Origin of the sequence: Nocardioides sp. NPDC127503, assembly GCF_040302165.1 — a bacterium.
In the GTDB taxonomy this organism is placed as follows: domain Bacteria; phylum Actinomycetota; class Actinomycetes; order Propionibacteriales; family Nocardioidaceae; genus Nocardioides.
Window position 1 is genome coordinate 54,258 of sequence record NZ_JBEORH010000013.1, and the last position, 57,015, is coordinate 111,272.

Consider the following 57,015-nt stretch of genomic DNA (forward strand, 5'->3'; position numbering starts at 1 on the left):
CAGGCCGAGCTTCTTGTAGCCCGAGCCGGTCGCGAGGATGACGGACTTCGCGTAGTGGGTGTCGGTTGCGGTCTTGATGACCTTCACCGGGCCGGTCAGGTCCATCTCGATCACGTCGTCGGGCTCGAGCTCGGCACCGAAGCGCTCCGCCTGGGCACGCATGTTGTCCATCAGCTCGGGGCCCATGATGCCGTCACGGAAACCGGGGAAGTTCTCCACGTCGGTGGTGTTCATCAGGGCACCGCCGGCGGTCACCGACCCCTCGAAGACGAGGGGCTGCAGTCCGGCGCGGGCGCTGTAGACCGCTGCGGTGTAGCCCGACGGGCCGGAACCCACGACGATCACGTTGCGGGGGTCGGTCAGGGACGACGGGGTCGGCATCTATGGCTCCTCAAGTGTGGCTGGCGAACTGCACAACAGATCGTAGGCCACGTACATTCCAGGGCCCTGAACGCCGAGACGTCACCTGCGTCGGCCGAGGTGTCACGTACGTCGTGCGACGTGGCATCTGGGTAGACACTCGAGCGGCCGGAGTGACGTCTCGGCCGACGGGAGTGACGTCTCGTCAGGAGACGGGGGTGCCGAGTACCTGGATCTCGTTGACCTCGGTTCGGTAGCCCCCGTTATAGGGCGGCAGACCGGTGATCCAGACGAGTACGTAGCTGCCCTCGGGGGCGTCGTCGAGCTTGATCTCACCGGTTCGCCCGACGCTGCCCTCGCCGGCGCTGTTGCCGGTTGGGTCATCGTTCCACGTCGAGTCACCGACGTAGACCGAGATGTCGGTGGGCTCGGCGTTCATGTTGAACTTGACGCTGTCCACCGCGTAGTCGCCCTTGAGGTTGAGCACGATGCCGATGCCAGGCTTGAGCGACTGGGGACCGTCGCCGATCTGATCGTTGTAAGTCTGGGTGCGCCAGTTGGTGGAGGGGTCGTTGGACCCGTCGACAACGCCGCCGACGAGGTCGGGGTACTCCGTGGGCGGGTCGCCGTGGGGGTCGAGGTCCTTGGCGGTGATGCCCTTGATGGGGGTCGGCTTGGCCTCAGCTGTGGTGTCGCCGCCGTTGTTGCCCGTGCCGGGGTTCTCGGCGGTCGTGTCGGGGTCGTCGCCGATGATGTTCCAGGCGATCGAGCCGGCGATGAGGACCAGCACCACGAGGGCGACGCCCATGGCGATGCGGAGCCAGCTGGCGCCGGGCTTGTCGTTGTAGTCCGGCTCCTCGGCGATCGGTACGTTGGCGCCGGTCCACGGGCCCTGCCAGCCGTTGTAGGAGGCATCGGGAGCCACCGGCCGGCGGGCGGCGGGCGGCGCCTGCTGCGGGCGCTGCGGCGCCACGTAGCCCGGGGTCTCGTCGGCAAACAGCGGCTTCGACGGGGTCGGGTCCTGCATCGGCGGCGGGGAGGACGGGCGCTGGCGCTGGGGGCGTACGGCATCGGGGGCCACGCCGATGGCGTTCGACGCGGCCTGTGCCTCGGCCGGCTCAAGCGTCGGCGGGGCCATCGCCTGGGTTTCCTCGTCGATGGCGGCGGGCCGGTTGAGCGGCGCGGTCGGCTCACCGGAGAAGCCGGCGAGCGCGGAGTGCAGCTCTGCCGCGGTCAGCGGCGGCATGTCGGCGCCGCTGCCGAGCACCCTGTCGCACAGGTCGTCGAGAGGACGCGGTACACCGGCGCGTACCTGCCGGGGACGGAGCACGCGGCCGTGGTCGCGGGGCGCGGGAGGCATCGAAGACAGAGTCTCGCCGGCCCACTTGCCGGTCAGGGCGGCGTACAGGACACCGACGGCGTCGACCCGGTCACGGCGCTGGGAGTCACGGGTGTCGGGGTCGATCCCGTGCAGTGCGGCGTCGACACCGAAGCCGATGACGCGCACCGCGCCGAGGTCGTCGAGCAGCACGGCCTCGGGGTTGAGCCGGCCGTGGGCGTGGCCCTGATCGTGGGCCAGGACCAGCAGGTCGGCGACCTCGGAGGCGATCCAGGCAGCCTGCTGCGGCGGCAGCGGGCCACCGGCAGCCAGCGCGTTCTCCAGCGACGAACCCTCGCCCCACTCGTTGACGACGTACGCCACCTGGTCGGTCTGGGCGGCGTCGAGGACGCGCAGCATCCGGGGGTCACCGACGGCGGCGGAGTTGCGGGCCGCAGCCATCAGGCGCGGCGCGCGCTCGTCGCGGGCATCGAGGACGTGCACCGCAACCGGGCGCCCGAGCACCGCGTCCTGGGCGCGCCAGAAGCGTCCCTCGCGGGACTCGCTCAGCAGATCCGTCAGCTGGTATCTGCCGGCGAGGACGTCGCCTGATTGCGTGAACTCCATATCGGACCCATTCTTTCAGACCGTGCCAGACAGTGAGGCGGCTGTCCGATGGTGGTCAAGGACTGGTGCTCAACGACGCAGCCGTCGGGCGACCTGTTGCACCATCGTGGTCAGCTCCTTGACCTGGGCAGCCTGCGCCCCGAGGAGCAGCATGCCGAGATGCAGCGCCCCGACGATAGCGGCCCCGATCAAGGCCAGCACCATCGTCGGCTCGTCGTTGATCATGCCCAGTGCCGTGCGGAGCAGCCACGCGGCGGCAGCGGCGACCGCAGTCACCATGACCAGGCGCGCGAGGAACCCGAGCAGCCCCCGACCGTCCAGGTCTCCGAGCGTGCGCTTGAGCACGACGTACGAGACGACGGAGCCGACCAGGTAGGACAGTGTGTAGGCGCCGGCGAGCGCGGGCGCGGTGTACTCCGCGGAGACGGCCTTCGTCAGCAGCACCGCCGCGACGATGTTGGTGGTGGCGACCGAGCACTGGATGAAGAAGACGGTGCGGTTCTTCTCCAGCGAGTAGAAGCCGCGCAGCAGCAGGTAGTGGATCGTGAAGAAGACCAGCCCGGCGGCGAAGATCGACAGCGTCGGGGCGTACTCCTTGAACGCGTCGGCGCCTGCGCCGTAGCCGAACAGGATGTGAGCGATGTCCTCGGAGAGCACCGGGAGCAGCGCGGCGATCGGGATCACGATGGCGAGCGCGTTGCGCAGCTGGTGCGACAGCGTACGTCCCAGCTCGGGCAGCTCGCCGGCGGCGCCGTAGCGCGACAGGAGCGGCAGGATCGCCGTCGCCAGGGAGACGGTGATGATCGAGTGGGGCACCTGGGTGACCAGGAAGCTGTTGGAGTAGACGGTGTATCCGGTGCCGCCCGCGGCCGAACCGGTCGAGGCCAGCCGCGTCACGATCGTGTACGCGACCTGGTTCACGACCACGAAGAGCACCGTCCACATGCCCAGCTTCGCGGTCTGCGAGAGCCCGGCTCCGCGGAAGTCGAAGCGCGGGCGGAAGCGTACGCCCACCTTGTGCAGCACCGGCAGGAGCAGCAGGAACTGGAGAACGATGCCGAGAGTCGAGCCCAGCCCCAGGAGGATCTCCTGGCCGGTGGTGAAGCCACCGACGTCGGAGGGACCGAAGACGACGAGGTAGATCACCAGGGTCGAGATCGCGATGATGTTGTTGGCGATCGGGGCCCACATCATCGGGCCGAAGCTGCCGCGGGCGTTGAGCACCTGTCCGACCAGCACGAACATCCCGTAGAAGAAGACCTGTGGTAGGCACCAGCGGGCGAAGTCGATTGCCGACTCGAGCTGGGCCTCGTGATCGGCGTTGTACCAGTCGGCGCCGAGGTAGAGGCGCATCAGCAGCGGCGCGCCGATCACCAGGAGGATCGTGACGACACCGAGGAAGAGCCCGGCGAGCGTGATGATCCGGTCGGTGTAGGCGGTCCCGCCGTCCTCGTCGTTCTTCTGCGCCTTCACCAGCTGCGGCACGAGCACCGCGTTGAAGACACCGCCGGCCAACAGGATGTAGAGCATGTTGGGCACGGTGTTGGCGATGTTGAAGACGTCCGCGTGCAGCCCGGAACCGAGGGCGGCTACGAGGAGCGCTGAGCGGATGAACCCGCTGGCCCGGGAGAAGAGCGTCCCCGCGGCCATGACCGCGCTGTTGGCCAAGACCGAGCCTCCGCCGGACTTCTGCTCGGTGGCTGTCACAGTTCCCCTGTCGTACGTGCCTTCTTGGCCTTCATGATGCGCCGGGTGAGACGCACGGCGATCGCCGCGAAGAGTAGCGCGCAGCCGGTGCCGACGAACCACCAGATCACTCCGCTCACCTGCGAGGGGCGGATCGGGACGGAGGCGTGGGCGCCCAGCGGGTTGCCCTTGGTGTCGGTGACGACGATCAGGGCGGTGTGGGTGCCTGTGTCGCGCATGCTCGCGGCGAGGTTGAAGCTGGCTTTGGAGTTGGCGTCGAGCTGGACCGGCTCGGAGGTGGCGACCCGCAGCGAGTCGTCGGTGATCGCGTCCAGCCGCACCGTGACGGGCTCGTCGAGCTCGTTGCTCAGGGTGACCTGGAACTCGCCGCCCTTCATGCTGGACAGGATCACCTTCGGCGGTACGTCGACGGTGACCGAGCTCAGCTCAGAGCTGACCTGGCTCAGCGCGTCGGCGGCCGGGTCGGCGTCACCCTTGCGGGCGGAGTAGGAGGTCGTGGTCAGGGCCTCGTTGACGATGTCGGAGGCGACCTCGTCGTTGTGGGTCAGGATCCGCTGCAGCATCTCGCCGGCGCCGATGAGCTCGTTGGCCGTGTCGATCCGGTCGGTGGAGATCTCGGCCTTCATCTCGCGGCGGGGGTAGCGGAGCTTGTCGGCGGTGATCGGCGTCGGCTTGTGCCCGGTGACGGCCTCGTCCAGCGTCGAGGACGCGATCCAGGCGGCGTTGTTCCACGGGGTGACGAACGAGGCCGCGGTCTGCGGTGGGTGCCAGCCGTCGGGGATGACCGCGACGAGCGGCTTGCCGGAGCCGCGGAGCAGGGCCGCCTCGGCGGCGAGACGCTGGCGTACCGAGATGGCGTCGATGGGGTCGTTGGGCCCGGGGCCGCCCGCGGCGGCGCCGGAGGAGGTCACGATCATCTGGTGGCCGTCGAGGTCGGCAACGACCGGCTTGGTGCCACGGAACATCCTGTCGCTGACCAGGTTGACCGCACCCGGCTCGAGCAGGTTGACCGCGGCGCGGTCGAGGTAGCCGGTCGGCGGAGCAACGGCCGAGGTTGCCTTGATGCCGAGCTCGGCGAGCGACTGGGCGGTGTGCTCACGCGCCGTGGCCAGCAGGTCGGGGTCGGTGGTGGCGAGCGCGGAGAGGTCCGGGTCGGCGTACGGGAGGGCGAGCAGGTTGTGGCCGGCGAGCGCGTCCTCGAGGCGACCCAGCCAGACCGTCGCGGCCTTCTGTGCGGCCTCGGCCTCCTCGTCGATCGCCTTCTCGGCGTCGGTGTCGGTGCTGGGCGAGGGGCTCGGCACCAGCGCAGAGGCCGATGGCGACGCACTCTGGCTGCCGCTCTCCTCAGGCTCCTCCTCGCCCTCGTCCGTGGGCGCCAGGTTGCGGGCGGGATTGCCCTCGGCGAGGTTGCGTACGGCATCGATCAGTGCCGGGTCGATGGCCCAGGTCAGGTTGGGCATCTCGGCGCCGGTCTCGAGCATCCGGAAGAGGCGTCCGCCGGCGCCCAGGTCGCGGGTCCAGCCCGGGAGGTAGTTCACGCTGCCGTCGCCGTTGTAGACCACGCTGCGCCGCAGCGGCATGACCAGCGAGACCTTCTCGGCCTTGGCCTTCTTGTTGGGCTCCTTGACCAGCGGAAGGAAGGTGCGCGCCCGGCCGTCGGCGGTGTTCGGTGTGGTGGCGCCCAGCGCGTGGACCCCGAACCAGTAGACCCCGGCCTCGCTGACCTGCAGCAGCTTGCGCGGCACCGAGAGCGACCACGAGTAGGTCTCACCGGGCGCGAGGTCGGGGATCGCTGCGTACGTCCCCTCGGTCACGATCCGCTCGCCGACCAGGGAGTCCGCGGGCATCTTGGCGGCCTCGGCCAGCTCCGCGGAGGTGGTCATCGGCGTGTCGCCGACGAACGGGTAGACCTTGACCCCGTGCCACTCCTCCTGAGTGGTGTTGGTGATCTTGCCGCCCACGGTGATCCGGCCCTTGGTGCGGCCGTCGAGGCTGACCGTGTCGAGCTGGTCGATGCTCATCGCCAGCGGGTCGGGCTCCTCGGGCTCCTCCGCGGCCCGGGCCGGAGCGGCCAGCGTGGTCGCGGAAAGCATCAGCAGAAGGGGTGCCAGCAGCACCAGGACGAGTGCGGCGGTGACTCGCCCACGTGGCCGTGGCGGCCTCGCCTGATGCTGGCGGACTGGCATGACTTCGAGAATATCTTTCAGGGGGTGCGGTCCTCGTAGACTGCGGCGTTGTGTCCGACAGCCAGCTTCCCCCGATCAGCGTCGCCGATGTTCAGCGATCGGTGACTGCTGAACTGGACCGTATCGCACCTGTCATCGACTCCCTAGGTGAGGTCTTCGCTCGCTCGGGCTTCGAGCTGGCCCTGGTCGGCGGCCCTGTCCGCGACGCGATGCTCGGCCGTCCGCACAACGACCTCGACTTCACGACCTCGGCCCGGCCCGAGGAGACCGAGAAGATCCTGCGTACGTGGGGTGAGGCGCTGTGGGACATGGGCCGCGACTTCGGCACCATCGGCACCCGCAAGGGCCCGTGGCAGGTCGAGGTCACCACCTACCGCTCCGAGGCCTACGAGTCCGACTCCCGCAAGCCGTCGGTGGCCTACGGGACATCGCTGGCCGACGATCTCGTACGCCGCGACTTCACCGTCAACGCGATGGCGGTGCGGCTTCCTGGCCGTGAGGTCGTCGACCTCTACGGCGGTGTCGTCGACCTGGCGACCCGGGTGCTGCGTACGCCGGGGACGCCGGAGGCGTCGTTCTCCGACGACCCGCTGCGGATGATGCGGGCGGCGCGGTTCGCCGCTCAGCTCGGTTTCACGGTCGCGCCCGAGGTCGTCGCCGCGATGAAAGACATGGCGTCGCGGATCTCGATCATCTCCGCCGAGCGGGTTCGCGACGAGCTGGTGAAGCTGATCTGCGCTCCCTACCCGCGGCGTGGCCTCTCGCTGCTGGTGGAGACCGGGCTGGCCGAGCTGGTGCTGCCCGAGCTGACCGCGCTGCGGATGGAGCGCGACGAGCACAACCGCCACAAGGACGTCTACGAGCACACCCTGACCGTGCTCGAGCAGTCGATCGACCAGGAGGCGCGCCTCGGTGGCGGGCCCGACTTCGTGTCCCGGTTCGCGGCGCTGATGCACGACGTCGGCAAGCCGCGCACCCGGAAGTTCCACGACGACGGCACCGTCTCGTTCCACCACCACGACGTCGTCGGCGCCAAGATGACCCGCAAGCGGATGAAGGCTCTGCGCTTCTCCAATGACGAGATCGAGGCGGTCTCCTCGCTCGTCGAGCTGCACCTGCGCTTCCACGGCTACGGCGACGGTGAATGGACCGACTCCGCGGTCCGTCGTTATGTGAGGGATGCCGGCGACCAGCTCCAGCGGCTGCACGTGCTCACCCGCGCCGACTGCACCACCCGCAACCGCCGCAAGGCCGACCGCCTCGCCCGCACTTACGACGCCCTCGAGGCGCGCATCGAGCGGATCTCCGAGGAGGAGGAGCTCGCCGCCCTCCGCCCCGCCCTCGACGGCAACCAGATCATGTCGCTCCTCGACATCCCTCCCGGGCGCGATGTCGGTGCTGCGTACAAGTTCCTGATGGACCTGCGTCTCGACGAAGGAATCCTCTCCGAGGACGAGGCCTCCAAGCGGCTCCTCGACTGGTGGGCCGAGCGCTCTTCCTGACCCGATCGGGCTATGTTCTTCCTGGTCTCGCGACCATTACCTTGAGTCGGCGCTCTGTCTCGGATCGTCATGCGCGTCCAGTACCGATCCGACTCGGAGGCTTGTGCAGTGTCTCGATCCCGTCTCGCGGTCTTTGCGGTGCTCCTGCCGCTGGCCGCCACAGGTGTCAACGTCGTCCTCACCTCGCCGGCCAGGGCGGCCGATCCGGTCGTGACCTCGTGCTCGGGCCTAGCGGTGACCGTCGATCTGAGTCAGGAAGGCACCGCCCCGACCGAAGGCGATGACGTCATCGTCGGCACGCCGAACGTCGACGTCATCCATGGTCTTGGCGGAGACGACGTCATCTGTGGTCTCGGCGGTGGAACCGGTCAGGGCTTGGACCAAGATCAGGTCTACGGCGATGACGGGAACGATCACCTGGTCGGCACAGCGGGTGGCGAATGGCTTGCCGGTGGCGACGGGAACGACGTCCTCGATGCCGGCGAAGGCAGGGACTACTTGTTGCCGGGAATGGGCAACGACACCTTGAGCGTCATGGGCGGACTGGCGGACACGGTCCGTTATTCCGATGTCCCGGTCGGCGTGCATCTCGACACCAATTTGTGTGGCGAGCAGAGCGGGGAGCCCGCTGCCACGCAGGATACGGGCGCTGGCGTCGACGGCCTGCCGTGCTCGGCCCTGCGGATCGTCGGCAGTCCGCAGTCGGACGAACTCTTCACCCGTGACGACGTAGGCGAGTATGTGTCTGGCGGGGAAGGAGACGACGTTCTCTACGGCAGCCAGATGCGCACCGCCGTGAGCCTGGATGGCGACGACTACCGCGGTGGTGGGGGGATCGACACGTTGAACTTCAGCCGTGTGTCGCTGCGCCTGCACCTGGAGTCCGCACCCTTGGATACCTCGACCTATTACCAGTCAGGTGGGGCGGGTGATCTCGATGTCTCCAGCATCGAGAACCTCGTGGGTGGTTCCGCGGACGACACCCTCAAGACGCCGGAGTTGAGCAACCACCCAGCGGTCCTCGACGGCGGTCCGGGCTACGACAGGCTGCGTGGTGGTCGTGGTGCGGACACCTTCGCCGACCCCTCCGCCAGCGTCGTCTCGGGAGCGACGACTTCGGTCACGATCGACGGCACTGCCGGGACCTTCAGTAGCGGCGACACGTTCACGGTCGCCCCTGGAGTGATGGTCTGGGGATCCCCTGGCAACGACGTCATCCACGCCGGGCGGCTGTGCACTGTTCACGGGAACAGCGGGGACGACATGTTCGTGATCGATGCCGCGGTAGCACCCGACTGCGTGCCCGGCGAGCAGGGAAGTCTCACCGGTGGTGACGTCGGGGATCGGCTCACCCTGGCCGGTCTGAGTGAGCCGGTGACGTACACCTTGGGCGAGGCTGCTCTGACCACTCCGACGAAGACCATTGCGATGCCGGCGGTCAAGGGCCTCGCGCTGGTAGGCACCCGCTTCGACGACATCCTCAGCGGCGACGCCGAAGACAACACGATCGATGGCGGATCGGGAAACGACGTCATCCGAGGTGGTGCAGGCCAGGACACCGCGTCGTATGAGTCGGCCAGGGCAGGTGTCACGGCCTCGGTGACGAAGGCGACCGGGGGCGGTGGAAGCGACACGATGGCCGACATCGAGAACCTGACCGGAAGCCGCTATCGCGACAATCTCACCGGTGACGCACCGGCGAATGTGTTGCGTGGCGGCGACGGCGACGATCTGCTGTCGGGCGGTGTGGGCGCAAATGTGATCAGCGGTGGCGTCGGAAACGACACTGTGGTCAGCGGGTCCGGCGACGAGAGTCTGGCGTGCGACACCGGGACCGACACTGTTTCGTACGCCGCCGCCGGATCATCGATCAAGTTCACCGACGCGAGTCCCCATTCGGCGTTCAACGTCACTGGTGGCGGCGGCAACGACCGAGCGTTCAGTTGCGAGAACGTGACGGGCTCCAGCTTCAACGACCACATCACCGGTAACGGCGGTAGCAACGCGCTGAGTGGCGGTGGTGGCAGTGACACCATCAACGGTGGTGGTGGCAATGACACGGTGTCTGGTGGCGACGGCAACGACACGCTCTACGGCAGCACGGGCAATGACCGGGTGCTCGGTGGGACGGGCAATGACAACCTTCGTGGCAACGCCGACAACGACGCGGTCGACGGCGGCAGCGGAACCGATACCGTCCTCTACGACTACGCGACGGGCCGTGTCACGGCTTCGATGAGCCGCGCCACTGGCGCCGGCGTCGGTAGCGACACCGTGGCAGGCGTCGAGAACATCACCGGTGGCGGGTATGCGGACAATCTGACGGGCAACGGCGTTGCCAACGTGGTTGTCGGCGGCGGTGGCAACGACACCCTGGTCGGTTCCGGGGGCAACGACAGATTGCTCGGCGGTAGCGGAAGCGATGTCCTGCGCGGCGATTCGGGCAACGACTCGGTGGATGGCGGATCAGGCACGGACAGGGCGAGCTTCACCACTGCGACAGGGCGGGTCAGCTCGACCACGACCTTGGCATCCGGTGGTGCCGGATCCGACCGGATGGCCGGGATCGAGAACCTCACTGGAGGTGCCTACGCCGACCGGTTGACCGGCAGCAGCGCAGCCAACGTGATCCAGGGCGGCGGGGGTGTCGACTATCTGTACGGGGCTGGCGGCGCCGACAGGCTCTACGGCAACGGGAGCGACGACCGTCTGTATGGCGGCACCGGCAGCGACTACGGCGACGGTGGGACCGGACGTGATGTCGCGTACTCGGTCGAACGTCGAAGAAACATCCCCTGACTGTCCGGCGAGATTGACATCTGAGCTCCTACTGTCCATCGAGCCATACTGACGGTACGGTTCCGCGTATGACGACGATCACAGATCTCGAGGCAACGACCGCCATCAACGCGACGCCGGCTCAGGTGTGGGCCGCGATCACGGACCTTCCGCGGATGGCTTCGTGGAGCCCGCAGGTGGTGAAGACCGTGGTGTTCGGCCAGGTCAAGGAGGGCACCCGCTTCTTCAACATCAACCGCCAGGGCTGGAAGCACTGGCCGACCAACGCCAAGGTCGTACGCTTCACGCCCCACTCCGACTTCGCGTTCCGGGTCGCTGAGAACACGACGATCTGGTCCTTCCAGATCGAGGAGACCGCTGAGGGTTCGCTGGTCACCCACCGCCGCGAGACCCCGGACGGCATCTCCGCGCTCTCCCGCTCGCTGACGAATGCCGTGCTCGGCGGTCAGGAGAAGTTCACCGAGGAGCTGCGTACGGGCATGGCCACGACCCTCGCCAAGCTCAAGGCCGACCTCGAGGGCTGACCCGATCGGCAGTGGTCAGGTGCGGGCGTTGGTGGTCCATCGGTAGACGGTGCGCTGGCTGACGCCCAGCTTGGCGGCCACGTCCGGCACCCGGGCGCCGGCGCGGACCAGGACCCTGGCGGCCTGAGCGTTGTCCTCCGGGAGGTTCGCGAGCAGGTCGTCGACCTCGTCGGGGAACGTGTCGGGGTAGTCCATCGCCGGCTCCGGGTCGGGGATGTTCTCCGGGAACGTGATCCGGTCGAGGAGGGTGCCGTCGGCCTCGGCCGGCTTGGTGGCGGTGACGGTGCGGCCGTTGCTGAACTCCGGGGCCATCCCGGCGCCCGGGGCGACCTCGGCAGCGGTGCGGGCCGCATCGGTCACCCGGCTCGAGACCCGGGGGCGGGTGTCGGTAGTGGCGAGGGCGGAGGCCATCTCGCGGGTCCGGATCTCACGCGGCGGCTGCACCTCGCGGGGCATGTCCGCGAGGTCGTTCGGCACCGGCTCGTCGTTCTGCTCGACGGGCTGCTCGGGCTGCTCGGTGATCTGCTGGGCAGAGACTCGCTCGATCACCGGCACGCTGAGCGCCTCGTGGACATCGGGCAGGGTGATCGGCAGCCGGTCGGCCTGGCGGGTGCCCTCGGCGACCGCGGCGAAGGCGTCGACCCACTGGGTGATCTGGTCGCGCATCGCGCCCGGCGCGACGGACCGCAACGCGACCGCCTCGGCGCGCCAGTAGCGCTTCTGCGCGCGCTCCAGCTTCCGGCGGGATGAGGCCGTACGCTTCCGCACCGCCGTGTCGCGGGCCCGGCGCCACTCGACGCGGGTGGCCAGGAGTGAGTGCATCCGGGCTCCCATCCGCAGGTCTGACCAGGAACGTTCCATGGCGAGGTGGCGGTCACCGACGAGCGCCAGGTGCCACATCAGGGCGGCCAGCAGCGGCACGATGAACCGGAACGCCGCGGCGGTGGCGGCGTGGCCGAGGTGGATCTCGTGCCAACCGGCGAAGAACCCTGACGCGGCCGACAGCAGCCAGGTCAGGGTCAGCAGGGTCTGCGCCGGCCGGTCCTGCTGGGCAGCCTCGCGTGCCATCAGTGCCACGGTGACCAACGAGAGCTCGAAGACGCCGGCGAAGGCGTAGGCGTTGATCGCGCCCATGGCGAGCACGTCCCGCCCGAAGCCGACCATGGCGACGTACGCGGCGGCCGTCGAGATCAGCGCGACCGAGACGGCGCCGAAGAGGATGAGGCCGCGGCCTCCTCCTGTCGAACTCCTGCCGGTCGGGGTCGTCCGTTCGCGGTTCGTGTCGTTGGCGGGACGCATCGTGGGGGTCTCCCGTGCCTGAGGCGGTCGATCGTTCGGGTCCCGGAGTCTAGGGGATGGAACACGTGTTCGAGATGTACGTGGATGGAGTGTTGACAAACCGGGCGGAAATTCGGCGGTCGCGACCCATGAGGCAGGGCTACAGTCCGCTCATGTCGAAGACGGCGGTGCGCCGCGTACTTTTCAAGTCGTTCTGGGCCGTGATCGGCCTGGCCATCGCGATCAGCCTCTTCAAGCTGGCCTTCACCGGTTCGACGCAGGATGCCGACGGGGCGCCGCTGACGCCGACCGGGAAGATCCCGGCGGAGGAGGTCGTCGCCGAGAAGGGCACCATCTCCAACGCGCTCACGGTCGACGGGACGATCGTGATCGACAAGCCGGTCCCCGCCACCAGCTCGGTCACCGGGGTGCTGGCGCACAAGTTCGCCGAGACCGGCGCGAAGGTGAAGAAGGGCGACAAGCTCTTCCAGGTGCGTGCGGAGGAGGAGCCCGCGGAGGTGGCCGAACCCGTCGAGGAGCCTGTCGACGAGGAGCCCGGCAACGTCGATGACGCCGCCGGCGACGGCGATCGCGACGACGCACCGGTCGAGCCGCAGGCGCCCAAGCCGGTCTATCACTGGTACACCGTCGTCGCGCCCGCCACCGGCATCGTCGGCAACTACGCCGCCGACCTGATGGGCGAGGTGACCGAGGACGGGGTGGTCGTCTCGATCCGTCCCACGACCTTCCACGCGGTCGGGGCGATCTCGCCGCTGGACCGCTACCGGCTGGCCGCCAACCCGGATCGGGCGACGGTGACCATCGAGAGCGGCCCGAAGCCGTTCACCTGCACGGACCTGAGCATCGGCGACGCGGCGACCGAGACGATCACGGACGACGCGCCCGAGGGCGAGATGATGGAAGGGGAGCCGGGGGCCGAGGGCGACTCGGGGGCGGGCGCCCGGATCAGCTGCCTGGTGCCGGAGAAGGTGACCGTCTTCGACGGTCTGACGATGACCATGGCCATCGACGCCGGCAAGAGCGACGGCGACGTCGTCACCATCCCCGTCACCGCGGTCACCGGACTGGTCGGCGACGGCACCGTCTGGGTCGTCGGCGAGGACGGAACCCCGGCCGAGCAGCCGGTCAAGCTCGGCGTCACCGACGGCAAGCTCGTCGAGGTGACCAGCGGGCTGAAGGCCGGCGACTCGGTCCTCCGGTACGTCCCGGGCTCGAAGGAGTCGGCCGGTGGGATGGGCGACGAGATGATCGAGGAAATGCCGGCGGGGGAGATGTGAGCGCGGAGGAGCTGCTGAGGCTCACCGGCGTGGCTCGTACGGTCGAGCTCCCCGACGGCGAGGACCTGCACATCCTGACCGCCGTCGACCTGGACGTGAGCCGCGGTGACCATGTCGGCATCGTCGGCCGGTCCGGCACCGGCAAGTCGACGCTGCTGAACCTGCTCGGCCTGCTGGACCGGCCCACCGGCGGCACGCTGGAATGGGCAGGCCGCAACGTCACCGACATCAGCAACCACCAGGCCGCCCGGATCCGCGGCCGCGATGTCGGGTTCGTCTTCCAGCAGTTCAACCTGCTGCCGGGGCGTACGGCACTGGAGAACGTGATGGCCCCGCTCCTGTACGCCTCGGGCAAGGAGTTCTGGCAGCGGCGCCGGATCGCGGCGACGATGCTCGACAAGGTCGGGCTCGGCGACCGGCTCGACGCGATGCCGCAGTTCCTCTCCGGCGGCGAGCAGCAGCGCATCGCCATCGCCCGCGCCCTGGTCCGGACGCCGTCGGTGGTGCTGGCCGACGAGCCGACCGGGGCGCTCGACGTCGAGACCGGCGCGATGGTGATGAAGCTGCTCGACCAGGCGACGTACGACTCCGGCGCGGCGCTGATCACGATCACCCACGACCAGAACGTCGCCGCCCTGGCTCGCCGGCGGTTCCGGCTCGCCGAGGGACGGCTGCACCCGCTGACCGAGGGGGCGATGGCGTGAGGACGACCATGGCGCGTCTCGTCACCGGCCTGGCCGCCTCGACCGTCGAGGCGTGGCAGGAGCTGCGCATCCACCGGCTCCGGGTGCTGTTGTCGCTGGTCGGGGTGGCGGTGGCCGTCGCCTCGATCACCGCGACCGTCGCTGCCGGCCAGATCGCGAAGCAGATGTTCACCGAGTCCTACGAGATCGACGGGCGACCGGCGCACATCTCGGTCATGGCCTACGACGACCGCAGCGGCATGCCCCTCTCCGTCGAGCGGGTCCGGCCGGCGTTCCAGACGGTCGTGGAGCGGTTCGACGTGAAGTACGCATCGGCGCGGATCTTCGCCTACGACATCAAGGCGACCACCGCGAGCAGCAGCAAGCGGGTCGAGCTGATGGGGGTCGACCCTGCGTACGCTGCCATCCACCGGGCCGTGGTGCCGCAGGGCCGCTGGCTGCAGGCGTCGGACGAGGAGCGCCTCTCGCCCGCGCTCGTGGTGGACGAGACCTTCCTGAAGAAGCTCGGTCTGCGGGGCACACAGCTGCCGACCTCTGTGGACCTGAAGGGCCAGGGGATGTCGGTGACCGCCACGATCGTCGGCGTGACCAGCCTGCGGGGCCACGGCACGCCGCGAGCGTTCATGCTGGCCGACTCGCTCGAGCACTGGCAGACCGGAGCCCCCACGGACGCCAGCTACGAGATGTGGGTGCCGGTCGAGGGCGCCAACGAGCTCGCCGGCGAGATCGGCATGGCGATGCGCGCCGAGCTCCCGGGGCTCCAGGTCGACGCCCAGCGCGACGACTACCTGGCGTGGGGCGGTGAGGACCCGATCGGCCCGATCAAGTGGGTGATCATCGGGATCGCCGGGATCATCCTGCTGCTCGGCGCCCTGAGTCTCCTCAACATCGCCCTGGTCACCATCCAGCAGCGGATCCGGGAGATCGGGATCCGGCGCAGCTTCGGGGCGACCACGGGGCGGGTGTTCTTCTCGGTGCTGATGGAGAGCGTCGTGGCCACCGTCGTCGCGGGCGTGGTCGGAGTGCTCCTGGCCGTGGCTACCGTCAAGAACCCGCTGGTGGAGAAGTACGTCCTCCAGGGCATGGACGACATCCCGCCCTTCCCGCTCTCGGCGGCCTTCCTGGGCCTCGCCGTCGCTCTTACGGTCGGCGCGATCGCGGGCATCCTCCCGGCGATGATCGCCGCGCGGGTGAAGATCATCGACGCGATCCGCTTCTGAACCTGCCACCGAACAAGCGACTGCCCCGGGTGCCAGGCACCCGGGGCAGCTCGACGGCAGAGGGTCACTCGCCGCGGATGAACGCCTCCAGCTGAACGCGACCCTCGGTGTCCTCGATCTGAACCGGCGGGCTCTTCATGAGGTAGGCCGAGGCCGGGATGATCGGGCCGCCGATGCCGCGGTCCTTGGCGATCTTGGCCGCACGGACGGCGTCGATGATGATGCCCGCGGAGTTGGGGGAGTCCCAGACCTCGAGCTTGTACTCAAGGTTGAGCGGGACATCACCGAACGCGCGACCCTCGAGCCGGACGTACGCCCACTTGCGGTCGTCGAGCCACTGCACGTAGTCGGACGGGCCGATGTGCACGTTCCGGCTGTCGATCTTGTCGGCCAGCTCGCCGGTCAGGTTCGACGTCACGGCCTGGGTCTTGGAGACCTTCTTGGACTCCAGGCGCTCGCGCTCGAGCATGTTCTTGAAGTCCATGTTGCCGCCGACGTTGAGCTGGTACGTACGGTCCAGCGCGACGCCGCGGTCCTCGAACAGCTTGGCCATGACGCGGTGGGTGATGGTGGCACCGACCTGCGACTTGATGTCGTCACCGACGATCGGGACGCCGGCGGCCTCGAACTTCGCGGCCCACTCGGGGTCGGAGGCGATGAAGACCGGCAGCGCGTTGACGAAGGCGACGCCCGCGTCGATCGCGCACTGCGCGTAGAACTTGTCCGCCTCCTCCGAGCCGACCGGAAGGTAGGAGACGAGGACGTCCACCTCCTTCTCGCGAAGGACCGAGACCACGTCCACGGGGTCGAGTCCCGACTCGGAGATGGTCTGCCGGTAGTACTTGCCCAGACCGTCGAGCGTGGGACCACGCTGGACCTCGACGCCCTTGAACGGGACGTCGGCGATCTTGATGGTGTTGTTCTCGGAGGCGTTGATCGCCTCGGAGAGGTCCTTGCCGACCTTCTTGTCGTCGACGTCGAAGGCAGCGACGAACTCGACGTCAGAGACGTGGTAGTCGCCGAATGTGACGTGCATGAGGCCCGGGACGCTGGCCGCCGGGTCGGCGTCCCTGTAGTACTCCACACCCTGGACCAAGGAGCTGGCGCAGTTGCCGACTCCCGCGATTGCTACACGAACCGAACCCATCGGGGCTCCTTCCAATACTCCAGGCCGACACCGGCCCGGAGGTCATCACTCGTTCTCTTGGCTGCTCTGCGCTGTGCGCGAGACGTCCGCTTCGTCGCGTACGCCATCGTCATCCCCCAGATCCCCCCGACCCGCCGCCTGCTCGTCGTTCGCAGGCCTGGGGTTGCGTTCGGCGTCGATCAGAGAGGAGAGCCATCGGACCTCCCGCTCGACCGACTCGACGCCGTGACGCTGAAGCTCGCGGGCGTAGGAGTCGACCTCTTTCTGGGTCATGGCAAGCTCGCGTTGCACCCGGTCGAGCCGCTCCTGGAGCCGGCTGCGACGTCCTTCGAGGACGCGAAGCCTGATCTCCATGTCGGTGCGACCGAAGAACGCGAACCTGATGTCGAAGTTGTCGTCCTCCCAGGCCATCGGACCGACCTCGGACATGAGCTGGGTGAACTCACGCTCTCCGGCAGGCGTCAGCTGGTAGACGATCCGTGGCCGCCGGGTCACCGGCGTGACGGACTGCGCCTCCTCTTCGATGAGGTGCTTGCGCAGCATCTTCTTCAGGGCCGGGTAGAGCGAGCCGTACGACAGCACTCGCCCCCAGCCCAGCATCAGGTTGAGCCGCTTGCGCAGCTCGTAGCCATGCATAGGCGACTCGTGCAGCAGCCCAAGGACTGCCAACTCGATCGTCTCTGCGCGACGTGCCATACGACCTATCGTACCGATATATCCGCAATGGCAAATAGAGACCTAAGTCTTGTCTGAATACGTCTGAAGAGACCACTTCGATGCAACCGTCACCGAACTGTTGACGTCGGGTGACTTGAGGCGCGCTGGGCGTGGATGCGGGAGCGCTAGCGTCGATTGCGTACGCTGATGGCTGCCGTTCACCTACCTGAGGATCCACCCGGGCAAGGTTCGGCAAGCGTCGCGCGTCAGGTTGATGGGATTCCCTCGGGGGGATTCAGCGACGTCGGGGGATTGTCAGTGTCAGCCCGTCCGGTCACGTGCCGGGCAGTCACAGGAGCAGTGCAACACCCGTGAGCGACCCATCCGGCGGCTTTTCTCAAAGGCCCAGCCCTCGTAGCGCCAGTCCCCGCAGGTCCAACCCCGGCGGGCAGCAAGGACGACCCCAGGGCGGACCGCGCCCTCCGCAGGGTGGTCCGGGCGGTCGTCCGCCGGCACCGCGCCGCCCCCAGGGTTCTCCGCAGGGCCAGCCGTCAGGCGGTCGCCCTCAGCCCCGTGGCGCCCAGCGCCCGATGCCTCCCGGTGGTCCCCGTCCCGGTCAACGGCCGCCCTACCCGGGCCCCCGTCGTCCTGGTGAACCCCCGGTCGACCGCCTCGGCCAAGGGCCCGCGCGTCGCGGCGGCGTCAGCGGCGGTGGCAAGGGGCGTGACCCCAAGTCCGCCTTCGGCGTGGGTGACCACGGCGACGGTGAGCTGGACAAGAAGGCGCTGGCGGCCCGGATCGGCAAGATCGCGGGCATCTTCGTCCTGGTCATGGCGCTGATCGGCAGCGCAGCGGTGATCATCTCCTACAACATGATCTCGATCCCCAACGCCAACGCGGCGTTCGAGGCCGAGTCGAGCTTCGTCTACTACGCCGGCGGCAAGAAGGAGGTCGGCCGCTTCCAGGCGGGCGACCAGAACCGTGACGCGCTGAGCGAGGACGAGATGCCGGCGCTCGTGAAGGACGCGGCCGTGGCAGCCGAGGACCGCAGCTTCTACGAGAACAACGGCATCGATCTCAAGGGCATCGCCCGCACGCTCTTCTCCAACGCCACCACCGGCAGCCAGGGCGGCGCCTCGACGATCACCCAGCAGTATGTGAAGAACCTCTACCTGAGCCAGGAGCGCACCTACTCCCGCAAGGTCAAGGAAGCGGTCATCTCGCTGAAGATCAGCCGGCAGAAGTCGAAGGACCAGATCCTCACCGGCTACCTCAACACCGTCTACTTCGGGCGCGGTGCCTACGGCGTCCAGGCCGCGGCGAAGACCTACTTCCGCAAGTCGGCCCAGGACCTCGACATCAGGGAGGCCGCGGCGCTCACCGCGATCCTCAACAACCCGAACGGGTTCGACCCGGAGAAGTCCGGCGCCGACGCCGGCGGCACCGAGCTGCTCGGCCGCTATCAGTACGTCCTCAACGGCATGGCCGAGCTCAAGGCCCAGGGCAAGGCGCTCAGCGACTACGACGAGGCCACCCTCGAGAAGTCGAAGGCTGCGCTGCCCAAGTTCCCCAAGCCGAAGGCCGACAGCCGCCTCGGTGGCCAGAAGGGTCACGCGCTCACCCTGGTGAAGAACGAGCTGAAGTCCCTGAAGAACGAGAACGGCGAGCTCCTCTTCACCGAGGAGGACATCGACAGCAAGGGACTGAAGGTCACCACGACGCTCAGCGCGAAGGCGATGAAGGCCGCAGAGGACGCCGTCAGGGAGGTACGTCCTGAGGACAAGAAGGCGGTCAACGCCAAGCGCCCGGAGAACGAGCTGCACGTGGGCGCCGCCACGGTCGATGTGAAGACCGGTGCGCTCAAGGGCTTCTACGGCGGCCAGGATTACCTCGACTCCCAGATCAACTGGGCGGCCTCGGGCGGCATGGCCGGTTCGACGATGAAGCCGTTCACCCTCGCCGCGGCGCTCGAGGCGGGCTACTCGCTCAAGGACACCTGGACCGGTGAGGGTGGTCTGGAGATCCCCGGCACCGACCGGGTCGTCCGCAACTCGGGCCAGACCGACGCGGACCCGACCGGTCACGGCTACGGCGAGCACATCACCGGCATCAAGGCGATGGAGGAGTCGGTCAACACCTCGTTCGTCGAGATGTCGACCGCGCTGCCCAACGGCAGCGAGGACGTCTACAAGATGGCCGTCAAGGCCGGTCTGCCGCCCGACGAGCAGCACACCGAGAATGCGCCGGCCGACTACCGCTCGATCCCGGCCTACTCGATCGACTTCGACCCGAAGAACTATCTGCTCACGCTGGGTCGTCAGGCGATCAGCCCGATCAACATGGCCAACGCCTACGCGACCATCGCCAACGGCGGTGTGCGCAACACGGTGCACCTCGTCTCGAAGGTGGTCGACGCGAAGGGCGAGGTCGTCTACGAGTGGGATCAGCGTGACGGCGCGGAGCGGGCGATGACCGAGGACGCCGCCGACGACACCTCCTACGCCCTCCAGCAGGTCGTAAAGGACGGCACCGGACAGACGGCCGGAGTGATCAACCAGCCGGCCGCCGGCAAGACCGGCACCGCGACCAACCAGAACGACGACGTCTCCTCGGCATGGTTCGCGGGCTACACCCCCCAGCTGTCCACGGCGGTCATGTACGTCCGCGGCAAGGGCTCCGGCAAGCTGGACGGCTGGCTCGACTCGTACTTCGGAGCCGGCTACCCGGCCGAGACGTGGGCCCAGATCATGGGCACGCTGACCGACGACCTCGACCTCGAGGAGTTCCCGGAGCCGGCGTGGAAGGACGGCGAGGCGCCGATGGACGGTCACGAGCCGTCGCTGACCGCGACCCCGACACCGACCCCGACGCCGTCGGAGGATTGCTCCAGAAAGGACGAGCGCAAGGGTCTCTGCATCCCGATCGAGGAGCCGGAGGAGACCCAGAGTCCCTCGGACGGCGCCACCGACGGTGATCCGGGCGAGGGCACGACCCCCGACGAGTCGGAGTCGACCGATCCGGAGGTCACCGAGACCGCGTGCGACTGGTTCGGCGACTGTGAGTCGTCCTCACCGCCCGCCGATGGCAATAATGGCGGAGGCAACAACGACGGCACCGCGGAGGGCGCTACTCAGTGAGCGATGGTCCAGTGACCGCCCCGGCGGCGGAGGATCCGGTCGTCAGGACCGCCTCCACCGCCATCGGCGGTCCTCTCGGCGGGCTCGCACACGGCCGACGGCGCTGGTTCAGCGCGGTCGGCCTGGTGCTGCTCCTGACCGCGCTCACCTTCGCGATCGGGATGGTCTCCAAGCAGACCTGCTACAACGCCACCTGGACCAACGGCGACACCAGATACACCCACTTCTGCTACTCCGACCTGCCCTATCTCTACGTCGACCGCGGCCTGGCCGAGCACGAGTGGCCCTACTCCTCCGATCCCGAGGTCCGGGCGCGCTACCAGCAGGTGATGGAGTATCCGGTCGGCATCTCCTACTACGCCTGGGCGACGTCCCACGTCACCGACTGGCTGACCGACACCCCCGACGAGGACGAGCGCCATCTCGTCGAGACCTCGAGCTTCTGGGGCCTGCCTGGCATGCACCACGAGATCCGGGTCTTCATCATCGTCAACGTGATCGGCTTCGCGGTCGCGGCGCTGCTCTCTGCCTGGTTCCTGGCGCGTACGCACCGCCGACGGCCCTGGGACGCAGCCGCGTTCGCGCTCGCTCCGGTGCTGGCGGCGACCGGGGTCATCAACTGGGACATGCTGGCGGTGGTCTTCGTGGCCGGCGCGCTGTGGGCGTGGTCTCGCGATCGGCCGCTGCTGACGGGCATCTTGATCGGGCTCGGCTGCGCGACCAAGCTCTACCCGCTCTTCCTGCTCGGCGGACTGGTCGTGATCTGCATCCGGCGCCGCCGCTACTACGACCTGGCGATCGCCGCCCTGGCGACGGTCCTCGCCTGGGTGCTGGCCAACCTGCCGGCGATGGCCACCGGCCTGGAGGAGTGGAAGGTCTTCTGGAGCTTCAACTCCGAGCGGGGCCCCGACCTCGGATCGCTGTGGCTCGTGTTTCAGCAGACCAGCGACGCGGCGATCTCGGCGCACACGGTCAACCTCGTCTCCTGGGCCTTCTTCATCGCCTGGTGCAGCGGCGTACTCATCATCGGTCTGACGGCCCGTGAGACACCGCGGCTGGCGCAGCTCGGCTTCCTGATCGTCGCCGGGTTTCTCCTGGTCAACAAGGTGTATTCACCGCAGTACGTCCTGTGGCTGCTGCCGCTGGCCGCCCTCGCCGTGCCGCGCTGGCGTGACCAGCTGATCTGGCAGGCCGGTGAGCTCTTCTACTTCGTCGCGGTCTGGTGGTATCTCGCAGACCTGCTGGCCGGCAGCGGCGGTGACCAGCCGGTTTACTGGTTCGCGATCATCGCCCGGGTAGCCGCCGAGATCTATCTGATCGTCGTCGTGGTCCGGGAGATCTACGAGCCGTGGCGCGACCCGGTCCGGTGGACCGAGGCGACCGTGGAGGCCGAGGCTCAGGACTCCAGGATGATCTCGTCGAACGAGGTCGCGGTGTAGCGCACCCGCACCTCGAGCTCCTCGCCGACCTCGGGCACGCGCGCGCCCGCGGGAAGCGTGAGCATCGACTCCTGCATGTGCGGCGGCTCGGAGAACCACAGCGCCTTGCCGTCGAGCGTGTACGGCGAGCGCGACTGCCCCATGGCGTCGAGCCCACCGCGGGCAACCGCGAGGGCGCGGGAGCGCAGGTGGGTGTCGCCCAGCGGCGCCTCGAGCCCGATCCCGTGGGCGGTGCCGCCGGAGGCGACGACCAGGTGACCGGCGCGCATCGCGGTGCGGCCGCGGTAGCCGTAGGAGTATCCCCGCTCGAGCGGGTGTACGTCCTCGACGGTCGCGGTCACGGTGAGTGCGCCGCGGTCACCGAGCCACAGCGCGGTGCCGACGCGGGGCCGGAAGGTGATGTCGCCGTAGGCGGCGCGCAGCTGGGCCAGCTCGTTGGCGCTCAGGTGGGAGACCCACACCGTCTTCGCCTCGGCGCCGACGACGGCGTCCATCTGGGCGCGTACCTCGGCGAGCGAACCGCCGTCGAGACCGAAGTGCATGGTGATGCCCTCGAAGCGGGCGTGCTCGCGGGCGACGGCGGCGGTCGGCCACAGGTCGCTGGGCGTCATACCGTGGCGGCGCATCGAGGTGACCAGCTCGAGGATGACCCGCGCACCGGGCTGGCGCTCCAGCAGCAGCGGCAGGTCCTCGGGGCGGCTGATCGTGTGGATGATCCGGTCGGCGATCTCCGGGTTGATCTCGGGCGAGTAGGGCCGCCACGGGGTCAGGACGTAGATCGATCCGCTGAACCGGGTCGCCACCTCCCACACCTCGTTGTAGGTGCCCACCGCGAGCGTGTCGACGCCGGTGCCGAGGCTGTTGAGCCACTCGGTCTGGTGGGCGAGCTTGCGCAGGGTGAGGCCGTAGCCGTTGCCCTTCGCCACCGGGACCAGGCCAGGGGTCGCCTCGGCGAAGGTCTGGACGTGCTTGCGCCAGCGATCGGCGTCAACGGTCAGTTTCAGCGGCATACGGAGATCAGCGCCTCTTCATGTAGACATCGAAGGCCGTGTAGATCGGCTTGTTCAGCGGCAGGTCCCACTCCCCGGCGTACTCCACCGCCTGGCCACCGGTGCCGACCTTGAACTGGATCAGCCCCACGTGGGAGTCGTCGGTGGAGAGCGTCGGAGTGATGCCGCGCAGGTCGTAGCTGGTCGCGCCGGCGGCCATGGCGTCCTGGATCATCGCCCACTGGAGGGCGTTGGAGCCACGTACGTCTCGCTTCTCGGTCGAGGAGGCACCGTAGGAGTACCAGGCGTACTGCCCGACGCGGACCATGATCGTGGACGCCACCACGTCGCCCTCGTGACGGGCGATGAAGAGCTTGATCCGCTCCGGGTCCTCCGCCGACATCGCCGCGAACATCGTCTTGAAGTAGTCGCGGCGGCGCGGGGTGAAGTGGTCGCGCTCGGCGGTGTGGACGTAGAGGTCGTGGAACGCGCTCAGGTCGCCTTCGAAGTCGCCGTCCGCCGGCTTGACCGGCGAGCTGACGGTGACCTCGACGCCCATCTTGGCGGCCTTCTTGATGTTGCGGCGCCAGAGCTGGTTCATCCCCTTGAGGACCTCGTCCTCGGTCTTCGGGGTGCCGTCCTCGTGGGCCAGCGGGATGACGAAGTTGTATTGCGGCTGCCCCGCGCCGAAGCCGTCCTCGGGGGACTGGAGCCGCCAGCCGGCGGCCCTGAGCTGCGAGACCACGCGCGCGCCGGTGGCGTCGCGGTGGGTCGGGGTCAGCTGGTTGAGCCGCTGGACGGTGTCGTCGGCGATGCCGTCCTTGACCTGCGCCGCGCTCCAGGTCGCCGTCGTGACCGGCGGGCCGATCCGGATGCCGAAGGCGTGGTTCTTCTTCAGGTACGTCGCCAGCGGCTCCAGCCACGGAGCGAGATCACCCGACCAGTCGATGCTCGGGCCTTCTGGCAGGTAGGCGAGGGTGAACCGCTCCAGCTTCGGGACCGGCCGGTGCAGCACCAGCGCAGCGCCGACGAGGGCACCGCCCTGCAGGCTGTCGAACCATCCGATCGACTCCGAGCGCCACTCGGTCTTGACCCGTGCCCACGAGGGGGTCTGGAGGAAGCTCACGCTGGGTTGCTTCTCGATGAAGGCGAGATGCTCCGCAGCGGTGATGGGGCGCACGGTGAGACTCACCCGCAGAAGGCTACCCGCTCAGGCGGTAGGGCCGAATCCCGGTCGTCGAGCCGGTCGAGATCACGGTCCGTGAGCGTCTCACCGCCCCCAATGTGGGGACAATCGCGCCGCTCCCTAGTGAGTCAGAGCCGCTGAGACGCTATTGTCTGCGACCAGATGTATCACGGCCGGGGCCTGGGCCTCCTTATAGTCGTGACAGCAACTATGACCACCACGATGGCGCGCCCGCGCGCCATCTGGCCCCCCAACGGCGCGCCGCCGATCCGGAGGCCGCCGGTCGAGGAGGGGACTGTGACACGGGTACCACGGGGGATCGGTCATGCCGACGCACCCGTGACCGTATGGTCCCGGGCCACGGCCGACTTCGACCGTTGGCTCAGCGGCGACTCCGCCGCCCTCGACGAGCTGGTCGCGACGATGACCCCGGTCCTGTGGCAGGTCGCCCGCTCCTACCGGCTCTCCCAGGAGCAGGCCGAGGACGTCGTCCAGAACACCTGGCTCACCTTCGTACGCAAGCACTCCTCGATCCTCGACACCGCGGCCGTCGGCGCCTGGCTCACTCTGACCACGCGCCGTGAGGCCTGGCGGGTCGCGAAGCGGTCCGGGCGTGACGTACCGGTGGAGGACGAGGCGCTCGAGTCCCGCGTCCCGACACAGCGCTCGGCGGAGTCCCTGGTCGTCGAGGGCGACCGCAACTCCCACATCTGGGCGGCCGTCGAGTCGTTGCCGGAGCGGTGCCGGCGGTTGCTGCGTGTGATCGCCTTCTCCGACCGGCCCGACTACGCCGGCCTGGCCGAAGAGCTCCAGATGCCCATCGGCAGCATCGGCCCCACCCGCGGCCGCTGTCTCGGGAAGCTGCGGGACGCACTTCGGGAAGAGGGGGTGTCGTGATGGGTCGCTCGGAGGAGCCCACTCGCGAAGAGCTGTTGGGTCTGGTTCGACAGGCTTATGTTGCTGGTGACCCCGTCCCCGGGGGCCTGATCTCCCGGATGCAGGCGGCCGCCGCCGGCGCCGCCGAGGAGTCCGGACTCGGGCTCGACCTCGAGCTGATGCTCCTGGTGGAGTCCTCGGGCGCCGAGGCGGCCGGAGTACGCTCCGCCGCCCCTGCCTCCGCCCGCTCTGCCTACACCCTGCGCTTCGCGCAGTCCGGCGTCGACGTGCTCGTACGCGTCGCCTCCGACACCGACACCACCGCCCGTCTCGACGGCTGGGTCGTTCCCGGCTCACCCATGACCGTCCGCGCCGTTCGCGCCGACGAAGTCCGTACGCCGATCGTCGCCGTCACCCTCGGAGCCTCGGGTCGCTTCGAGCTCACCTCGTTGCCCGCCGGCCTCATCCGGCTCCGCTTCGAGCCCGCCGACGGCTCCGCCGCGTTCCTCACCCCCACGTTCGAGATCTGACCCAGGAGTAACGATGGTCCACCGCCCCACCCGGAGAGAGCGCGAGCCGCTGTTGTCGGTCGCCTACGGCTCCACCGAGGCGCGAGTCCTCGACCCGACCAACGCCGTCGCCGTCGACGGCGTTGCTGCTCGTTCGACGATCTACTCATCTTCCGTCCTGCTGATCTCCAAGTCGGTCGACTTCGAGGACACCTTCAAGCGCATCGAGAAGGCCGCCAAGGGTCTCGGCTGGCGCGCAGTGGCCGAAGAGGAGCCGGAATGTGCTGTCGGGCTTCGGTTCGGTGTACGTCGCGTGCGAATCGGGGTTCGAGCAGGCCGTGCCGCCCAAGCACCTGACGCTTGGACCGTTCTGCAAACTCTCCGAGCGGAGGGCCTGGAGGGGACCCGGGGCGTGAGTCTCGAACATGTACTGGTGCCAGAGCCCAACGTCGGGTCCGAGCCGCACAACAAGCCGACCCCTCATAACAAGCCGACCCCGCACAACAAGCCGACCCCGCACAACAAGCCGACCCCCGAAGGCTATATCGATGACGGGTACGACCCGCTTGGCACGGGCGGTCGCCAACCTGTGGCATACGTCGGTCAGCGCCCGCATCGGGTGGCCGATGCAGCTCTAGTTGGACGAGAGCGTCCTGTGGTCGCTGTGCTGGATACTGGATGTGGTCCGCACCCGTGGCTCGACTTCGTTCAGCGCGATGTGCGGCTTGACGGGCATCCGATCGGTTGGCCGGTCAGCGCGCCTGACTCCGAAATCGATCCTGATCAGGTCGGAGCGTTGGACGGGCTCATCGATCCGTACGCAGGTCACGGCACCTTCATCGCGGGGCTTGTCCACCAGACCTGTCCGGAGGCCGAGATCTTGTCGTGGCGCATTGTCCCCCCGAACGGACCGATAGCCGAGACGGACTGGATCACTGCACTCGCCCAGATCGCCGAGCTGGTTCATCTGTACCGGGCCGGGGATCCGCGCGGCCGCCGCATCGATGTCCTTAGTTTGTCCATGGGTTACTACCACGAGACGCCGTCCGACCAGTTCTTCGACGGGACCCTCTACGAGATTCTCGCCGACCTCTCCGCCAATGGAACCGTGGTCGTCTGCTCAGCCGGGAACGATGCGACCAGTCGCCCATTCTTCCCGGCGGCGTTTGCCCCTTGGAGTAACGGCGCTGGCCCTGTCACATCTCGACCAGGTGCACTCCCGGTCGTCTCCGTTGGTGCACTCAACCCAGATGGTGCGACCGACGCACTGTTCAGCAACGACGGTCCCTGGGTACGCGCTCGCGAAATTGGTGTTGGCGTCGTCAGCACGTTCCCGACGACGTTCGATGGGGGCTATCAGGCCGCTGCGGCGACCACCCACGAGGGCCGCAGTCGCTCATCACTAGACCCAGATGACTTCACTGGTGGCTTTGGCACATGGAATGGGACCTCATTCGCTGCCCCGATCCTCGCCGGTCGCATTGCACAGCGGCTTTTCGAGGCGGGAGTCGGAGGGGACCTGCAGCATGATCTCAAGCTGGCGGGGGCTGCGGTGGCGGAGCTGACAACTCTGAGTTCTGGCATCTGAAGGTCGAGGGGCCACGATGGCGAGTGGGGAGCAACTGCATCAGCAAAGCGTTGCAGAGTTGACCCGTGGCAACCTCGCTGAAGCCCAGCGAATGTTGGAGCAAGCTAAGTCTGCCGCCATCTCGACAGGCGATTCGGCCCTTCTTGCGAGAGTTGAGTCGACGCTCGCCTATATGGCAGCGGACGAGACTGACCTCGACGCTGCTCTCGGGCTCCTTAACCGGGCGCTTGATGTCGGCGGGCACAGCGCCGAGGTTCGCGGCGTGATGTTGCAGCAACGGGCGACGCTGTTGCGCAGAGCGGGGCGAACAGCGGAGGCGTTGACTGCCTTCGGCGAAGCCATCGAGGTGCTGCCTGGTGAGGCTGTGGGTGTGGCTGAGGCCTACCTCAACCGAGGCACCGTCTACCTGGATCGGCAGGACATTGAGGCGGCGGTCAAAGACTTTTCGGCTGCCGCCAACAACTTCAGCGCGCAGGGGGATGAGGTATCCGCAGCGATGGCTGACCACAACCGCGGCTACGCGCTGTTTCTGGCCGGCGATCTGGTTGGGGCGCTTGACGTTATGACTGCGTGTTACGACGTGCAGGCTGATGCTGGCCCACTCTTGAAGGCGGTGTGCGACGCCGACCGGGCCGAAGTCTTGATGGCGGCGGGACTGACGCGGCAGGGTGGCGAGATGCTGCGGCAGGCTGCGGAGGCGTACGGATCGAAGGGCCAGCGGCAGCGGCAGGGGGAGGCAGAGCTAGTCCTGGCGTCTCATCTGGTCGCGACCGATCCGAGCGAGGCCGAGCGGTTGGCGCGCTCGGCGCTGGGCTGGTTCGAAGAGGCGCGGGCGTCGGGGTTGGCACTGCGGGCGCGGGCGGTGGCGTTCGAGGCGGCGGTGACCGCCCGCGAGGATCCGAGCGAGGACGGCGAGGCGCTGGCCGGTCCGCTCGAGGAACAAGGCCTGAATTGGCCGGCGCTTCGGGTGCGCTTGCAGGCCCGGCTCGCGCGCATTCGTTCTGCCGAGAGTGCCGGCCTGCCGACAAGGCCAGCGAGCGGCAGGGTCATCGGTCCGGTCCCGCCGGAGGCGCCCATCGACATCCGCCTGCTGGAGCGAGAACTCCGAGCCGAGCTAGCCGTGGCCGCGGGCCGATCCGTTGCTGGGCTCCGCGAGCTCCGGGCCGGGCTCGACGACTTCCATCTGTGGCAGAGCTCGTTCGGCAGCCTGGACCTGCAGACCAACGTCGCCGGACACGGGCGCACGTTGGCCAGGCGCGGCTTGGAGCTGGCCGTCGAGTCCGGTGAGACCGACGCGCTCTTCGAGTGGTCGGAGCGCTCGCGGATGGTGGCCTCGCGAGTCCAGCCGGTGCGGCCGCCGTCCGACCCGCAGCTCGCCGCCGACCTGGCGGAGCTCCGCGGTGAGGTGACGCCCGAGCGCGAGACCGAGCTGCGCGAACAGATCCGGCAGCGGGCCTGGCGGGTCAAGGGATCGGGCCAGGTCTCTGAGCCGATATCCCTGCCTGACCTGGGCGAACGCATCGGCAGCCACGCGCTCGTCGCCTATGTCGTCGCCGCCGGACGGATCGTCGCCGTCGCCGCGACCGATGACTCGTCCACCCGGATTGACCTCGGCGAGCAGGCTGCGCTCGGGTCCCTCCTCGGCGGCCTGCTGCCCGATCTCGACGTCGCTGCGACAGACCTCCCGGGCCCGCTCGGCGCTGCGGTGCGCGGTGACCTGACCGCCCGGCTCCAGCAGCTCTCCGATCTGCTTGTCGCCCCGGTCCTCGACAGGATCGGCGACCGCCCTGTCGTCCTGACTCCCTCCGCCGTGCTGGCTGCGGTGCCGTGGACGTTGCTTTCGGGCTTCACCGGCCGACCGGTGACGGTCGCCCAGAGTGCTACCGCCTGGCTGAGCCGCGCCGACACTCCGCTGCGAGCCGCGACAGCTGGATTCGTCGCAGGACCGAGGGTCATGCGAGCCGCCGACGAGGTCACCAAGAGCGCCACGGCCTGGTCCACCGCGCACACCCTCATCGGCACCGACGCCACCGCGACAGCAGTCTCGGCATTGGCTGCCGAGGTCGACGTACTCCACCTGGCCGCCCACGGCCACCACTCCGCAGACAACCCGCTCTTCTCAGGTCTCGAGCTCGCAGACGGGACGTGGTACGGCTACGACATCGACGGCCTTTCCGCCGTCCCCGACGTGGTGCTGCTCTCGGCCTGCGAGGTCGGACGATCGACCATCCGCTGGGGCGAGGAGCTGATCGGGCTGGTCGGAGCCTGGTTGCACGCCGGCGCCCGAGCCGTGATCGCATCGCCTGCCGTCGTGGCCGATGAGGCTGCGTACGAGGTGTTCAGTCGACTCCACGGCGCCCTCGCGAAGGGCCTGGCCCCCGCTGAGGCTCTCGCTGAGTCTCTCCCTGCAGCGACCGCGGACGCTCCGCCGGCCCCCTTCGTCTGCTTCTCCTGATCCTCTTCGAAAGAATCTGAAGTCGGTGTATCAGGCGGTCTGCCGCGTACTCCTTGGGACTGTCCGGACCGAGATTCGGGGGAATTCGGTTCGGACGCTGGCGCCGCCGCCTTGGGGGAGGCAGGCGGTTTCGGGGCCGCAGCGTGGGTTGGGCAAGAGGGGGATGCCCAACCTGCGCCGGCCTGAGACGGGGGCCGGGCGGGGCGGTGAGGGGACTGACTGCCCCGCCCGGCAACATTCGATTCTCCCGCTCAAGAACCGCCACGGCAATGGTTGGGCAGCGCAGAACTGAAATGTGTTCTAGATGGAACAGTCTGGTTCGGGGAACGGGGTCTCGACAGGTCGACCACCGGTGGCCGTTCTAGACGGAACGGTCGAGGCGGCCTAGGCGCTTCCCGAGCGCCGGGGTGACCCGGTCGACCCACGTCGCGGTGATGTGGGAGTCGTCGTAGTAGGTGACGACCTCGCCGACGACGAGCGGGCAGCGCTCGGTGCAGACGAGGTCGACGATGTCGACGTACGCCGCATCGGTGCCCGCGAGCGCCTCCTGGGTCACCTCGTTGGAGTCGACCTCGGTGCCGTCGGCCTTCACGACGCAGTCCTCGAGGAGGTTGCGGGCGTCGGAGAGGCACTCGCCGGGGTCGTTGTCGACGGCGGGGACATCGGCGAAGACGCGTACGTCCGGGGTGATCCTCTCGAAGGCGCTGACGCCGTGGCGTACGCCCTCTCGCCACTGCTCCTCGGTCGAGACGCCGTCGCGCTCCTCCATGTCGAGCATGCCGCGGGCGCCGACGACGATCGTGTCCGGGTTGAGCTCGGTGATCTGCTCGTTGGTCCACTGCCGGAAGTCCTCGCACTCCGCGACGGTCATCTTCGAGGACTTCTGCTTCACCCCGTACGCGGCGCAACCGAGCTTCACGAACGGGACCAGCTTCACGTTCTGACGCTCGGCGAGGGTGTCGAGGGCCGGCAGCCACATCCCGATGTGGGAGTCGCCGACGACCGCCACGGTGCGGTCGGCCTTGCCGTCGCCGTAGACACAGTCGCCGTCGAGCTTGGTCTCGCCGTAACCCGCGTAGCAGTAGCCGCCGCGCTCGGCCCACGAGTCGGTTGAGTCGAACTCGACCTCCGGGGGCAGCGGCGCACCATCCTCGGCGGCTGCGATCGTCTTCTTCAAGACGCCGGTGACCGGCTTGTCGTCGGTCTCGAGGACGTCCGGGTTCTCCTTGAACCACTCCTCGGCGTTGGCCTTGGCGACGTCGACCTGATAGCCGGCGTACGCCTGCGAGCTCGTGCCCGCGACCAGGGCGAGGGCAGCGGCGGCGGGCCAGAGGGCGAGCGCGCGGCGGCCCTTGGTGAGATGCGGGAGCTTGTGGCGCTGGAACGGCATCTCGATCCAGTGGTAGCTCGCCGCGGAGGCGGCCAGGATGAGCGCCAGCATGATCAGCAGTTGGCGGACGCCGCCGCCGGGGATCGCCTCGGGGGCGAGGATCAGGATCGGCCAGTGCCACAGGTAGAGGCTGAACGAGATGTCGCCGAGGTAGCGGAAGGGCTGCTTCGAGAGCAGCCAGCCGGTCGGGGTGGCGGGGCCGGCGACCAGGAGCGCGACCGTGGCGAGCACCGGTACCAGGGCGTGCCAGCCCGGGAAGTGGGTCGCCTCGCTGAAGTTGGCGGTGGCGTAGACGAGCGTGCCGACGCCGACGATGCCGAGGGCTGTCGCGGCGAGACGACCGGTCCGCGTCGCGCTCGTCGCGACCTGCAGACGGCCCGCGAGGCAGGCGAGCAGAGCGCCGGCGGCGAGCTCGAACGCCCGGGCGGGCGTGGAGAAGTAGGCCGTGGTCGGGTCGGCGGCGGTGGCGTGCAGCGACCAGGCGAAGCTGACCACCGCCACGAGCGCGGCGAGCGCGGTGATCGCGCGCCGACGGTGGTGCTTCGGGATCCAGAGGGCGACGGCGAGCACCAGCAGCGGCCAGACGACGTAGAACTGTTCCTCGACCGAGAGCGACCAGTAGTGCTGGAACGGCGAGGGCGCGGCGTTGTTGAAGTAGTCGACGGCTTCCTTGGCGAAGTGCACGTTGGCCAGGAACACCGCCGCCCAGCCTGCGTCGCCCGCGATCTGGTCGGTGCGGGTCTGGGGCAGGACGATCGCGCTGTAGGTGAGGACGACCAGCATCGTCGCGGTCGCCGCTGGCAGGATCCGGCGGGCGCGGCGGGCGTAGAACTGGCTGATGCTGACCGTGCCGCTGCGGTCGGTCTCACGCAGCAGCAGGGTGGTGATCAGGAACCCGGAGAGGACGAAGAAGACGTCGACTCCGACGAATCCACCCTCGAACCCGGAGAGCCCCGCATGTCCTGCGATCACCAGACCGACAGCGACGGCACGGAGACCTTGAATATCGGCGCGCCAGTTCGAACTCATTCGGAGGACGATATGTCAATGGCCCTGTTGGGTCATAGTCGACAGTCCCGCTGGGCGGTCCGATTCTCAGCCGAATCTTCACCTATGACGAGCGAGACCGCAGTTGCGGCGAACGAATCTTCGGTCGTGGCGGACCTATGTGCGGTTTCGTCCGCCAGAACTCAAGACTCGGCTGACAGAAGTGAAGATTCGGTGAGAATCGGTCAGAGTCGGTCGCGGAGCCAGGCGAAGTCGGTCGTGTGCTCCGCGGCACCGCCCGGGGTCTCGCAGATCACCGGGGCGCCGGCGTCGCGGACCACTCCGGCGAGGAGGTCGGGGTCGATGCGGCCGGCGCCGAAGTTGGCGTGACGGTCGGCACCGGAGTCGAACTCGTCGCGGGAGTCGTTGCAGTGGACCAGGTCGATGCGGCCGGTGATCTTGCGGACGTCCTCGACCACGGTCTCGAGCGGGTTGCCGCCGGCGTGGGCGTGGCAGGTGTCGAGGCAGAAGCCGACGCTCTCGAAGCCCTCGGCCTTGCTGATCGCCTCCCAGACGCCGGCGATCCGGTCGAGGTAGCGCGCCATCGCATTGTCGCCGCCCGCGGTGTTCTCGATCAGGAGCGGGACCTTGATGTCGGTCGCCTCGATCGCCTTGCGCCAGTTGTCGAAGCCCTTCGCCGGGTCGTCGTCCTTGTTGACGTGGCCGCCGTGGACGATCAGGCCCTTGGCGCCGACCTCGGCCGCGGTGTCCATGTGCTGCTGGAGGAGCTTGCGGCTCGGGATCCGGATCCGGTTGTTCGTCGTGGCGACGTTGATGATGTAGGGCGCGTGGACGTAGAGATCTACGCCCTGCTCCTCCGCGCCGGCCTTGAGGGCGGCTGCGCCGTCGGCGTACGTCACCACCGGGCCCTTGTAGGACTGCGGATCGCCCAGGAAGAACTGCACCAGGCTCGCGCCGCGCGCGATCGCCTCGGCGACGGGGTCGGTCTGGTCTACGTGGGCACCGATCGCAACAGACATGGGGTCAGTCTAGGACGCGGCACCGACAGTCATGGCTTGACTTCATACCTTACGGGGGTATGGTAGGCGGCATGGACGAGCACACCGGGCCCGAAGGCCACGCGGATCACGGATACCTCCACAACAAGAACAAAGAGGCCTATCTCAAGCGCCTCAAGCGCATCGAAGGTCAGGTGCGCGGGCTCCAGCGGATGGTTGAGGACGAGGCCTACTGCATCGACATCCTCACCCAGGTCTCCGCCTCGACCAAGGCGCTCCAGGCGGTTGCCCTCGGGCTGCTCGACGAGCACCTCGGTCACTGCGTCGCCGGCGCGGTCCAGAACGGCGGCGCCGAGGCCGACGAGAAGCTCGCCGAGGCCTCTGCTGCGATCGCTCGCCTCGTCCGGTCCTGATTGTCAACAATCCAACAACCTAGAGAGATTCTCATGAGCACCCAGAACTTCACTGTCGTCGGTATGACCTGCGGACACTGCGCCTCCTCCGTCACCGAAGAGGTCACCGAGATCGCCGGCGTGAGCAACGTCGACGTCGATCTCGCCTCCGGCAACGTCACCGTCACCGCCTCTGAGCCGATCTCGGACGACGCCATCCGTGCGGCCGTCGAAGAGGCCGGCTACTCGCTGGCCTGATCACGATGACCCCCACCGCCACGAACCCGTCCGAGCAGCAGCTCGAGATCGAGGGCATGACATGTGCGAGCTGCGTGCGCCGTGTCACCAAGGCCATCAGCCGCGTCGAGGGTGTCGCTGACGCCAACGTCAACCTCGCGACCGAGACCGCCCTCGTCCACTTCGACCCCACCCGCACCGACCTCGCCGAGATCAGCGCCGCCATCGAGAAGGCGGGCTATCAGGCCGTCCTGCGATCGTCGACTGTCGACAATCCGCAGGAGCCTCAGGCAGACGAGACTGCGACGTCTGAGTCGGGTCGGGACGTTCGCCGTGCGGAAGAGCTCGTCCAGCTCAAGCGGCGGTGGGTCACGGCCCTGGCGGTGGGGCTCGGCCTGATGGCCTTGATGTACATCCCGCTTCCTGTCGACGCCATGGAGCCGGTGATGTCGATCGTGCTCGTGGTCGCCGCGATCACCCAGTGGTGGGCGGGCCGGGACATCTATGTCGCGGCGGCTCGAGGCATCCGCCACGGGTCGGTCGACATGAACACCCTGGTCACGCTCGGCACCGGCATCGCCTTCGCCTACAGCGCCTTCGTGACCTTGTGGATGGGCCAGGCTGAGGCCTGGGGACTGCCGCTCCACCTCTACTTCGAGACCGCCCTGGTCATCGTCGCGCTCGTGCTGATGGGCCGTTGGCTCGAGGCACGGGCCAAGTCGCGTACGGCCGACGCGGTCAAGGCCCTGGTCGGCCTGATGCCGGAGACGGCCACGGTCATCCGCAGCGGCCGTGATATCACGGTCCCGGTTGCGAACCTGCAGGTCAACGACCGGATCCGCGTACGCGCCGGGGAGAAGGTCCCGGTCGACGGCCGGATCGTCGCCGGAGCGTCCTACGTCGACGAGTCCATGCTCACCGGCGAGAGCGACCCGGTGCGGAAGGCCGAGGGCGACATCGTCATCGGCGCGACGATCAACCAGACCGGCTCGTTCGAGTTCGAGGCGACCGCGGTCGGGTCCGAGACCACGCTGGCGCAGATCATCGCGATGGTCGAGTCGGCCCAAGGCTCCGGCACCAAGCTGCAGCGCCTGGCCGACCGGGTCTCGGCGGTGTTCGTACCCGCCGTCCTCGTCGTCGCAGCGCTCACCTTCATCGGCTGGCTCGTCCTCGGCCCCGACGCCGAGCGTCTGACCAGCGCCGTCACCGCGGCGATCGCGGTCCTCATCATCGCCTGCCCCTGCGCCCTGGGTCTGGCCACGCCGGCCGCCGTCATGGTCGGCGCCGGCCGCGCGGCCGAGCTCGGCGTACTGGTCGGCTCGGGCGAGACTCTGGAGCGCGCACGCTCCGTCACCGCCATCGTCTTCGACAAGACCGGCACGATCACCCACGGCAAGCCCGAGGTCTCCGACATCGCCCCGGCTCCGGGCTGGACTCGCGACGAGCTGGTCCGGATCGCCGCCGCCGCCGAGACCGGCAGCGACCACCCCCTCGCCACAGCCCTCCGGGCCCGTGCCGAGGCCTCGGCCGACACCGTGGACGTGGAGGTTTCGGCGTTCGAGGCCCACCCGGGCCGCGGGATCAGCGCGGACGTCGACGGGCGCCGGGTGGTCGTCGGCAACTCGGCGATGCTCGCCGATGAGGGCATCGACGCCACCGACAACGGCTCGGTCCTGATCGCGGTCGACGGTGCGTACGCCGGCTCGATCCGGGTCGCGGACCAGGTCCGCGACGAGGCCAAGGAGACCGTGCGCCTGCTCGAGGAGTCGGGCGTCGAGGTGCACATCCTCAGCGGCGACGCCGCCGCGACCGTGGCGAAGGTGGCCGACGAGGTCGGCGTACGCCACGCCGCCGGCGGCCTCCTGCCCGAGCAGAAGCTCGCCCGGATCCAGCAGCTCCAGGACGAGGGCAAGGTCGTCGCCATGGTCGGCGATGGGATCAACGACGCCCCGGCGCTGGCCCAGGCCGACGTCGGGATCGCGATCGGCACCGGCACCGACGTCGCCCTGGCCGCCTCCGACATCACCCTGGTCGGCGGCGACCTCCGCGGCGTGGTCACCGCGCTGGCACTCTCCCGCCGCACCGTCGCGACCATCAAGCAGGGCCTGTTCTGGGCGTTCGCCTACAACGTGCTCCTCATCCCCGTCGCCGCGCTCGCCCTTCTCGACCCGGTACTCGCCGGCGCCGCGATGGCGATGAGCTCGGTCAGCGTGGTCACCAACGCGCTTCGCCTGCGCGGATTCCGCCGCCCCGAGACCCCCGAGGCGTACGCCGGCCGGGGCTTCGTCACCCGCGTCCGCGACGGTGGATATCTCCTGGTCACGGCCGTGATCGCTATTTCGATCGGGGCCGGGCTGACCTACCTGTCGCGCACCGAGCCCGCGCAGCGCGGGATGAACGGCATCCTGGAGTGGGCGCAGGGGATGAGCCCGATGCGTCCGTCGATGACGGAGATGCACGAGGTCGACATCGCCCCCGTCGCCTCCGACGAGTCGGGCATCGACGTCGCGATCACGCGGCGTGAGGGTGGGCTCCGGTTCCTCGTCACGGACGCCGCGACCGGCGACCCGGTGACCGACCTCGGTCGCACCCACCAGGCCTGGATGCACGTGATCGTGACCAGCCAGGACCTCTCCTGGTTCCGCCACCTCCATGCCGAGCCGACCGGCCGTCCGGGCGAGCTCGAGACCGACGTGACCTTCCCCGCCGGCGGCACCTACCGCGTCGACACCGAGTTCCGGCGCCGGGCCGACATGGCCGACGTGCTCGACCGGCAGCAGCTCACCATCGCAGGTACGCAGCCCCCGGCCGTCCCGCTGGAGGCGAGCCCGAGATCGTCGACTGTCGACAATCTCACCGTCACGCTCGAGGGCACGCCCGTTGCCGACCAGCAGAGCGACCTGCACTTCAGGTTCGAGGACAGCACCGGCAAGGTTGTCGACGATCTACAGCCTTACCTCGGCGCGGCCGGCCACGTCGTGGTCATGAGCGCGGACGGCGAGACGTTCGTGCACGGCCATGCCGAAGGCGATGGCCTGGCGGTCCCCGGCGCCTCGTTCGGGCCCGAGCTCGGGCTGCACCTGGACGTACCGAAGGCCGGTCTCTACCGTCTCTGGGCCCAGTTCCGCCTCGGCAACGGCGAGGTGATCACGGTGCCGTTCACGGTCGAAGCCGTGGATTCGGCCACGCAAACCGCTGGTTGATACCCTGACTCGTCCCTCTCCACAGATGGAGATGGGACATCGCATCAGCCCTCCTGCCATGGAGAGACCATGGCCGCCGAGTCCGTAGGAGGTGGAGAACGCTATGCGCGCCTATGAAGTAATGGTGATCCTCGAGCCCAGCCTCGATGAGCGCACCGTCGCCCCGACCCTTGACAAGTTCCTGAAGGTCGTCACCACTGATGGTGGCACCGTTGAGAACGTTGACGTCTGGGGACGCCGTCGTCTGGCCTATGAGGTCAACAAGAACGCCGAGGGCATCTACGCCGTCGTCAACCTGACCGCCGAGCCCAAGACCGTTCTGGAGCTCGACCGCCAGCTTGGCCTCAACGAGCAGATCCTGCGTACGAAGGTCATCCGTCCGTCCAAGTGACGCGGATGTCATCGTCGGAAATGTCGGTGCTGGGTCCTATCTTTGGCCCTAGGCCAGTTCAATTGATTTGTAACTCCTGAACCGACACCGACACCCAGATCAGACTCAAGGGAGATCTCATGGCAGGCGACACCGTCATCACCGTGATCGGCAACCTCACCGACGACCCGGAGCTTCGCTTCACGCCGTCCGGTGCAGCCGTTGCCAACTTCACGATTGCTTCGACGCCCAGCAGCTTCAACCGGCAGACCAACGCGTGGGAGGACGGGGAGACCCTGTTCCTGCGCTGCTCGATCTGGCGCCAGGCTGCTGAGAACGTCGCCGAGTCCCTGCAGCGCGGCATGCGTGTCGTCGCTCAGGGTCGCCTGAAGTCGAGGTCCTACGAGACGCGTGAGGGCGAGAAGCGCACTGTCTTCGAGCTCGAGTGCGACGAGATCGGTCCCTCGCTCCGCTACGCGACCGCCAAGGTCACCAAGGCCAGCCGCCAGTCCGGCGGCCAGGGTGGCGGCGGCGGTTACAACCAAGGTGGCGGCAGCGGTGGCTACAACCAGGGTGGCGGCTACGGCGGCCCCCAGGGCGGTGGCCAGCAGGCTCCGGCCGGTGGCAACGACCCGTGGGCCTCGCCGGCTCCGCAGCAGCCCGCCAACGCGGGCGGCGGCGCGCCGGCCAACGACCCGTGGGCAGCCCCGGGCGTGGGCAACGACGAGCCTCCCTTCTGATCAACAGATCCATATTTTCGAATCCCTCAACCATTCCGGTACTCAACCCATATGCCGCTCCGCGGCTGGGGCCGGGCTTCTAGAAAGGAAGCACCACAATGGCCAAGGCAGTGATTCGCAAGCCTAAGAAGAAGGTTTGCCAGTTCTGCAAGGAGAAGGCGACCGGTGTCGACTACAAGGACGCCACCCTGCTCCGTAAGTTCATCTCCGACCGCGGCAAGATCCGCGCCCGTCGCGTGACCGGCAACTGCGTCCAGCACCAGCGCGACGTGGCCATCGCCGTCAAGAACGCGCGCGAGGTTGCTCTGCTGCCCTACACCTCCACCGGTCGCTGAGGAGGATCGACATGGCTACCAAGATCATCCTTCAGCAGGAGGTCACCGGGCTGGGTTCCGCCGGTGACGTCGTCGAGGTCAAGGACGGCTACGCCCGCAACTACCTGATCCCGCGTGGCGACGCTATCCGTTGGAGCCGCGGCGCCGAGTCGCAGGCCGACTCCATCAAGGCTGCGCGCTCGGCTCGCTCCGTGCGCGACGAGGCTCACGCCGCCGAGATCAAGGGCAAGCTCGAGGCCAACACGGTCAACGTGAAGGTTCGCTCCGGCAAGGACGGCCGCCTCTACGGCGCCGTCACCGCCGCCGACATCGCCGCCGCGGTCTCCGAGACCACCGGCGAGTCGATCGACAAGCGCACCATCGCGCTGGGCAACCCGATCAAGGCGCTCGGCGCTCACGAGGTCTCCGTCAAGCTCCACGACGAGGTGTCCGCCAAGCTGGCCCTCAACGTGGTCCCCGCTTGATCTAGGGATTCACCCAGGCCCGCCTCCTCCGGGAGGCGGGCCTGTTCGTTTTCAGAACTTGTCGGCGATGTCGGTCAGCTTGGCGACATACGCCGGCCAGTCGTACTCCGACGGGATGTTGTCGCCCGACTTGCGCCAGCCGACGGCGCCGTCGGCCTCTTCGCGGAGGATGTCGGCCTGTCCGCCGTGACCGGCGAGGTCGGCGAAGAGGTGCACCAGCATCTGATGCAGCGTGACCTCCTCGTTGCCCCAGTGGGGCACATGCCCGATGGCGTCCAGCGGCAGCGCCTCGATCGTCTCGTCACCGTGGGCGATGACCCGACGGTAGAGGTCGATGATGCCCTCCATCGTCTCGTCCTCGGTGGCGTACCAGTCTGCCTGCGGGTCGACGTCCCACTGCTCGTCGGAGATCAGTTCCTCGGGATTCGGGAACGGACGCCCGAACGTCGTGCCGAGATAGACGGCCTCGACCCCGGTGACGTGCTTGATGATGCCGAGAAGGTTGGTGCCGGTCGGCGTACGCGGCAGCCGCGCCTCCCGCTCCGAGAGGCCCTCGACCTTGGAGATCAGCGCCTCGCGGCGGGCGTCGATGTACGTCTTCAAGGTGGTCTTGGGGTCAGTCGCCATGAGATGACCTTGACCTGCGGCCGGGCGGGGCACAAGTGAGTATGTGGGAGCGATGCCCAGAATCCGGCTCAGGCGCCGGTGACCAGCCAACGGTCGCTTCGCGCACGGAGCGTCAGCACCACGAAGCGGGCGCCCATGAAGCCGACAGCGAAGGTGATCCACACCCACACCAGCCCGCCGCCGAGGGCGACGGCGAGCGCCACGAGCGGGACGTAGGCGACGAGGGTCCAGACCCCGCCCCAGGCCAGATAGCGCCCATCGCCGGCGCCGATGAGCACCCCGTCGAGGACGAAGACGACGCCCGCGATCGGTTGCGCGATCGCCGCCACGATCACGACCGGCACCAACAGGTCCCGCACCGCCTGGTCCTCGGTGAAGAGTGCGCCGAGGAACGGTGAGAGAGAAGCCAGGAGTACGCCGGCGGCCACCCCGATCACGACACCCCACCACACCATCCGGGCCGTGATGTCCCGGGTCTCCTGGGTGTCACCGGCCCCCAGCGACCGCCCGGTCAGCGCCTGCGCGGCGATCGCGATCGCATCGAGCACGAACGCCAGGAACGTCCACAGCGTGAAGGCGATCTGGTGGGTGGCCAGCCCAACGGCCTGGTCGCCGACGGCGAGATGGGTGACGGCGTACGTCGTGACCAGGAGTGCCATGCGCAGGGTCAGCGTGCGAACCACGAGCGGCACGCCGGCACGCGCGGAGGCGCGGATCCCGGGCATGTCCGGGCGCAGCGGCACGTCCTGGCGGCGGGCGGCCCGCACGACGACGTACGTCAGCATCCCGGCCGCCAGCACCTGCGCGATCACCGAGCCGATCGCCGATCCGGCGATGCCGAGCCCGGCGCCGTAGACGAGGGCGAGGTTGAGCACGATGTTGAGTACGTTGGCCACGACCGCCGCGACCAGCGGAGTCTTGGTGTCCTGCAGCCCACGGAGCACACCGGTGGCCGCGAGCATCATCAGCAGCGGGGTCACCCCGAGGACGGCGATCCGGAGGTAGGTCGTCGCCGGGCCGACCACCTCGTCACCCGCGCCGACGGCCCGGCTGAGCGGCTCGGCCAGGACCATCACCGGGACCGTGACGACGACCCCGATGATGACCGCGAGCCAGATCCCGTCGATCCCCTGGCGAAGCGCACCGGCGGTGTCGCCGGCGCCGATGCGGCGGGCGACCGATGCTGTGGTGCCGTACGCGAGGAAGACGCAGAGCCCGACGATCGTCTGGAGCACGACGCCTGCGACACCGAGGCCGGCGAGCTCGCGGGTGCCGAGGTGGCCGACGATCGCGGAGTCCGCCAGCAGGAAGAGCGGCTCGGCGACCAGGGCCAGAAACGCGGGGATCGCGAGCCGCCAGATCTCCTTGTCGAGGCCTCGGCGGTCGGTCTTCGAGTAGCTCTTCGCATCCGCCGGCGTCGTCACGCTCCCAAGGTTAAACACCGTCGCCGCGGAGCGTTCTCCAGGGCAGGTGGAAAACCTGTGGAAAACGTCGTTGCGGCGCTATGTCGACAAAACGCCCAAGGGGGTACGACGATCCCGGCCGTGAATCACGATGGGCTGCGTACTTTCTTTTGTCCACAGCCTATGGATAGTAAAATTGCAGGTCAGGCAGCCTTTACCAATCCAGTGGAAGCAGTTATGCACAGGCACCTCCCCAGGCTGTTCACATTGACCAGGGTGTCGTCCACCGCTATCCCCTGGTTATCCCCAGGGCCTGTGGATAACCCTCTGTCGCCGATGTGGTCTGCGACGTAGGGTCGCGGAGACTTGAGGGTGTCGTCGACGGTCGGCCCGGAACTGTGCGAACAGAACTGTCGGTGCTCGCCCGTAGCGTGGCACCGAATCGACCGAGATCACGCCGCGACGATCCGCAGACCACGGAGGGGCAAGGGAATGAGCGTCACTGAGACCGGCTCGATGGGCGGTCCGGGCGACTTCCCGGAGCCGCCGTTCGAAGAGTGGGGCGACGGCCCCGCGGCGTACGAACCGGGCAACGCCCCGCGCGCGGTCAACGACCGCACGCCACCGCAGGACATGGCCGCCGAGCAGGCCGTCCTCGGTTCGATGCTGATCTCGAAGGACGCGATCGCCGACGTCTCCGAGACGCTGCGCGGCACCGACTTCTACCGCCCGACGCACGAGACCATCTACGACGCGATCATCGACCTCTACGGTCGCGGCGAGCCCGCCGACATGGTCACCGTCGCCGACGAGTTGCGCCGCAAGGCTGAGCTGGAGCGCATCGGCGGCGCCCCTTACCTGCACACGCTTGCCTCCAACGTCCCGATCGCCGCCAACGCGGGCTACTACGGCGAGATCGTCCGCGAGAAGTCGGTCCTGCGCCGCCTGGTCGAGGCCGGCACCAAGATCGTGCAGATCGGCTATGCCGGCGAGGGCGAGGTCGACAACATCGTCGACGAGGCTCAGGCCGAGGTCTTCAAGCTCACCGACAAGCGCTCCGGTGAGGACTACTCCCCGCTCGCCGACATCATGGACGGCGTCCTCGACGAGATCGAGGCGATCTCCAACCGCGAGGCCGGCCTCTACGGCGTCCCCACCGGCTTCGCCGACTTCGACGAGCTCACCAACGGCTTCCACGGCGGCCAGATGATCATCGTCGCGGCGCGACCCGCGATGGGTAAGTCGACGTTGGCTCTCGACTTCTGCCGTGCCGCCTCGATCCACAACAACCTGACCAGCGTCTTCTTCAGCCTCGAGATGAGCCGCTCCGAGATCACCATGCGTCTCCTCTCGGCCGAGGCCAAGGTGCCGCTCAACCACATCCGCAACGGCAACATGTCCGACGACGACTGGAACAAGCTGGCTCGCAAGATGGGCGAAGTCTCCAGCGCGCCGATGTTCATCGACGACAGCCCCAACATGACGATGATGGAGATCCGGAGCAAGGCCAGAAGGCTCAAGCAGCGCCACGATCTCCGGCTCATCGTGATCGACTACCTCCAGCTGATGAGCTCCGGCAAGAAGGTCGAGTCCCGCCAGCTCGAGGTCTCCGAGTTCTCCCGCCAGATCAAGCTGCTAGCCAAGGAGCTCGAGGTCCCGATCATCGCGCTGTCGCAGCTCAACCGTGGCTCCGAGCAGCGCGCCGACAAGCGCCCGGCCGTCTCCGACCTCCGTGAGTCAGGCTCGCTGGAGCAGGACGCCGACATGGTCGTCCTCCTCCACCGCGACGACGTCTACGAGAAGGAATCGACCCGCCCCGGCGAGGCCGACGTGATCATCGCCAAGCACCGTAACGGCCCCACCCGCGACCTCGTCGTCGCCTTCCAGGGTCACTACAGCCGCTTCGTCGACATGGCCCACTGACTCCAGGCGAGGGTTCACAGGACATGCGTACGCGGCCGGCCCCCACCGGGACCGGCCGCGCAGCGTAGCCACCGCTGGATCAGCTCGGCTCATCCTGGAGGGCACGGACCTCCACGCGGCTGCCCAGCGCCTTCGATGCCCGCTTGGTCCACTCGATCGCGTCGTCGTCGTTGTCGGCCTGGATGATCCAGAAGCCACCGAGGTACTCGTCGGCCTTGACGAACGGGCCGGGGGTGAAGGTGGGGTTGTCGGAGGTCGCGTCGACGGTGGTCGCGCTCGAGGGCGGCTGGAGGCCGCCGGCGAAGAGGAAGGCCCCGGTCTCCTGCAGCGCGGTGTTGAAGGCATCGACCTCCGCGATGAGCTGCTCCAGCTCGGCGGGGTCCATGTTCTCCATGGTCGGCTCCTCGCTGGAGTCGTGGGGGAGGCTGAGGAAGTACTGCGTCATGGGTGACTCTCCTTGAGTGGTGCGGACGTTTTCTTGGGCTGATTCCCTGAAGAGAACGCTAAGGAGAGTGAGCACGACGGCGCATCAGTCACGATGACTGGTGTCTGGGGTCCGATGACCGGTGAGCTTGGCCAGCTCGCTGCGGGCGGTGACCCCCAGCTTCGGATACGCCTTGTAGAGGTGGTGGCCGACCGTGCGGGGGCTGAGGTAGAGCTTGGCGGCGATCTCCTTGTTGGTACGTCCCGCCGCAGCCAGCTGGACGATCTGCCACTCCTGAGGGGTGAGGAGGATGAGCGGCCCGCCGGCGTGCTGCTCCTCCCGAGCTCCACCCAGCGCGTTCAGCTCGCCGCGAGCGCGTTCGGCCCACAACCTCGCGCCCAGACGGTCGAAGTCCGAGCTCGCGGCCTCGAGGCGGGCCAGCGCCTCGGTACGGCGTCTGCGCCGGCGCAGCCACTCGCCGTAGACCAGGCGAGTGCGGGCGAGATCGTACGGCCCAGCGTGCTGCTCGTGGAGTCGGAGCGCCTCGGCGTACAGCCCGTCGGCTTCGGCGTCATCGGCGACAAGCGCGCGAGACCGCAGGAGGAGGCCGGTCGTGACCGGACGGTCGACATGCTCGGCCCAGCGCGCGAACTCCGTCAGCTCTTCCTGGCACTGGTCCGGCGCTCCGCTGCGTACGGCAGCCTCGACGAGGTCGGGTACGGCGCGCCTGACCACGTCCCGGCGGGCGGGTCCGCGGCAGACCTCCTCGAGCCCCTCGAGGGCGGCGCTGAACCGGCGAGCCGAGAGGTCGAGCATCGCCAGGCCCCAGCCCGCCAGCTCAGCATTGACCCGGTGACGGGTCCGCGCCTCGGGCAGCACCTGCGCGGCGAGATCTCGGCAGCGGTCCTCCTCACCCCGCACTGCATGCAGCCAGGCCTCGATCGACCGGTGCGCAAGACTCTCGGTCGAGTTGCCGAGCTCGTCCGCGATCTCGGCGCCCTCGGCGACGCATGCGTGCGCATCGGCGAACTCCCCGCGCTGGAGCCGGGCCAGCGCGAGGGCGTTGAGTGCGTAGGGAACCCACGCCAGCGCTCCCGACGTACGGACCTGCGCCAGCAGGTCCTCCATCTCGGTGACGACGTCGTCCTCGTCGCCGATCAGGAGTCCGCCGATGCCGGCGGTCATGCCGCGCATCAGGCGCGCTTCCTCGCTGTCGCCCGCCGCTTGGAGGGCCCGCATCGGACCGACAGCCAGGTCTGGGCGGCCCGCGAACAGCTCCTGCCAGCCGACGAGGGCATCCACCACCGGGGCCCAGTGCGGCGGAGGGGTCAGGTCACGCATCAGGTCCGCAGCCTGATCCAAGAGATCGTGGGCGGCGCCGTGGCGAGCGGCGTGGACCGCCTCGTACAGGGTGAGCGCGGCGCGCTCGGGGTCGGTCTCGCGGACCAGCGTGGCCGCTTCGATGGTCAGCTCCGCATCGGTCCGCGGCGACGATCGCTCGTACGCCACGGCACCTCGGACATAGATGGCCTCGGCCCGGACACCCGGGTCCGTCGCCAACGTCAGCGCTTCTGTGGCCAACCGGGAGGCGCGATCGGGCTTGCCGGCGTCGAAGGCAGCCTGCGCGGCTCCCGCGATACGTCGACCCATCGACTGCTGGCCGACGCTGAGTCGCCCGGCTCGCTCGAATGCCGCCGACACCGCCATCGCAGCACCACGGCGCCGCGACCGTTCGGCCGCGGCCTCGAGCTCGGCGGCCACGGCCTCGTCGGGAGCGGTCGTGGCGGCGGACAGGTGCCAGACGCGACGGTCCGCGTCGGTAGCGGCGGACAGGACCTCGGCGTACGCGTGATGCACCTCGATCCGACGGTGCAGCGGCTCGCCCTGGTAGGCCGCCGCGCGCACCAGGGGGTGCTGAAAGGTCACCTTGCTCCCGATCTGGATCATGGCGGCGCGTTCGGCCGGCTCCAGTTCGGAGGCAGCGCCACCCAGGGCCTCGATGACGCGCAGCATCGTCGTCAGCGGCGCCCCGGCGTCCGCGGCCGCGACCAGGAGCGCACGGCGGGTCTCCATGGGCAGTGCCGCGATCTGCCGACGGAAGACGTCCTGGACCCGGTGTGCCACCGGCAGCGCGCCTACGCGTCCGGCCGCGTCCGCGTGATCGAGGACGTCGTCGTGGGCCGAGCTGAGCTCGAGGATCGCCAGCGGGTTGCCGTGGGACTCCTCGATCACCCGGGCTCGCAGCGGGTCGGCCAACCTCGGCGTCCGCGCGTCGAGCAGCCGGCCGGCATCGTCAGCGGTCAACCGCGGGAGGTGCAACACGTCGATGCTCGGGGTCTCGAACGGCAACGAGGCCTCGCGTACGGCGAACAGCATGGCGACGCGATCGGCACTCAGGCGACGGGCTGCGAAGAGTAGGACCGCCACCGACTCCTGGTCGATCCACTGGAGGTCATCGACGACGCAGAGCAGCGGTGTCTCTTCCGCCAGGTCGGTGAGCAGGCCCAGCGTCCCGGCCGAGACCAGGAAGTGGTTCGCCTCATCCCCCTCAGCCAGGCCCAGAGCCACCCGCAACGCCGCGGCCTGCGGCGCCGGCAGCGTCTCCACCCGGTCGAGGTGCGGGTAGAGCAGCTGGTGCAGTCCGCCGTAGACCAGCTTGGCATCGGACTCGACTCCCGAGCCCCGAACCAACCCCATCCCCGACTGCCTCGCAGCGGAGACCGCGTAGTCGAGGAGGACGGACTTGCCGATGCCCGGCTCGCCGCGCACCGCGAGAGCACCCCCGTGCCCCTTACCGGCCTCCATCAGAAGCCGATCGACCTGCTGCTTCTCCTCGTCCCGGCCCACCAGCGACATGGGGGCCACCTTAGTGAGAGCGCCCTCAGTCGGAGCACCGAATTTCCGCGACGACGCCGCGCTTCAGTTCCGTTGCTCGAGTGGCACGTATTCGAAGGACGGACCGGCGGTCGTCTTCCCGTCGCCGGTCGGCATCTTCATGAGCGCCAGCGCTTGCTTGCGCAATCCGAACATGGCGCCGACAGCGTCCTGCATCTGGCTGGGATCACCGTTGAAGGCCTGCTCGAGCAGGTACAGAACCAGGCTGTAGGTCTGGTTGAACTCCTCCTGGGCGACGCGGATCGGGCTGCCCTCCGGATAGTCGGCGGTACGCGGGTTGGGCCGCATCGGCAGGACACCGTCGAAGTCGATCGCGATCTCCTTGCCGGTCGGTCCGGACTGCGGTGTGTCCCCGGTCTGGTAGCGGCGGCCGAGGCGGAGCTCCTGGAACCGGTAGTAGTGCGCGACCTCGTCCCGGTCGGGGTGGAAGACGTCGCGATCGCCGTCCCACACGTTCGTACGGGCGGCACCCTCGCCCTGCTCGACGATCTCAGCCAGCGCGGCCGACGCGGACTTCAGGTCGACGACCGGCAGCACCTCGCCGCCTCCACCCCTGAGGTGGAGCTCGCCGATCTGCCGGGCCGGGTCACCGCTGAACACCTGCTCCTCGCCCAGCTGGTCGCACAGGGTGCACAAGCCGGCCTCGATCGCGGCGTAGAACTGCCCGATCGTCCGATACTCGTCGCTCTGCGGCGGCGCGTCGACGGACGCCGGCCGCTCGATGCGTAGGAACAGCTCGAGCGCTTCGGGCCCGAACGGGACGAGATGGACGTGCACGGACCGGTCGCCGTGGGGCAGCGGGTGGGGGTACGCCGGCAGCAGCTCCGGCGCGTCGAGCTTGGGAGAGCCGCCGACGGCGTTGAGCAGGTTCGCGGCCAGCGCCAGATGGATCATCTCCTCGGCGAGGACCGTGCCGACGACCTGGGCTGCCTCGGGGTTGCGGGCCGGGTCCAGGGAGTAGAGCGCGCACAGGTAGGGCGGAATCGTCGCGTGCTCGAGCTCGATCGCCCACTGCAGGTGGCGGCGGAGATCGTCGATCGTGTCGATGGCGTGGGCGCCAGGGGTGTCCATTGGGTACCTCGGTTCGTCAGGTCGGTGTCTGCAATCAGGACCGGACCAGCCCCCGATTTGTGACAGCGGGTCCGGAAGATGACGGCTGATCGGATCCGCCGCTGGACCTTCTGTCACAGATCTCAGGCCTGTCCGGTCGTGACTGGTGAGCGACGTTCCGGAGCGGCCGGGACGCGGGATGGAAGGAACACCATGAAGATCGTCGTGATCGGCGGAACTGGTCTCATCGGCTCGAAGCTCGTCCGGAAGCTGGGCGAACACGGCCACGAAGCGGTGCCCGCCTCACCCGACTCGGGGGTCAACACCCTGACCGGCGAAGGACTGGACGAGGTGTTGGAGGGCGCTCAGGTCCTGGTGGACGTCTCGAACTCGCCCTCGTTCGCCGACGACGCCGTGCTGGACTTCTTCCGTACATCCACCGGGAACCTCCTTGCCGCCGAGGAGGAGGCCGGGGTCGGACACCATGTGGCGTTGTCGGTGGTCGGCACCGAGCGTCTCGCTGAGAGTGGCTACTTCCGCGCGAAGATCGAGCAGGAGAGGCTCATCAAGGAGTCGGGACGGCCGTACTCGATCGTGCACGCCACGCAGTTCTTCGAGTTCGTGGGCAGCATCGCCCAGGCAGCGACCGAGGGAAACACCGTCCGTCTCTCGGATGCGCGGATCCAGCCCATCGCCGGCGAGGACGTGGCCGCCGCGGTTGGCCGAGTCTCCGTGGGCACCCCGTTGAACGGCACCGTCGAGGTGGCCGGCCCCGAGCAGTTCGGTCTCGACGAGCTGATCCGCACCGGGCTGACCTACCGCGGTGACCCCCGTGAGGTCGTCACCGACCCGGAGGCACGCTACTTCGGTGCCCTGCTGGACAAGGACATGCTCCTGCCGGGCCCCGACGCGCAGCTGGCGGCCACCCGGTTCGCCGACTGGCTGCCGCTGAACCCGCCGCCGGCGAAGTGAACCCGGCAGCCCGCCAAGAGCCTCTAGAGTCTGGTGGGTGTCGGACGGCGATCGAGAGACGACGGTAGGTCGTGGGATGACGGCTTCCGAGGTACGTGACCGCGGCGGCGTGGAGGATCTCGAGGCGGCCACGACTGTCTTCACGCAGGCGCGGCCGCGTCTGTTCGGGATCGCGTATCGCATGCTCAGCAGCGTCACCGAGGCCGAGGACCTGCTGCAGGACGTGTGGCTGCGCTGGCAGGCGTACGACCGGTCGACGGTGGCCAACCCGGAGGCGTTCCTGGCGACGACGACCACCCGGTTGGCCATCAACGTCCTCCAGTCGGCGTGGAAACGGCGCGAGACCTACATCGGGCCGTGGCTGCCCGAACCGGTCGACACCGAGGCCGACCCGTACCTCGGTGCCGAGCGGGCCGAGGCCCTGCAGTTCGCGTCCCTGCTGCTGATGGAGAGGCTGACCCCCAACGAACGCGCCGGCTACGTGCTGCGAGAAGCCTTCGACTACTCCTACGCGCAGATCGCGGACATCCTGTCCTCGACCGAACCAGCCGTACGTCAGCTGGTCAGCCGGGCACGCAAGCACATCGCCGGCGAGCGGCGCGCCCCGGTGGCCGCGGCCGAGCAGCGGGAGCTGCTGACCACGTTCCTCACCGCTGCCCGCGTTGGCGACCTGACCGCCTTGGAGCGGCTCTTCACCCCGGATGTGACCAGCCTGTCCGACGGCAACGGCCGGAGGGGTGTCGCCCGTACGCCGGTCGTGGGCGTAGAGCGGGTCGCGAAGTTCCTCAAGGCGATCTCCACCTGGTTCTGGGACGGCGTCGAGATCCGCTGGGCGACCACGAACGGACAGACCTCTGCCGTGCTCGTCCGCGACGGCTCCGTGTACGGCCTGATCACCGTCGGCGCCACCGCCGACGGCATCGATCAGGTGCTCTGGCTGGTCAACCCCGAGAAGAACAGAGCCGTCACGAACTGAGCCCCGGTCAGCTCAGCTCCGCGACCATCCCTTTGCCTGGAGCTCCTGCTCGGCCACGAACTCGAGCATCGGCTTGCCCGGTTCGCAGAGCATGGTGACGGTGAACCGCACCGGGATGTCGTCGCGGTTGTTGCCGTCCTGGTAGTGGATGACGTCGCCGCCCGGCTCCCAGAACGTCTCGCCGGCACGGACGACCCGCGGCGGCTCGCCCTCGAGCTCGAACACCATCTCGCCCTCCAGCACGTAGCCGAAGGCCGGCCCGGAGTGGCGATGCGGCGGGGTGCCGGGGTCGCCCGGCGGGTACTCGATGACGATCGTCATCGCGTGTGCCCCCTCCGGGATGAAGGGCGGTTTCGCTTCTTGAAGCACGGTCAATGACATGGGAGTCCTCCTCGATGAACGGTGCACTCGATAGACCGGACAGCGGCGCGATCTGTGACTCCCGGGTCCGCGGGTAGGTCCGGCCGACGATCACGATGCGGGCGAGAAGAGCCGGTCCAGGTGCTGGTCGATGGCTGCGAGCGCGGCCTCGGGCTTGATCACGCCGAGTTCCAGCAGGGGCGTGAATCCGGTCAGCGAGAGGATGAGGTCCGTCTCGATCGCGAGGTTGCGGTCGGCGGAGATGTGTCCGTCGGCCATCGCCTCCCGGATGAGACGCTCGACAGTGTCGCGACCCTGGCGCAGGCCGACGCTGGCCACGTCGCGCAGCTCGGGGTCGTGCAGTGCTTCGAGGACGTACGCGGCGTTCATTCGGCTGGTGGCGCGAGCGTCGGGGTGGAGCGGGAGCATCTCGGTGAGAACCACCCGCAGTACGTCCCGGGGACGTGGCGGCTGGTCGAGCCCGGTCAGGCCGCGCGTGACCCGGTCCGAGGTCTGATCGGCGGCGAACTCCATCGCGAAGGTCAGCATCGCGGTCCGGGACGAGAAGTAGTGCTGAAGCTGCCCGAGAGAGACCTCGGCCTCGCGCGCGACCTCGCGCATGGTCGCTCGCGGCCAGCCCTGTTGCTCGACCACCCGCCACAGCGCGTGGGCGATCGCCTCTCGTCGCTCGCGGTGGTCGACCTGCTTCGGCATCGCCCGTCCCCTTCGTCGTTTCAATACGCGTGACATAATACAGGTGACTTATATCCGCGGTCGATGGAGTGAGGTGACCAATGGCGATGCCCCACGACTCGTACGCCTTCGCGATCGACGATGCGGTCGCCGTCGCCCTCCTCGCCGACTTCCAGATCCGGAAGGCGATCGCACGCGGCGACTTCGACGACCTGCCCGGCAGTGGCGAGCCGATCGACCTGCCTGACCAGCACGACCCGGAGTGGTGGATCAGGAGCCTCATCGAGCGCGAGCACGTGGCGCTGCTGCCACCGTCGATCCAGCTCCGCAAGGATGATGCCGCGCTGGACGCGCGCCTGGATCAGCTGGCAGACGAGAAGGCCGTACGTCGCGAGATCGACGACTTCAACGCCCGCGTGATCAGCGCACGCTATGAACTGCCGGCTGGGCCGCCGCTGATCACGATGCCTCGCGACCCCGACACCACGGTGGCCGAGTGGGCCGCGCGTCGCGCGGCCCGCCGCGGGAAGCCTCGCGAAGCGGGAGCCACGGGTGATCGGCGAAGTCGTCGGTTTCGGCTCTTCCGTCGCCGCTGAGTGCCTCGGCAGGCGTTACGCTCCCAAGGTGGCCGACCTGGATGCCGTCGAAGACCGGATCTGGACGCTTCTCGACCGTTACCGCAACGAGCTCGAGGACGCGACGATCTACGGGATGCCGTCGTTGCGCTGGCCCGGTTCCGGCGCTCATGACTACTTCGCCGCGGTCAAGCGAAGCGCGCAGAAGGTGAGTCTCTACGCGATCGCCGTCGACACCTGGCCGGAGGCGCTCGAGGGATCGTCGGAGGCGTTCCGCAAGCGCCGTACGGGCAAGGCGACCTTCTCCTTTCCCGCGTTGGACGAGGAGATGGCCGCCGAGCTCGAAGGGTTCCTGGAGCGGCTCTACCAGCGCTACCGCGAGCATCACGCCGGCTAGCGGACCGCTCGCTTCACCAGTTCGGTGAGCTTCTCCTCGACGGCGGGGGTCATGGTCGCTACGGCGAAGACGGTCGGCCAGATGTCGCCGTCGTCGAGGTTCGCCCACTCCTGGAAGCCGACCTCGGCGTAGCGCATCTTGAACTTCCCGGCGCACTTGTAGAAGGCCACGACCTTGCCGTCGGAGTTGGCGTAGGCGGGCATGCCGTACCAGGTCTTCGGGGCGAGGTCGGTCGCGTGCGTGGTGACGATCCGGTGGAGCGTCTCGCCGATAGCGCGGTCGTTGTCGTCCATCGCGTCGATCTTCTCGAGGCAGTCAGTGAGGTCGGCCTCGGCCTTCTTGCTGCCGGTCCCACGCTTGGCGGCCGTCCTGCGCTCGGCGGCGGCCTCCTTCATGGCGGCCTTCTCTTCCTCGGTGAACGTGGTGCTCTTCGCCATCGGTCTTTCCTTCCTATCGGGTCCGTTGAGACGAGCCTATGGAGGCAGAGGCTCCGTACGCTTCTTCGTTCCTGATCAGTCGGAGAGAGGCTTGCGGGCGAAGACGATCGCGCCCGGGACCTCGTCGTCGGGTCGCATGAGGAGCTCGGCCTCGATGTCGAACCCGGCCTCGCGCAGCCACTGGGAGATCTGCTCGGGCGTACGGCGGTGGGTGTCGACGCCGATCGGGCGCCCGGTGTAGCCGGTGGTCGAACGCTGCGTCTCGTCGCCTACGTGGAACCCGACCAGCACCGAGCCGCCGGGTCGCAGCACCCGCCGGAACTCCTCGAACACTCCGGGCACCGCCGGGTCGGGGATGTGGATGACCGACCAGAAGGCGAGTACGCCGCCGAGAGATCCGTCCGCCAGCGGCAGATCGGTCATCGACCCGACCTCGAACCCGAGATCAGGATGGTCCTGCCGGGCGATGGCGATCATCTCGGGGGAGAGGTCGATCCCGAACGTGTCCACGCCGAGGTCGTTGAGGTGCCGGGTGACGTAGCCCGGGCCGCAGCCGACGTCGGCCACCGGCCCGCCCTCCCGCACGGCCTCGGCGAACACCGCGAGACCCGCGCGCAGGTACGGACGATCGTCCAGCAGGCCGCGTACCTTCTCGGCATAGCCGGCGGCATCGGTGTCGTACGACTCGCGGGTCTCGTTCAGCCAGTTGTCGGGCATCAGAAATTGACTCTAGGGCACGGCGAAGCGCGAGATACTGAGGCGAGCCGCGTGGGGGCACGGCATCCAGCCGGTCTGAGAGACGAACGGACACCACCATGACCACGCACGACCGCCCGAGCAGGGCTGAGCTCCACGACCGACCCGGACCGCTGCGGGGCACCTCCTGGGAGCTCTTCGAGGACCCGTGGCGCGGCACGCCGTCCTTCGCGGACGAGGAGGGCGTGGTGGCCGCGGCCGGTCTCGTCCAGCTGGGCGAGACCTTCGGGCTGGACTACCCGATCAACGCGTTCATGCCCGGGATGTCCAGGGCCGAGAAGCCGGCCGAGCACGTCATCTACGGCAACGACCCGGCTCACCGCGCCGACTACCTCGACGGCTATTACCTCCAGTCATCGACCCAGGTCGACGGGCTGCGGCACCGGCGGGCAGACGACGTCGGGTTCTACGCCGGCACCCCTGACGAGCTGATCATCCCGGGGACCGAGGAGATCGGCATCCAGGTCTGGGCCGACCGCCCGATCGTCAGCCGGGGAGTCTTGGTGGACATCGCCGGCCTTCTCGCCCGGCGCGAGGAGACCCTCGACCACGAGGCCGGCCAGCCGATCCCGTACGACTACATCGACCAGGCGCTCACCGCGCAGGCGATCGAGCTGCGTGCCGGTGACGTCGTCATGCTCCACACCGGGTGGTGCGAGTGGTTCCTCGAGCTCACCGCCGAGCAGAAGCTGGCTCAGCAGGCCCTCGGCCGCGCCACGGGTATCGAGCAGAGCGAGGAGGTGCTCGACTGGGCCTGGGACTCCGGTCTCGCCCTGCTCGCGGCGGACACCTTCGCGGTCGAGTGCCTGCCGGCCGTGCCCGGTTCGCCCTTCGTGCAGTCGGCGCCGAACGACCGCGGCATGATGCACCAGGAGTTCCTGGCCAAGCTCGGCATGCCGCTCGGTGAGCTGTGGCGGCTCGGGCCGTTGGCACGCCGCATGGACGCGCTGCAGCGGTGGGAGGCCTTCCTCAGCGTCAAGCCGCTCAACGTCACCGGCGCGACCGGCTCACCGGCGAACGCCGTCGCGATCATCTGACGGCTCTTCGATCGGCGGCCGTCCCGATCCGGTGTGATTGGCTTGCTGGCCACGTACGTTGGACGCAGCCGTCACTGGAGCGAGGGGGTGCCGTGCGCAGCTGGGTGCGCAGGTCCTTGTGGGACGTCGTGCCGCGCGATCACCGTCAGAGCGACGCCGGCCTGCGGCGTCGCCAGTCGGTCACGGTCGGGTTCGTGGTGCTCGGTGCGCTGGTGCTCGGCGTATCGCTCCGCATCGAGCCGGGCAGTGTCTGGTTCTATCCGGCGACCTTCGCCCTGGCCGGAGTGTGGGCCGTCGGCGCCTTCGCGTCCGGGCCGCTGCATCTCGGACGGATCGGCGCCTGGCGGCAGCAGGAGGGCGGGCGGCGGCTCGTCCGCCCGGTGCTGCCGCCGATCCTGCTCGGTCTGGGCCTGGCCGCCATCTTCGTCATCGGCGGCCTCGTCGTGCGCGAGATCCCCTGGCTGGACCGGCAGGTGCGCTCGGTTCTCGACTTCGCCGACCAGGGCTCGCTCCCGATCCTGGTCGTGGTGACGGCCGTCAACGGGGTGGCCGAGGAGCTGTTCTTCCGCGGCGCCGTCTATGCCGCCCTGCCTCGCCATCCGGTCGCCTGGACGTCGGTGGCCTACGTGATCGCGACCCTGGCGACCGGCAACGTGATGCTGGCCTTCGCCGCGATCCTGCTCGGCGTCGTGGTCGGGCTCCAGCGGCGCGCGTCCGGTGGCGTACTCGCGCCGATCCTCACCCACTGTGCGTGGTCCCTGTCGATGCTCCTGGCGCTGCCGCTGCTCTTCGGCTGAGGTCTCAGACTCCCTTGCCCTCGGCCAGCCGCTCGGCCAGTGCGCGTCGCACAGCCTCGCGATAGGGCAGCGGCTCGCCGGGCACGACCTCGAGGATGCGCCGGTCCTGCGCGACCACCTCGGTGCTCATCGAGTCGATCAGGTTGCGCCCGGTGGTCAGGTCGATGTCGGTCACCAGTGCCAGCCAGTACGACGACAGCCGCGGCGTCAGGACCGGCACCGGGACGACGGGGATGGTCCGGCCGGTGGCCACCTTGGAGGCGACGGTCAGCATGTCGAGGTACGTCATCGCCTCGGGGCCGCCGATCTCGAAGACCTCGCCGATCGCGTCCTCGTGGTCGATGACACCGGCGAGATAGCGGATCACGTCGTCGACGGCGATGGGCTGGGTCCGGGTGGCGGTCCACCTCGGCACCACCATGGCGGGGAGGTTCTTGACCAGCTGCCGGGTGAGCTCCCAGGAGACGCCGCCGTGGCCGACGACGATCGCGGCCCGCAGCACCGTGACGGGCACGCCGGCCTCGCCGAGCAGTGTCTCGACCTCGCGGCGAGAGCGCAGGTGGGGCGACAGGTCTCCGTTGTCGTCGCCGAGCCCACCGAGATAGACGATCTGGCGAACCCCGGCCTGGGCAGCGGCGACCCCGAAGGACCGCGCGGCCCGGGCGTCGCGCTCCTCGAAGTCGTCGTGGTCGAGCGAGTGCACCAGGTAGACCGCCACGTCGACCCCGTCGAGCGCGGCCGGCAGGGTGGTGGGGTCGTCGACGTCGGCACCCACCGGTTCACCGGGGCCGTCGTAGTCGTCCGGACGCCGGGTCATCGCACGCACCGTGGTGCCGCGTCGGGTCAGCTCCGCGACCAGCCGCCGACCGATGAAGCCGGTCGCGCCGGTGACGAGAACGGTGGGCGAGGTCTCCATGGGTCGAGCCTACGGACGCGACGGGTCGACCGGCCGGCAGTCCTGCCCGCAGCCGTCCTCGGCGACCGGCCCGGAAGCGTGCGATGCCGGCCGATGCAGCACGGCGCCGGTCGGTGTCACGACGACATCGGAGCCGTCGACGCGGCCGGTGCCGTCGACGATCAGCGCATGGTCGCGCGGCGTGAGCGGGGCGTACGTCAGGGTGAGCACCGGGTTGGTGGCGAGGTTCGCTCGGGTGCCGCCGCCGGGATCCGAGATCCGCAGCGTCGTGCCCTCGACGACCGGGTCCACGACCACGACCTTGATCCGCTCGCCCGCGGTGGTCAGCAGGAAACCGCTGCCGAACCGATCCAGGGTCGAGGCGAGATCGGGCAACGCGACCGGGATGCTCATGTCCCTCACCTTAGTTCGCGGCCAGGACCGCGAGAGCTGCTTCCGTCGACGAGCCGGGTTCGGGGACGTACGTCACCAGGTTGGTGCTGCTGCCCGGATCGACGGAGAGCGACTCGAACGACAGGTCGAGGTCGCCGACGACGGGATGGTGCAGCTTCTTCACGCCGGTCGTGTGGATGCGTACGTCATGCGCAGCCCAGCGCACCCGGAACTCTTCGCTGCGAGTGCTGAGCTCGCCCACCAGATCGGAGAGGTCGCGGTCGTAGGGGTTGCGGCCCGCCTCCGCGCGCAGCAGGGCGACGGTGTCGTCAGCCGCGTGCCCCCACTCGCGGAAGAAGGTGCCGGCGGTCTCCTCGAGGAAGACCATCCGGGCGGTGTTCACCGGCTCGCCGGAGGCGTACCACGGAGAGAACACAGCTCGACCCAGCGAGTTGATGGCCAGCACGTCGAGGTGGGCGTTGAGCACCATGGCGGGCACGCCGGTGAGGGCGTCCAGCAACCGCTCGATCGTCGGCCGTACGCTCCGGGGCGCCGCGGACCGGCGGCGCCTGGCGACCTGCGCCGGACCGCCCGCGGTGCGGATCAGGTCCATCAGATGCGCGCGCTCGGCGTCATCGAGCTCGAGCGCCTGGGCGATGCCGTCGACGACGCTCTCGGACACCCCGGTGGCGTCGCCGCGCTCCAGCCGGATGTAGTACTGCGGCGAGACCCCGACGAGGAGCGCGGCCTCCTCACGGCGCAGGCCGGGCACCCGCCGCCGCTCGCCTCCGTAGCTCGGAAGACCCGCCTGATCAGGTGTGATCCGAGCACGACGCGTGCTCAGGAACTCCCGGATCTCGGCTCGCGCCGCATCGCGGCGACTGGGCACGTCGGAGGTCATGCCCTCCACTGTAGGAGCCTTCGAGCCCGGGTGAGGGTCACTGCCGGTGACCCCACCGAGCGGGCCTTCTTGCGACCCTTCCGCGCTGGTTCAGTGATGGGTGGCGCCCACCAGGGCGCCGACGAACGAGAAGGAAAAGCGCATGACCGACAAGACAGAGAAGACCGAGAAGAAGGTCTGGCTGGTGACGGGTGCGGGCCGCGGCCTGGGCGTCGACATCACCCGGGCGGCCTTGGCTGCCGGGCACGCGGTGGTCGCCACCGCCCGCAACCCGAAGAGCGTCACCGAGGCGTTGGGCGAGCACGACGACCTGCTGCCCGTCGCCCTCGACGTCACCGACCCGGCAGCGGCCGAGGCCGCCGTCCAGGAGGCGGTCGAGCGGTTCGGCCGTCTCGACGTACTGGTCAACAACGCCGGCAGCTTCCAGGCAGGCTTCTTCGAGGAGATGACGCCCGAGGCGTTCCGCTCCCAGATCGAGACCACGCTGTACGGCCCGATCAACCTCGTCCGAGCCGCCCTGCCTCAGCTCCGGCTGCAGCGGGACGGCCTGGTGATGACGATCTCCTCCACCGCCGGCATCGCCCCGGCGGGCGACTTCCTCACCGCGTACGCCGCCTCGAAGTTCGGGGTCGAGGGGTTCATGGAGGCTCTCGGGCCGGAGGTCGCTCCGTTCGGGATCCGGACCATGCTCGTCGAGCCCGGCTTCTTCCGCACCGAGCTGCTGACCCCGCAGTCCACGCACTATGCCGTGCCGTCGATCGCGGACTACGCCGACCGCTCGGCCGCGACCGTGGAAGCCTGGCGAGGCATGGACGGCAAGCAGGGCGGTGATCCCGCGAAGCTCGGCGCCGCGCTCGTCAG

At 68.7% G+C, this 57,015-nt stretch carries 50 protein-coding genes (2 of these 50 running past the window's edge); 27 read left to right on the plus strand and 23 right to left on the minus strand.

Translation table 11 applies throughout. The features are described 5' to 3' along the window. The 4 genes from trxB to ABTW65_RS25430 form a co-directional block, all read right to left on the minus strand. A protein-coding gene (gene trxB / locus ABTW65_RS25415; protein WP_350665375.1) for a thioredoxin-disulfide reductase crosses the window boundary here: on the minus strand, positions 1-381 show its beginning. The gene continues 594 nt to the left of window position 1, outside the view; only the first 381 of its 975 coding nucleotides appear in the window; the start codon lies at positions 379-381; the stop codon falls past the left edge of the window. Between the two features lie 184 nt (positions 382-565). Next, the gene (locus ABTW65_RS25420; RefSeq protein ID WP_350665377.1) at positions 566-2,305 is read right to left on the minus strand and encodes a hypothetical protein; all 1,740 of its coding nucleotides are present in this window, start codon (positions 2,303-2,305) and stop codon (positions 566-568) included. A 69-nt stretch (positions 2,306-2,374) separates the two neighbouring features. Next, the gene (gene murJ, locus ABTW65_RS25425; protein WP_350665378.1) at positions 2,375-4,012 is read right to left on the minus strand and encodes a murein biosynthesis integral membrane protein MurJ; all 1,638 of its coding nucleotides are present in this window, start codon (positions 4,010-4,012) and stop codon (positions 2,375-2,377) included. Beyond that, positions 4,009-6,198 (minus strand): DUF6049 family protein, encoded by a 2,190-nt coding sequence (locus ABTW65_RS25430; RefSeq protein WP_350665380.1) that lies wholly within the window; start codon positions 6,196-6,198, stop codon positions 4,009-4,011. The genes murJ and ABTW65_RS25430 overlap by 4 nt, the downstream gene beginning before the upstream one ends. 50 nt (positions 6,199-6,248) lie before the next feature. On the opposite strand from ABTW65_RS25430, the gene ABTW65_RS25435 reads away from it, so the two are divergent. From ABTW65_RS25435 to ABTW65_RS25445, 3 genes are all read left to right on the plus strand, one after another. Then, a complete protein-coding gene (locus ABTW65_RS25435) occupies positions 6,249-7,700 on the plus strand; it encodes a CCA tRNA nucleotidyltransferase (protein WP_502890671.1) in 1,452 nt (483 codons plus the stop codon). Positions 7,701-7,808: 108 nt separating this feature from the next. Further along, positions 7,809-10,499 (plus strand): calcium-binding protein, encoded by a 2,691-nt coding sequence (locus ABTW65_RS25440; RefSeq protein ID WP_350665382.1) that lies wholly within the window; start codon positions 7,809-7,811, stop codon positions 10,497-10,499. Positions 10,500-10,567: 68 nt separating this feature from the next. Beyond that, a complete protein-coding gene (locus ABTW65_RS25445; RefSeq protein WP_350665384.1) occupies positions 10,568-11,023 on the plus strand; it encodes an SRPBCC family protein in 456 nt (151 codons plus the stop codon). Between the two features lie 15 nt (positions 11,024-11,038). On the opposite strand, the gene ABTW65_RS25450 is transcribed toward ABTW65_RS25445, so the two are convergent. Continuing rightward, on the minus strand, positions 11,039-12,322 hold the full coding sequence (locus tag ABTW65_RS25450) for a helix-turn-helix domain-containing protein (RefSeq protein ID WP_350665386.1): 1,284 nt from the start codon (positions 12,320-12,322) through the stop codon (positions 11,039-11,041). A gap of 152 nt (positions 12,323-12,474) precedes the next feature. Between ABTW65_RS25450 and ABTW65_RS25455 the strand changes: the two genes are divergently transcribed. From ABTW65_RS25455 to ABTW65_RS25465, 3 genes are read left to right on the plus strand one after another with little or no spacing between them, the layout of a single operon-like run. After that, a complete protein-coding gene (locus ABTW65_RS25455) occupies positions 12,475-13,599 on the plus strand; it encodes a permuted SH3 domain-containing protein (RefSeq protein ID WP_350665388.1) in 1,125 nt (374 codons plus the stop codon). Next, positions 13,596-14,303, plus strand: a complete 708-nt coding sequence (locus tag ABTW65_RS25460) for an ABC transporter ATP-binding protein (protein WP_350665389.1) — start codon at positions 13,596-13,598, stop codon at positions 14,301-14,303. The genes ABTW65_RS25455 and ABTW65_RS25460 overlap by 4 nt, the downstream gene beginning before the upstream one ends. After that, positions 14,300-15,523 carry an ABC transporter permease gene (locus ABTW65_RS25465; RefSeq protein ID WP_350665390.1) on the plus strand — a complete coding sequence of 408 codons (1,224 nt, stop codon included), beginning with the start codon at positions 14,300-14,302 and terminating at the stop codon, positions 15,521-15,523. Before ABTW65_RS25460 ends, ABTW65_RS25465 begins: the two co-directional genes overlap by 4 nt. Before the next feature lie 64 nt (positions 15,524-15,587). On the opposite strand, the gene ABTW65_RS25470 is transcribed toward ABTW65_RS25465, so the two are convergent. Together ABTW65_RS25470 and ABTW65_RS25475 are read right to left on the minus strand one after the other, a co-directional pair. Further along, positions 15,588-16,670: an inositol-3-phosphate synthase gene (locus tag ABTW65_RS25470; protein ID WP_350665391.1), complete on the minus strand. Its 1,083-nt coding sequence runs from the start codon at positions 16,668-16,670 to the stop codon at positions 15,588-15,590. A 45-nt stretch (positions 16,671-16,715) separates the two neighbouring features. Next, entirely contained in the window at positions 16,716-17,366 is a 651-nt protein-coding gene (locus ABTW65_RS25475) for a PadR family transcriptional regulator (protein ID WP_350665392.1), read from the minus strand. 551 nt (positions 17,367-17,917) lie between these two features. On the opposite strand from ABTW65_RS25475, the gene ABTW65_RS25480 reads away from it, so the two are divergent. Both ABTW65_RS25480 and ABTW65_RS25485 read left to right on the plus strand, forming a co-directional pair. Beyond that, positions 17,918-20,464: a transglycosylase domain-containing protein gene (locus ABTW65_RS25480; protein ID WP_350665394.1), complete on the plus strand. Its 2,547-nt coding sequence runs from the start codon at positions 17,918-17,920 to the stop codon at positions 20,462-20,464. After that, positions 20,461-21,903 carry a glycosyltransferase family 87 protein gene (locus ABTW65_RS25485; RefSeq protein ID WP_350665396.1) on the plus strand — a complete coding sequence of 481 codons (1,443 nt, stop codon included), beginning with the start codon at positions 20,461-20,463 and terminating at the stop codon, positions 21,901-21,903. The genes ABTW65_RS25480 and ABTW65_RS25485 overlap by 4 nt, the downstream gene beginning before the upstream one ends. Here ABTW65_RS25485 and ABTW65_RS25490 read toward each other — a convergent pair. Both ABTW65_RS25490 and ABTW65_RS25495 read right to left on the minus strand, forming a co-directional pair. Continuing rightward, positions 21,861-22,913 (minus strand): alanine racemase, encoded by a 1,053-nt coding sequence (locus ABTW65_RS25490; protein ID WP_350665398.1) that lies wholly within the window; start codon positions 22,911-22,913, stop codon positions 21,861-21,863. The genes ABTW65_RS25485 and ABTW65_RS25490 overlap by 43 nt on opposite strands. A 7-nt stretch (positions 22,914-22,920) precedes the next feature. Continuing rightward, complete coding sequence (locus tag ABTW65_RS25495) at positions 22,921-24,084, minus strand: lipid II:glycine glycyltransferase FemX (RefSeq protein ID WP_350665400.1); 1,164 nt, start codon at positions 24,082-24,084, stop codon at positions 22,921-22,923. Positions 24,085-24,375: 291 nt separating this feature from the next. Here ABTW65_RS25495 and ABTW65_RS25500 point away from each other — a divergent pair, with 291 nt between their 5' ends. The 4 genes from ABTW65_RS25500 (at position 24,376) to ABTW65_RS25515 (ending at position 29,506) form a co-directional block, all read left to right on the plus strand. Continuing rightward, entirely contained in the window at positions 24,376-24,975 is a 600-nt protein-coding gene (locus ABTW65_RS25500) for an RNA polymerase sigma factor (protein ID WP_350665402.1), read from the plus strand. Next, a complete protein-coding gene (locus tag ABTW65_RS25505; protein WP_350665403.1) occupies positions 24,975-25,484 on the plus strand; it encodes a hypothetical protein in 510 nt (169 codons plus the stop codon). The genes ABTW65_RS25500 and ABTW65_RS25505 overlap by 1 nt, the downstream gene beginning before the upstream one ends. A 13-nt stretch (positions 25,485-25,497) precedes the next feature. Then, positions 25,498-27,051, plus strand: a complete 1,554-nt coding sequence (locus ABTW65_RS25510; RefSeq protein ID WP_350665405.1) for a S8/S53 family peptidase — start codon at positions 25,498-25,500, stop codon at positions 27,049-27,051. Positions 27,052-27,727: 676 nt separating this feature from the next. Then, positions 27,728-29,506, plus strand: a complete 1,779-nt coding sequence (locus ABTW65_RS25515; protein ID WP_350665407.1) for a CHAT domain-containing protein — start codon at positions 27,728-27,730, stop codon at positions 29,504-29,506. 361 nt (positions 29,507-29,867) lie between these two features. Here ABTW65_RS25515 and ABTW65_RS25520 read toward each other — a convergent pair whose 3' ends face one another. Both ABTW65_RS25520 and ABTW65_RS25525 read right to left on the minus strand, forming a co-directional pair. Then, complete coding sequence (locus tag ABTW65_RS25520) at positions 29,868-31,925, minus strand: acyltransferase family protein (RefSeq protein WP_350665409.1); 2,058 nt, start codon at positions 31,923-31,925, stop codon at positions 29,868-29,870. Positions 31,926-32,128: 203 nt separating this feature from the next. Further along, on the minus strand, positions 32,129-32,923 hold the full coding sequence (locus ABTW65_RS25525; protein WP_350665411.1) for a deoxyribonuclease IV: 795 nt from the start codon (positions 32,921-32,923) through the stop codon (positions 32,129-32,131). Positions 32,924-32,994: 71 nt separating this feature from the next. On the opposite strand from ABTW65_RS25525, the gene ABTW65_RS25530 reads away from it, so the two are divergent. The 7 genes from ABTW65_RS25530 to rplI all read left to right on the plus strand — a co-directional run bounded on the left by ABTW65_RS25530 (position 32,995) and on the right by rplI (position 38,643). Then, positions 32,995-33,315: a metal-sensitive transcriptional regulator gene (locus ABTW65_RS25530; RefSeq protein ID WP_008355454.1), complete on the plus strand. Its 321-nt coding sequence runs from the start codon at positions 32,995-32,997 to the stop codon at positions 33,313-33,315. Between the two features lie 33 nt (positions 33,316-33,348). After that, positions 33,349-33,552, plus strand: coding sequence for a heavy-metal-associated domain-containing protein (locus tag ABTW65_RS25535; RefSeq protein WP_091044118.1), 204 nt, complete (start codon positions 33,349-33,351; stop codon positions 33,550-33,552). A 5-nt stretch (positions 33,553-33,557) separates the two neighbouring features. Beyond that, positions 33,558-36,734 carry a heavy metal translocating P-type ATPase gene (locus ABTW65_RS25540; RefSeq protein WP_350665413.1) on the plus strand — a complete coding sequence of 1,059 codons (3,177 nt, stop codon included), beginning with the start codon at positions 33,558-33,560 and terminating at the stop codon, positions 36,732-36,734. A 103-nt stretch (positions 36,735-36,837) separates the two neighbouring features. Beyond that, positions 36,838-37,125 carry a 30S ribosomal protein S6 gene (gene rpsF, locus ABTW65_RS25545; protein WP_091044123.1) on the plus strand — a complete coding sequence of 96 codons (288 nt, stop codon included), beginning with the start codon at positions 36,838-36,840 and terminating at the stop codon, positions 37,123-37,125. Positions 37,126-37,244: 119 nt separating this feature from the next. After that, complete coding sequence (locus tag ABTW65_RS25550; RefSeq protein ID WP_350665415.1) at positions 37,245-37,844, plus strand: single-stranded DNA-binding protein; 600 nt, start codon at positions 37,245-37,247, stop codon at positions 37,842-37,844. Between the two features lie 98 nt (positions 37,845-37,942). Continuing rightward, positions 37,943-38,179 carry a 30S ribosomal protein S18 gene (gene rpsR / locus ABTW65_RS25555; protein WP_008355445.1) on the plus strand — a complete coding sequence of 79 codons (237 nt, stop codon included), beginning with the start codon at positions 37,943-37,945 and terminating at the stop codon, positions 38,177-38,179. A gap of 11 nt (positions 38,180-38,190) precedes the next feature. Next, positions 38,191-38,643 (plus strand): 50S ribosomal protein L9, encoded by a 453-nt coding sequence (gene rplI / locus ABTW65_RS25560; RefSeq protein ID WP_141801967.1) that lies wholly within the window; start codon positions 38,191-38,193, stop codon positions 38,641-38,643. A gap of 51 nt (positions 38,644-38,694) precedes the next feature. On the opposite strand, the gene ABTW65_RS25565 is transcribed toward rplI, so the two are convergent. Next, a complete protein-coding gene (locus ABTW65_RS25565; protein ID WP_350665418.1) occupies positions 38,695-39,270 on the minus strand; it encodes a DinB family protein in 576 nt (191 codons plus the stop codon). A 68-nt stretch (positions 39,271-39,338) separates the two neighbouring features. After that, positions 39,339-40,694, minus strand: a complete 1,356-nt coding sequence (locus tag ABTW65_RS25570; RefSeq protein WP_350665420.1) for an MATE family efflux transporter — start codon at positions 40,692-40,694, stop codon at positions 39,339-39,341. Between the two features lie 471 nt (positions 40,695-41,165). Between ABTW65_RS25570 and dnaB the strand changes: the two genes are divergently transcribed. After that, positions 41,166-42,596, plus strand: coding sequence for a replicative DNA helicase (dnaB, locus tag ABTW65_RS25575; protein WP_350665421.1), 1,431 nt, complete (start codon positions 41,166-41,168; stop codon positions 42,594-42,596). 79 nt (positions 42,597-42,675) lie between these two features. Here the strand turns inward: dnaB and ABTW65_RS25580 are convergent, their stop codons facing one another. From ABTW65_RS25580 to ABTW65_RS25590, 3 genes are all read right to left on the minus strand, one after another. Next, positions 42,676-43,041 carry a YciI family protein gene (locus ABTW65_RS25580; RefSeq protein WP_350665423.1) on the minus strand — a complete coding sequence of 122 codons (366 nt, stop codon included), beginning with the start codon at positions 43,039-43,041 and terminating at the stop codon, positions 42,676-42,678. 84 nt (positions 43,042-43,125) lie between these two features. Beyond that, entirely contained in the window at positions 43,126-45,876 is a 2,751-nt protein-coding gene (locus tag ABTW65_RS25585) for a helix-turn-helix transcriptional regulator (RefSeq protein WP_350665425.1), read from the minus strand. A 63-nt stretch (positions 45,877-45,939) separates the two neighbouring features. Beyond that, positions 45,940-46,986 (minus strand): ferritin-like domain-containing protein, encoded by a 1,047-nt coding sequence (locus ABTW65_RS25590; RefSeq protein ID WP_350665426.1) that lies wholly within the window; start codon positions 46,984-46,986, stop codon positions 45,940-45,942. Between the two features lie 192 nt (positions 46,987-47,178). Between ABTW65_RS25590 and ABTW65_RS25595 the strand changes: the two genes are divergently transcribed. Together ABTW65_RS25595 and ABTW65_RS25600 are read left to right on the plus strand one after the other, a co-directional pair. Next, positions 47,179-47,937 (plus strand): SDR family oxidoreductase, encoded by a 759-nt coding sequence (locus ABTW65_RS25595; RefSeq protein ID WP_350665428.1) that lies wholly within the window; start codon positions 47,179-47,181, stop codon positions 47,935-47,937. Between the two features lie 76 nt (positions 47,938-48,013). Next, the gene (locus ABTW65_RS25600) at positions 48,014-48,913 is read left to right on the plus strand and encodes an RNA polymerase sigma-70 factor (RefSeq protein ID WP_350665430.1); all 900 of its coding nucleotides are present in this window, start codon (positions 48,014-48,016) and stop codon (positions 48,911-48,913) included. A 12-nt stretch (positions 48,914-48,925) separates the two neighbouring features. Here the strand turns inward: ABTW65_RS25600 and ABTW65_RS25605 are convergent, their stop codons facing one another. Together ABTW65_RS25605 and ABTW65_RS25610 are read right to left on the minus strand one after the other, a co-directional pair. Next, positions 48,926-49,294, minus strand: a complete 369-nt coding sequence (locus ABTW65_RS25605; RefSeq protein ID WP_350665432.1) for a cupin domain-containing protein — start codon at positions 49,292-49,294, stop codon at positions 48,926-48,928. A gap of 90 nt (positions 49,295-49,384) precedes the next feature. Continuing rightward, the gene (locus tag ABTW65_RS25610; protein ID WP_350665434.1) at positions 49,385-49,987 is read right to left on the minus strand and encodes a TetR/AcrR family transcriptional regulator; all 603 of its coding nucleotides are present in this window, start codon (positions 49,985-49,987) and stop codon (positions 49,385-49,387) included. An 86-nt stretch (positions 49,988-50,073) separates the two neighbouring features. Between ABTW65_RS25610 and ABTW65_RS25615 the strand changes: the two genes are divergently transcribed. Beyond that, positions 50,074-50,562 carry a DnaJ family domain-containing protein gene (locus ABTW65_RS25615; protein ID WP_350665436.1) on the plus strand — a complete coding sequence of 163 codons (489 nt, stop codon included), beginning with the start codon at positions 50,074-50,076 and terminating at the stop codon, positions 50,560-50,562. Between the two features lie 28 nt (positions 50,563-50,590). Further along, entirely contained in the window at positions 50,591-50,938 is a 348-nt protein-coding gene (locus ABTW65_RS25620) for a hypothetical protein (RefSeq protein WP_350665438.1), read from the plus strand. On the opposite strand, the gene ABTW65_RS25625 is transcribed toward ABTW65_RS25620, so the two are convergent. Both ABTW65_RS25625 and ABTW65_RS25630 read right to left on the minus strand, forming a co-directional pair. After that, positions 50,935-51,375 (minus strand): iron chaperone, encoded by a 441-nt coding sequence (locus ABTW65_RS25625; protein ID WP_350665440.1) that lies wholly within the window; start codon positions 51,373-51,375, stop codon positions 50,935-50,937. The two genes, ABTW65_RS25620 and ABTW65_RS25625, sit on opposite strands and share 4 nt — an antisense overlap. 75 nt (positions 51,376-51,450) lie before the next feature. Further along, positions 51,451-52,092, minus strand: coding sequence for a class I SAM-dependent methyltransferase (locus tag ABTW65_RS25630; protein ID WP_350665442.1), 642 nt, complete (start codon positions 52,090-52,092; stop codon positions 51,451-51,453). 98 nt (positions 52,093-52,190) lie between these two features. Here ABTW65_RS25630 and ABTW65_RS25635 point away from each other — a divergent pair, with 98 nt between their 5' ends. Beyond that, positions 52,191-53,168 (plus strand): cyclase family protein, encoded by a 978-nt coding sequence (locus ABTW65_RS25635; RefSeq protein WP_350665444.1) that lies wholly within the window; start codon positions 52,191-52,193, stop codon positions 53,166-53,168. Between the two features lie 92 nt (positions 53,169-53,260). Beyond that, positions 53,261-53,965 (plus strand): CPBP family intramembrane glutamic endopeptidase, encoded by a 705-nt coding sequence (locus ABTW65_RS25640; protein WP_350665445.1) that lies wholly within the window; start codon positions 53,261-53,263, stop codon positions 53,963-53,965. A gap of 4 nt (positions 53,966-53,969) precedes the next feature. Here ABTW65_RS25640 and ABTW65_RS25645 read toward each other — a convergent pair whose 3' ends face one another. The 3 genes from ABTW65_RS25645 to ABTW65_RS25655 are packed head-to-tail and all read right to left on the minus strand — an operon-like array spanning position 53,970 to position 56,154. Beyond that, entirely contained in the window at positions 53,970-54,881 is a 912-nt protein-coding gene (locus ABTW65_RS25645; protein ID WP_350665447.1) for an NAD(P)H-binding protein, read from the minus strand. A gap of 9 nt (positions 54,882-54,890) precedes the next feature. Next, positions 54,891-55,274, minus strand: a complete 384-nt coding sequence (locus ABTW65_RS25650) for a pyridoxamine 5'-phosphate oxidase (RefSeq protein WP_350665448.1) — start codon at positions 55,272-55,274, stop codon at positions 54,891-54,893. Positions 55,275-55,284: 10 nt separating this feature from the next. Continuing rightward, positions 55,285-56,154, minus strand: a complete 870-nt coding sequence (locus ABTW65_RS25655) for a helix-turn-helix transcriptional regulator (RefSeq protein ID WP_350665450.1) — start codon at positions 56,152-56,154, stop codon at positions 55,285-55,287. 142 nt (positions 56,155-56,296) lie between these two features. On the opposite strand from ABTW65_RS25655, the gene ABTW65_RS25660 reads away from it, so the two are divergent. Next, positions 56,297-57,015 carry the 5' portion of an SDR family oxidoreductase gene (locus tag ABTW65_RS25660; protein WP_350665452.1) on the plus strand. Its footprint extends 145 nt past the window's final position, so 719 of the gene's 864 nt are visible here — the first part of the coding sequence; the start codon lies at positions 56,297-56,299; its stop codon lies off the right edge, out of view.

Bases quoted from the DNA above. Each gene is read 5' to 3' on its own strand.
- ABTW65_RS25445 (WP_350665384.1), top strand. From the start codon at position 10,568: ATGACGACGATCACAGATCTCGAGGCAACGACCGCCATCAACGCGACG.
- ABTW65_RS25650 (WP_350665448.1), bottom strand. From the start codon at position 55,274: ATGAGCATCCCGGTCGCGTTGCCCGATCTCGCCTCGACCCTGGATCGG.
- ABTW65_RS25635 (WP_350665444.1), top strand. From the start codon at position 52,191: ATGACCACGCACGACCGCCCGAGCAGGGCTGAGCTCCACGACCGACCC.
- ABTW65_RS25645 (WP_350665447.1), bottom strand. From the start codon at position 54,881: ATGGAGACCTCGCCCACCGTTCTCGTCACCGGCGCGACCGGCTTCATC.
- ABTW65_RS25595 (WP_350665428.1), top strand. From the start codon at position 47,179: ATGAAGATCGTCGTGATCGGCGGAACTGGTCTCATCGGCTCGAAGCTC.
- rplI (WP_141801967.1), top strand. From the start codon at position 38,191: ATGGCTACCAAGATCATCCTTCAGCAGGAGGTCACCGGGCTGGGTTCC.
- ABTW65_RS25535 (WP_091044118.1), top strand. From the start codon at position 33,349: ATGAGCACCCAGAACTTCACTGTCGTCGGTATGACCTGCGGACACTGC.
- ABTW65_RS25505 (WP_350665403.1), top strand. From the start codon at position 24,975: ATGGGTCGCTCGGAGGAGCCCACTCGCGAAGAGCTGTTGGGTCTGGTT.
- ABTW65_RS25490 (WP_350665398.1), bottom strand. From the start codon at position 22,913: ATGCCGCTGAAACTGACCGTTGACGCCGATCGCTGGCGCAAGCACGTC.
- ABTW65_RS25510 (WP_350665405.1), top strand. From the start codon at position 25,498: ATGGTCCACCGCCCCACCCGGAGAGAGCGCGAGCCGCTGTTGTCGGTC.
- ABTW65_RS25605 (WP_350665432.1), bottom strand. From the start codon at position 49,294: ATGTCATTGACCGTGCTTCAAGAAGCGAAACCGCCCTTCATCCCGGAG.
- ABTW65_RS25585 (WP_350665425.1), bottom strand. From the start codon at position 45,876: ATGTCGCTGGTGGGCCGGGACGAGGAGAAGCAGCAGGTCGATCGGCTT.
- rpsF (WP_091044123.1), top strand. From the start codon at position 36,838: ATGCGCGCCTATGAAGTAATGGTGATCCTCGAGCCCAGCCTCGATGAG.
- ABTW65_RS25580 (WP_350665423.1), bottom strand. From the start codon at position 43,041: ATGACGCAGTACTTCCTCAGCCTCCCCCACGACTCCAGCGAGGAGCCG.
- ABTW65_RS25520 (WP_350665409.1), bottom strand. From the start codon at position 31,925: ATGAGTTCGAACTGGCGCGCCGATATTCAAGGTCTCCGTGCCGTCGCT.
- ABTW65_RS25515 (WP_350665407.1), top strand. From the start codon at position 27,728: ATGCTGCGGCAGGCTGCGGAGGCGTACGGATCGAAGGGCCAGCGGCAG.
- ABTW65_RS25540 (WP_350665413.1), top strand. From the start codon at position 33,558: ATGACCCCCACCGCCACGAACCCGTCCGAGCAGCAGCTCGAGATCGAG.
- dnaB (WP_350665421.1), top strand. From the start codon at position 41,166: ATGAGCGTCACTGAGACCGGCTCGATGGGCGGTCCGGGCGACTTCCCG.
- ABTW65_RS25655 (WP_350665450.1), bottom strand. From the start codon at position 56,154: ATGACCTCCGACGTGCCCAGTCGCCGCGATGCGGCGCGAGCCGAGATC.
- ABTW65_RS25470 (WP_350665391.1), bottom strand. From the start codon at position 16,670: ATGGGTTCGGTTCGTGTAGCAATCGCGGGAGTCGGCAACTGCGCCAGC.
- ABTW65_RS25480 (WP_350665394.1), top strand. From the start codon at position 17,918: ATGCCTCCCGGTGGTCCCCGTCCCGGTCAACGGCCGCCCTACCCGGGC.
- ABTW65_RS25625 (WP_350665440.1), bottom strand. From the start codon at position 51,375: ATGGCGAAGAGCACCACGTTCACCGAGGAAGAGAAGGCCGCCATGAAG.
- ABTW65_RS25615 (WP_350665436.1), top strand. From the start codon at position 50,074: ATGCCCCACGACTCGTACGCCTTCGCGATCGACGATGCGGTCGCCGTC.
- ABTW65_RS25600 (WP_350665430.1), top strand. From the start codon at position 48,014: ATGACGGCTTCCGAGGTACGTGACCGCGGCGGCGTGGAGGATCTCGAG.
- ABTW65_RS25420 (WP_350665377.1), bottom strand. From the start codon at position 2,305: ATGGAGTTCACGCAATCAGGCGACGTCCTCGCCGGCAGATACCAGCTG.
- ABTW65_RS25475 (WP_350665392.1), bottom strand. From the start codon at position 17,366: ATGGCACGTCGCGCAGAGACGATCGAGTTGGCAGTCCTTGGGCTGCTG.
- ABTW65_RS25530 (WP_008355454.1), top strand. From the start codon at position 32,995: ATGGACGAGCACACCGGGCCCGAAGGCCACGCGGATCACGGATACCTC.
- rpsR (WP_008355445.1), top strand. From the start codon at position 37,943: ATGGCCAAGGCAGTGATTCGCAAGCCTAAGAAGAAGGTTTGCCAGTTC.
- ABTW65_RS25455 (WP_350665388.1), top strand. From the start codon at position 12,475: ATGTCGAAGACGGCGGTGCGCCGCGTACTTTTCAAGTCGTTCTGGGCC.
- ABTW65_RS25610 (WP_350665434.1), bottom strand. From the start codon at position 49,987: ATGCCGAAGCAGGTCGACCACCGCGAGCGACGAGAGGCGATCGCCCAC.
- ABTW65_RS25565 (WP_350665418.1), bottom strand. From the start codon at position 39,270: ATGGCGACTGACCCCAAGACCACCTTGAAGACGTACATCGACGCCCGC.
- ABTW65_RS25550 (WP_350665415.1), top strand. From the start codon at position 37,245: ATGGCAGGCGACACCGTCATCACCGTGATCGGCAACCTCACCGACGAC.
- ABTW65_RS25630 (WP_350665442.1), bottom strand. From the start codon at position 52,092: ATGCCCGACAACTGGCTGAACGAGACCCGCGAGTCGTACGACACCGAT.
- ABTW65_RS25450 (WP_350665386.1), bottom strand. From the start codon at position 12,322: ATGCGTCCCGCCAACGACACGAACCGCGAACGGACGACCCCGACCGGC.
- ABTW65_RS25590 (WP_350665426.1), bottom strand. From the start codon at position 46,986: ATGGACACCCCTGGCGCCCACGCCATCGACACGATCGACGATCTCCGC.
- ABTW65_RS25430 (WP_350665380.1), bottom strand. From the start codon at position 6,198: ATGCCAGTCCGCCAGCATCAGGCGAGGCCGCCACGGCCACGTGGGCGA.
- ABTW65_RS25525 (WP_350665411.1), bottom strand. From the start codon at position 32,923: ATGTCTGTTGCGATCGGTGCCCACGTAGACCAGACCGACCCCGTCGCC.